We start from the raw sequence: 57671 nt of genomic DNA, 5'->3' as shown, positions 1-57671 counted from the left end.
AGACAAGTCCAGGAACCCGAGTGCGCCGACGCGATAGTTGAAGGAGACGAGAACGACGTCACCGGTTTCAGCCAGATGACGGCCGTCGTAGATCGTTTGGGCGGCGGACCCGAGGCAGTAGGCGCCGCCGTGAATCCACACCATCACCGGTCGCGGCGTGGCGTCGGGTCGCGGGGCCCAGACGTTGATCGACAGGCAGTCCTCGTCGATTTTGAAGGCCCGATCGATCGGAACCGCCGGACTCTGGCCTTGCGGCGCGATCGGCCCGAACTCACGACAGTCGCGCACCCCGTCCCACGGCTGTGCGGGTTGTGGCGCTCGGAACCTCCGCTCACCCACCGGCGCCGCTGCGTAGGGCATGCCCTTCCACGCGAATACACCGCCATCCGGATACCCGCGGGCTTCTCCGCCTCGCGCCCGGATCACCAGAGTTCCGTCCTCGCCGAGATTTGGTCGAACGTCGGTCTCCATGTCTGAATCCCCTCCCGACCCGCGCGTGTGGCAATCAAGACCAAACCTACCAATCTCGGACGGGTGTGCGCCGAGTACGCAACCCCTCGGTGTTAAGGTCGCCTAGTTCTGACACGGGGTGCTCCGCATGGGCGGGGCTGAGAACACACCCGGGAACCTGATCAGGTAATGCTGACGAAGGGATGTCATGGCTACTACGCAGCCTGCATACAATTCTGCCGAAAACTCGGTGGCCACAGCGCCGTCGACGGATCGGTTCACAGATCGACTCTGGGCCGAGACGAAGGCCCTCCGCGAGTCGATCGACTCACTGGAGTTCCTCCGCCGCCTCGGCGACGGAACATTGCCTCTCGACGCGTTCCGCACGTACATCGAGCAGGACAAGCTTTATCTCGAGGGGTATTCGAAAGCGTTGTCCCTGGTCGCGGCCCATGCCCCGGATCCGCAGTCCGCGGGCTTCTGGTCGAATTCCGCGTCCACGGCAGCGACAGTGGAATCTGCGCTTCACGACGGACTTCTCACCGGTGGAATTCTTCCAGCGGGATCGGGAAGGCTCGAGCATTCGCAGGCCTGCCTGGGATACGTCTCGTATCTGACGGCGACTGCAGCAACTGCGCCTTACCCGGTCTCCGCAGCGGCAGTACTCCCCTGCTTCTGGATCTACGCCGAGGTCGGCCGCGATCTTGCCGCTTCAGCGCGCGAGGTACTCGACGCCGATCCGTCGCATCCGTACGCACAGTGGGTCACGACCTACGACGCACCCGAATTCCACGAGTCGGTGGCGCAGGCCCGCGTACTGGTCGATGCTGCGGCCGAAGCTGCCACCGAGACAGAGCGTGAGGCGATGAGTGAAGCATTCCGCATCGCCAGCCGCTATGAGCTGATGTTCTGGGATTCCGCACTCCACCAGCAGCCTTGGCCGGCGTCGTGATGTCGTTTGCGGCGCTGCGCCGCACGCTTGCCACGTCTGCCGCGATCGCAGCCGCGTTCACAGTTCTGACCGGATGCGCCTCTGACACCGGCTCTTCCGACGGGACCATTCGGTTCGCACTCGACTGGACACCGAACACGAACCACACCGGTTTGTACGTAGCACTCCAAGAGGGCTACTTCGAGGACGCCGGCCTGGACGTCTCGATCCTGCCGTACAACAACACCTCGCCCGACACCCTGGTCGATGCCGGCAATGCGGAGTTCGGCATCAGCACACAGAGTCAGGCCACGTTCGCCCGTGCAGCCGGCGCCGCTACGACGTCCGTCATCGCGCCACTTCAGCACCGCGCCACCGGCATCGGCGTGAAGGCGGATCGTGCGGACATCACGCGCCCACGTGATCTCGACGGGAAGACGTACGCCGGGTTCGGTGATCCCGGCGAAGTCGAAACGCTGCAGCAGATCATCCGCAACGACGGCGGGACCGGGAACTTCACGACGGTCACGCTCGGAACTTCCGCGTACGAAGCCGTGTACTCGGGCCAGGCAGACTTCACCGTCTCCTACTTTGCGTGGGAAGGCCTCGAAGCGGAGCGAAACGGAACTCCGATGCGGTACTTCCAGTACACCGATTACGGCTTCCCCGATGCATATTCGATCGTGATCAACGGCAACCAGCAGTGGTTGAAGGACCATCCCGACGAGGCACGCAAGTTCGTCAAAGCCGTTCAACGCGGATATCAGACTGCTGCCGACAACCCGGACCAGGCCGCGCAGGATCTCATCGACGCGAACCCCGGAGCATTCACCGACGAAGACCTCGTGCGTGAGAGTCAGCGGATGCTCGCCGCCGACTACATGAAAGACGCCAACGGCGTTGTGGGCGCCCAGAATCTCGAAACCTGGTCGGGCTACTCGGGATTCCTCTTCGAGAACGGATTGCTCGCCGGACCCGACGGGAAGCCGTTGACCCAGAAGCCGGACTGGTCGGAGTACTTCACCAATGAGTATCTCGACGCGTCCTGACGTGAGCGGACGGTTGGTCTCGACCATGCGGCGGGCGCTTCCCGCGCTCGCCGTGGTGGTGCTCCTCGTGGCGGCGTGGCAGATCTACGTCGAGATCAGTGGGATTCGGCCGCAAGTACTTCCGTCTCCGGGGCGCGTTCTGTCCCAGGGGTGGGACAACCGCGAGATCATCTCCGGCCACGCCTGGTCGACATTGCAGGTCACGTTGGTCGGCTTCACTGTTTCATTGGTGTTGGCCTGGATTCTTGCCGTGGTCGTGGACTTTTCGCCGTGGTTGTCACGCGCGCTGGTACCACTTTTCGTCGTCTCGCAGACGCTGCCGATCATCGCCATCGCGCCGCTGATGATCATCTGGTTCGGCTTCGGGTTGTTGCCGAAGGTGTTGGTGATCGCCCTTGCGACGTTCTTCCCCATGACCATCGGACTCATCGAGGGATTTGCCGCGGCCGACCGGGAAGCGGGCGCTCTCCTGCGCAGTATGGGCAGCACTCGCTGGCAGGAGTTCCGATACGTTCGCCTTCCTTCGGCAATCCCGCGATTCTTCACTGCCCTGCGCATCGGCATCACGTATGCGGTCGTGGGTGCGGTGTTCTCCGAATACGTCGGCGCTACTTCCGGTTTGGGTATCTACATGAGCACCCAGAAGAACTCCTTCCGCACCGACCTGGTGTTGGCGGCCGTACTGGTGACCGCGTTGATCAGTGTCACGCTGTACTTGCTGACGTTCGCCATCGAGCGCATCGTTGCACCATGGGCGATGAACGAGAGGTCGCGGACATGACTGACCCGATGGTCGAGGATGCAATGGTCGAAATCCAGGACCTGACCAAGAGGTTCGACACGGCCGGAGAATCGCGTCTCGTGCTCGATTCGGTGTCCTTTGGCGCCGACGCGGGCGAATTCGTGTCGGTGATCGGGCCGAGCGGCTGCGGCAAGAGCACGATCTTCAACGTCCTGGCCGGGCTCGAATCCCCGACCGCGGGTTCGGTCCGTGTGGGCACGCGCGCAACGGAATCCGAACCAGCCGCCGAGGTGCACACCGCGTACATGCCGCAGAAGGATCTTCTGTTCCCTTGGCGCTCGGTACTGGACAACACGGCCCTCGGTTTGGAAGTGCAGGGAGTCGGCAAGAAGGAAGCACGCGAGCGCGCTCGCGAGTTGTTCCCGGCGTTCGGACTGTCCGGATTCGAGGACGCCCGGCCGTCACAGCTGTCCGGCGGCATGCGCCAGCGAGCGGCGATGCTGCGCACCGTTGTTCAGGGCAAACCTGTCCTGCTGCTCGACGAGCCGTTCGGCGCACTGGACTCGTTGACCCGCACCGAGATGCAGGCCTGGCTGCAAGACGTGTGGCAGCAGTACCGGTGGACCGTGCTGATGATCACCCACGATATTCGTGAAGCGATCTATCTGTCCGATCGCGTGGTCGTTCTGTCGGCGAGGCCGGCAACGGTCAGGTGCGTCGTCGACGTTCCCTTGCCGAGGCCACGCGAACTGGACATGATCACCTCGCCCGAGTTCGCCGACGTCGAGCGTGAACTGCTTACCGTTCTCCACGACGAGACGCGCAAGTCGCTACACCCCTAGCGGTTACTGACAATGCGCTGAGAGCGCGCCGATTTCACCTGCCGTTCAAGAGAAAGTGCATCGCAACGGTGCAACTTCGCGTAGGATGTCGCGGCGCTTTCGCCCAAAACGCCTTAATATCAGCAAGATCCGAACGCTCGACACGCAATCCGTCAACGCTGCACAATTCTCTGTACTCTTCGGTAACGTACACTCGGTCGCCTACGAGACCAACGGCCAGAAGGTAACTGGACGGTAAAGCGGAATCGTGGAGGCACAGTCATCGCAACAGATTTGGAAAGGGACAGCGTGAGCACACTGCAGTCAGGTCAGAGCCTCGGAGTCGGCCAGGAACTCAAGTCCGACAACGGCGCATACACCCTCACCTTGCAGGACGACGGCAACCTGGTTCTGTCCGAGGGCGGACAGGCTGTTTGGGCCGCAGGCACCAACGGATCCGGCGCCAACCGCGCCGAGGTGCAGGCTGACGGAAACTTCGTCATCTACAAGGACTCCGACGCCGTGTGGGCATCGCAGACCGCAGGCAACGACGGTGCCTCCCTCTCGGTTCAGGACGATCGCAACGTCGTTCTGTCCGCCGGCGGAAATGCTCTGTGGTCTTCGGACACTGCAATCGCAGCGCCGGCCGCCGAGGCTGCCCCGGAGCCCGCTCCGGCACCCGAGCCCGAGCCTGCCCCCGCCGCTCCGGCAGCGCAGAGCTACACCGTCGAAAGCGGCGACACCCTGTGGGCGATCGCAGAGCGTTTCTACGGTGACGGCAACCAGTACCAGCGCATCGCGGATGCAAACGGCATCCCGAACCCGGATCTCATCAACGCCGGTCAGGTACTGACGATCCCCGCCTGATTCACTGCTTGACCTGGCCCTGGGTGCCGACGTCCGCGTCGGCACCCAGGGCCTTTTGTGTTCTACGCCACACAGATTCGCGTCCCGCCCAGCAGACCCTGATACTCCATTGCGGCATCTTTTCGCCTACAGTACTTCCGTACTGCTCCCGAAGGACAGGTGTGCATGAAAGACAGAACAGTCATGATCGGCGCTGTCGCAGTGGCCGCTCTTTCTCTGACATCAGGCCTCGTTTTCGGCGGAGCAGCCGGCGCATTCGGTGCCGGCGGCCCTGTGGTGAAGCCTCCCACTCTGGTCTCGTCGGTTTCCGTGGAGTCCGTCGCCGGGATCGAACCGGCCGCGTTCTACAGCTCGGTTGCAGTCCCCACGGTTGTCATCCCGCCGACGCCGACCTGGCGAATCGCCGACGAGACGACTGCTCCTCGTAATCAGCCGCTTGTGGTGACCGCGACAAGCACGAGCTCCGCCACCTCGACTACGACGGCCACCAGTACGACAACACCCGTCTCATCCACCACAACTGCGTCGGCTACCGCGACCTCGTCACCGACCGCGACGGCCGCAACCACCAAGACCAGCACCACCCCCGTTGTCACGACCGGGTCCACGCCGCCCGTCGTCGAGGTCTCGCCCGTTCTCGCCGGATAACCCTCGCTCTTTCGCCCGCACACCGCCTGGCGTGACGGCGGTTACAGGCACACTTCAGTCGCCGCTCTCGAATAACCGATCTACCTGCGACTACCTTCCTCGTCGTCACTGTTCGTGGTCCGCTGCAATCCGGTCGACCGGAAAAGGACAGCAGCATTGTCGGAGCCTCGCGATACCGTATAGGTCTGAGCTTTTGAGGAAGGAGGTGGCTGATGAGCGCAATGGGCTTCGATCTCGATGTCAGTGTCGACCGGGCGTGGGCAGAATTTCAACGTCGCCTCGGCGATCACATTTCCATCATGGTCGACGGCGACGTTCTTGCCGTGGAATCGTCCACCGGCGACTTCGATCCAGCTGACGGCGCAGCGCCATGCGTTCAGTTCCTCGTGTGGGACGAGAACACAGTCCGCTGCGAGGTTCCTTCCAACGACTTCCTTCATCCGCGCTATCGACTCGAAGATGCCGACGAACAAAAGTTGATCGCACTCGGCTGGAATCCGCCTTCCGAGAATCTGGAGGATCCGAACAACTCCCCCGCCTTCTGCGTCGACAAGGCGCAGAACTGGGCCGATCAGCTCGCAGCGATGACTGTCGCTGCATTCCGTGATGTGTTCGGTGTGCAGCACCCGGCTTTTCTATCCAGCGATCTCACCGGCAACGAGCAGACTCCGGATTTCGATCCGTCGGTCGTCGAGTCGACAGAACTTCCGACCCTCGACCCCACCGCGGCCTACATGCCCAACGACATCGACCATCTCAAGGAGTTGGTCACTCTCGCTTTGCTTCCCATGCTCGGCACTCTTCCCGAGCGAGACAGCGACGGCGACATACCCATTCGTGTCGGTTCGACTGTCATGTTCGTCGGTCCACTTTCCGAGTCCATGGACGTGCAGTTGTTCTCGCCGCTCGTTCAGGACATCAGCAACCGCACCCGTGCAGCCGAGGTCATCGCCGATCTCAACCGCAAGTGGTCGCGCATCAAGTTCGTCTTGATCGACGACCGTCTGTCGGTGTTCCTCGAGGTGGCGGGTTCGCCATTCGTTCCCAAGCAACTCACCGATACGTGCGCCGCCCTGACGTCGTTCCTGCGTACCGTGGACGACGAGTTCGCCGCACGCGTCGGCGGAGACCTCTTCTTCGCGAACAAGAGCGGTGACTCCTCCTCGCTGCAGCCCGATCTGACGGCCGAGGACCTGCCTCCCGAACTCGAGACCCTGCTGCACCTCGATCTGGACGTGGCCGAGGATCTCGACGCGGTAGCCGATGTCTGTGGTCGTGATCGCGATCTGATTCTTCAGCTCCTCCACATCAGCAACGAATGGCAGATTCAGCTGCGTAGTCAGGCTGTGGACGCCCACAGTCGCGGAGACGCCGAAGAGGCTGCGGGATACGAGGATCAGATCGGCGGGTGGGAACTCATGGTCGACCGTCTGCGCGGGGCTTTGCGACTGGTGGTCCTGCCCAATTCTCGAACCGAGACGCCGGCAAAGCCGCAACCTGAGCAGATGGGCTTGTTTGCCGATCCCTTGCAACAGAGCCTCTTCGACGATCCGTCCTGATAACACGGATCGGCTTTCCCGCTATTCGAAGTGGGATTTGAAGATCTGTCCGTGGACGCCCACGGTTCGATCGACTACCTGCGAGACCGTGAAATCGGCTGCGGCAGAAAGATACGCGTAGGCCGTCGCTCGATCCATACCGCGATCATGCTCGAGGAAGTCGAGTGCGTTGACCACCGCGCGCCGCATGGCGCCGTTGAGGTCACTGTTCTGCCCATCGACCGAACCGTTGGGGTCGGACAGGCCGATCGGAATCCAGGCCTCCTCGGTCTCGGCGAACGGGTATCCGAAAGCCACCGATGGAGCGTCACCGGAATCCTTCTTGCACACGCTGAGTCGGAACGTGCCGCGCAGCGATCCTTCCATCGCCGTCAGCGCCGCCTCACCGTCACCCATGGCCATGTGGGGGTCACCGACGTAGAAGAGGGCGCCTTCAGCGAATACCGGCAAATAGAAGGTTGATCCGACACCGAGATGCCTGATGTCGATGTTTCCGCCGCCCAGGGTCGGAGGAATGGAGTTCGACGACGGGGATGTCGGGTCTGCATCCGCAGAATAGGCAACTCCCATCATTCCCATGAAGGGCCGCAGGGGAAACCGCACCTTCGACTGTCCGAAAGGCATCACGCCCTTGCCGTCTTCGATCGCCGTGAAAGTGGAAACACCGCCGTACTTCAACGGGTCCTTTGTTGCGCGCCCGTCTGTGGCGACCGGCGGCATGACTTCGTCCAGAGTGATTCCCGCTGGAGCGGTTCCGTCTGCTGTGACGGCGAGAGCGCCCTTGCCGTGTCTGCTCGACACAACGCCGTACGGCACGCGGGGAATGGCTTCGAGAGTCTCGATCTTGAGTACGTCTCCAGGCTGGGCGCCTTCGACGAAGACCGGGCCGGTGACGACGTGCGGTCCGTCCTTGTCGAAGTTTCGTTCGGTTCGGTTGTATTCGGCCGCAACGGCAATCGCATCCTCGAGCACGTCCTTCTCGGAAACGCCTTTGCTACCGAAGTATTCGAGAGGATTGCGCCCTTGATCCTCGAGAATTCCCTCGTGCGAGAGGGCGTCGATCGTGACGGTCTGGCCCGACTTCATCCGCATCACCTCGCGGGTGTGGATGTTGGGCACATAACCCCACATGACGTCCGACGGATCCGAACTCAGATAGTGATCGCCACTGACGTTTCCGCTGCCCGGTTGCAGAATCGGAATGCCATCGGCGAACGGTAGTGCAGAGGAGGACGATCCAGCCGGTGACGCGTTCGAGTGCGCGCATCCCGAAGCCACACCGGCAACTCCTACGCCCGCACCGAGGGCAGCGACTGCCCTCATGAATCCGCGTCGGCCAAGACCTTTCGTCAGGTCTTCGGCTGCGTTGCGGGCAAGAGTGTATTCCATCGAGTTTCCTCCGGAGTGCGTGACGATGTGCGACTGCGAAGAAAGCTAGACCCGATTTGTTACTCGTTCATTACCATTTCATGGCAAGGAAATACCGCTGACTGAGAATGAATTCAGCGACGGCGAAGCCGCCACAGCGACGTCGTCTCTCGTGCCCGGGCAGCGTGAAGCGCATCGGTTCGGTCACTGACCTTTGCGTGCGTCGGTTTGACGTCCATGCGATCGACAACAGTGAGCCCACCGGCCGCAATCAGATCGTGCAGTTCGGATCGCGTTCGGAGACCGAGGTGTTCGGCAATGTCCGAGAGGATCAGCCACGCTTCTCCCCCGTCGTCCAGATGCGCTGCGACACCAGTCAGGAAGCCCTTCAGCATCGTTCCAGCGGGGTCGTAGACGGCGTATTCGATGGGCGAGGTGGCCTTGGCCGGAATCCAGGGAGGATTGCAGACCACCAACGGAGCGGTGCCTTCGGGAAAGAGGTCTGCTTCCACCACGTTCACCTGATCGCCGTAGCCAAGCCGCGAGAGGTTGCTACGAGCGCATTGCAGTGCCCGGGGGTCCTGGTCGGTGGCCGTCACTGTCTTGACGCCACGCCGCGCCAGGACGGCAGCAAGAACGCCGGTACCTGTTCCGATATCGAAAGCAGATTCCGTCGAAGGTAGCGAAGCAGACGCGACAAGATCGACATACTCCCCGCGGACGGGTGAGAACACTCCGAAAGCGGGATGCACTCGTGCGTCGAGAGCCTCGATGAAAACACCTTTGCGGTGCCACTCGTGAGCGCCGATCCCGCCGAGGATGTCACGCAACGAGCGAACCGAAGGCTCACCGGTAATCCCGAAAGCTTCGGTCAACGCTACTTGCGCGTCCGGGGCTCGCCGGAGTGGAATCGACAGATCTGCATCCAAGGGAATGAGCAGCATGCCGAGGATCTGCGCGCGGCGTCCTTGGGTCTGCCGGTGGAGATGGAAGGCTTTGGCGGGATCGTCGGAGGCTCGGCGCGGCTTGCGGTCGATGCGCGACGCGACGGCCTTCGACAGTTGGCGAGCGTTCTGAAAATCTCCGCGCCACAACAACGCCGTGCCTTCGCATGCCAAGCGATAGGCGTCGTCGGCCTTCATCGTGTCGTCGGCGACGACGATGCGCTTGGGCGCCGGGGCGTTGCTCGTCGAACCCCAACGGGCCGATTGCTCGGCGTCGTTCTCGGTCCACACAGCGAATTGTTCAGTCATGTAAGCCCTTCCGGCGTCCGACGCATAGCGGCCGGTCTACCGGCTGATGTGGTCCAGATCTGCAAAATCTGCTCGTCTGGTGTCCACACTAGTCGGGACCGGCCGCGCTACATGACTGCGAGAGGGATGTCAGCCCTTGGCGACGCGAGCTGCCTCGGCGATCCGAGCCTCGGCGACCGCGTCAGCAGCCTCGCCGGCGAGGATTCCGTCCTTCTTCGACTTCGCGAAGATCTCGGTGACCGTGTCGAAGATCTTCTCGACCTTGAGCTTGACCTCTTCGGCCGAGTTGCCCTTCAGCTCGCCGGCAACTTGGATGAGGCCGCCGCCGTTGGCCACGTAGTCAGGGGTCCAGGTGATGCCGCGGTCGCGGAGAATGTTCTCGACCTCGGGCACGGTGAGCTGGTTGTTGGCAGCGCCGCAGACAACCTCGGCCTTGATCGAGCGTGCGGTCGTGTCGGTGAGGGTTGCGCCCATCGCGCACGGTGCGTAGACGTCCAGATCGGCATCGATGATGCTGTCGACTATGCTCACCTGCGGGAAGTCCGCCTTGACGCGATCGAGCGCTGCGGCGTTGACGTCGGTCGCCAACACGGTTGCGCCGTCTGCGAGGAGAAGCTTGATCAGCTCGTAGCCGACCTTGCCTGTGCCCTCGACACCAACAGTCTTGCCTGCGAGCGACGGAGTGCCCCAATGCGACTGTGCCGCGGCGCGCATCGACTGGAATACGCCGAGGGCCGTCATCGGAGCGCTGTCGCCGGAACCGCCGACCGTAGCGTTGCGGCCGACGACGTAGTCGGTGTTACGACCGATGATGTCGAGATCGTTGGAGTTGGTTCCGACATCACCAGCGGTGATGTAGCGACCGCCGAGGGTCTGGACGAATTTTGCGTAGGCGCCGAGCAATTCGTCGGTCTTGGCCGTTGCGGGGTCGCCGATGATGACAGCCTTGCCGCCGCCGAGGTCGACGCCGGCAACCGCAGCCTTGTAGGTCATGCCGCGCGAGAGGCGCAAAACGTCTGTGACTGCGGCGGATTCGTCGGAGTACGGGTAGAAGCGCGTTCCGCCGAGCGCGGGACCGAGCGTCGTGGAGTGGATGGCGACGATGGCCTTGAGGCCGCTCGCGGGATCCTGGAAGAAGCTCACCTGCTCGTGGGGGTAATCGCGCAGGTAGTCGGCGCGATCGAACACGCCCGCAGTGTCGTCATGGGAAACAACGGAGTTCACGGGCTCGGCGGTGAGAGTCATTGTGGGATAGACCTTTCCGAAGGATTAACGGGGCGCAGTCGAAATATTGGGACGAATTGGCCATTGGGTACTATTGGGGACAAATAACCCAAAGAGAATCCCGCTGAGCAATTCGTGGAACCAATGCTCTGCCTGAGTTACGATTTGGTCAATGCAAATCTCTTGAACTAGTCAATTCGATCATCCAGTGACTCATATCACTGAGGAGAGGTTCACAAAGTGCTCAGCATCGACAAGCTCGACGTCCAGTTGCTCGGTCTGCTCAGCAAGGACTCGAGGATGAGTGTGGCCGAGTTGGCCAACTCGTTGGGCGTCGCCCGCAACACCGTCCAGTCGCGAATGAAGCGCATGGAATCCAACGGACTTCTCACCGGATTTCGGCCGAATCTCAATCTCCCCGAGGTCGGTATCCCGATTCAGGCATTTGTCGGTCTGGAACTCGAGCAGGGCAAGATCAGTGCAGTCGCTCGGAGTCTGACCGAGTTGCCCGAGGTGATCGAAATTCACGCCACGACCGGTCGCGAGGATTTGCTCGTTCGCGTCGCCACCTCGACGCACGCGGCCCTGCAGAAGTTGGCCGAGCAGATCGTGTCACTTCCAGGCGTCACGCATTCGACCACGACCATCGCTCTGACCAATCCCCTTCCGTATCGAATTCAGCCTCTCCTCGAGCACCTCACCAATGACGCCGGCTGGGGTCGTTCGACCGCCTTCCCCCGTCAGCAGGACTAGGACGGGTGGTCGCGTCGATGCTTCCCAGTGCGCTAGTTTCATGGTTATGAGTGAGATCCAGGGACAGCGCATCGCGTTCATTCAGGCGACGTGGCATCGCAACATCGTCGACCGTGCACGCGACGGATTCACCGACGCGATAGTCGAGTTCGGCTACCCCAAGGACACGGTTGATTTCTTCGAGGTACCGGGAGCTTTCGAGATCCCCCTGCACGCCCGGCGGTTGGCCAAGACCGGCCGCTACCAGGCGATCGTTGCCGCAGGTCTGGTCGTCGACGGAGGTATCTACCGGCATGACTTCGTGGCAACGGCTGTCATCGACGGTCTGATGCGCGTGCAGCTCGACACCGACGTTCCGGTCTTCTCGGTGGTCTTGACGCCGCATCACTTCCACGAGCACGCCGAGCACGTCGACTACTTCAGCACGCATTTCGTGAAGAAGGGCGCCGAGGCTGCGCGCGCGGTCGACGCCACCGTCAAGTCGTTGAAGGCCCTGCCCACCAACTAGTCGTTACCCAAGTCTCGCTGAGTCGAATGCCATCGGCTCAGCGAGATTTTTTGTGTCTATCGAGGGGTCTCGACGCTTGCCAGTGCGGAGGCATTCGAGTCGTCGACTTCGCCGTAGCGGTCGACGCATTGCTGGAAGAAGTCCCGCATCTCGGTGATCACCTGGATGTGGCTGCTCAACGACTTCTCCAACGAATCCTCACCGCCTACCGCCTTCTTGGAGAATTTCGCGGCGAGGTTGATTCCAGACTGGAGTGTCCCCATACCTGAGACATTCTCAATCCCCAACAGATTCCTATGCGCCTCGTTTAGTACGCCGAGAAACTCAGCACACGCCAACACGACATCCCGCGCAACGTCTGGAGCAAGGTCCAACTGAGAACCCGCCGTCACATTGTTCCAACCTGATCTAGTCACAGAGACCTCACTTTGGTAGGACATGTTCAATATCGACCGATACTCGCTGCGCTACAACACAACTGGGCTCTTCCTGAGCTTCAGACAGCATTCTTTCGATATTGACCCAGATTGAGCCTTGCTCGACTGGGAACGCAATATAACAACCATTACCGTCCACATCGTCAACGCGTTGGAATTGGATACCGTGCCGTGAACCGGCGCGCAGTTCCTCGACACCTCGGTAGTCAGCATTCCGTCGCACATCGTCGACGGCGCGCGCTGTTGAATACACGGTTAAGAAGTACCAGGACCCGCTCCACCCACAGATCTTCCATCCTGGCTGCTCAACGCCCGCGATATCAACTTCCTCGGTAGCCGGATCAAGCCCCACTTCTTCCAACACCGAGTCCGGGATGTCCTTGCACGGATCGAACAGACCCTCTTGGCCGGATGCAGGCTCAGCCGCCCCCTCCACGACTGAGCTGCATCCTGCCGCAGCCCACACCAACACCCCAGCCATGAGCAGTCGCCCAACCCCCACCGACCCCCGCATGACACCCCCTGTTGATGTGGACCCACTGTATTGGATGCACCGGAGGCTCGATCGGTTCCCGCAATCTTGAAATTCCCAGTTCAGGTTCGCCGGTTCACTCAGAGCGCATCGTCAGCGATTGACGCTCAGCTCAGCAGTCGCATACTGGAGAGGTTGACTACAACTTCGGGAAGGCACCGAGTGAGCGCACCGAAAGCCCCGGCCAAACCAGCGATCCTCAGCGTCGACGACGATCCTGGTGTTTCGCGTGCCGTCGTTCGAGACCTTCGCAAACGGTACGGCGAGAAGTACCGAATCATTCGTGCGGAGTCCGGCGACCAGGCTCTCGAGACCTTGCGCGAAATGAAACTTCGCGGCGATGCAGTCGCTGTGATCGTCGCCGATTACCGCATGCCCGGTTTGAGTGGAATCGAGTTCCTCGAACAGGCAATGGACCTGTATCCCGTAGCTCGTCGCGTTCTCCTCACCGCGTACGCCGACACCGATGCTGCGATCGACGCCATCAACGTCGTCGACCTCGACCACTACCTCCTCAAGCCTTGGGATCCGCCGGAAGAGAAGCTGTACCCCGTCATCGATGCGCTGCTCGATGCCTGGGCAAGTTCGAGTCATCACCCCGCCGAGGAAACCAAGGTGATCGGCCATCGTTGGTCCGAGCGATCATCCGACGTCCGAGAGTTCTTGGCACGCAACCAACTTGCCTATCGCTGGTACATGTCGGACGAACCCGAAGGACAACGGCTGCTCTCCGCTGCCGGTACCGACGAACTGCGGCTTCCCGTCGTCATCGCATCCAATGGGGATGTCCTCGTCGAGCCCACTGACGCCGAACTTGCCGACAAACTCGGGTTGAGTACTACTCTCTCCGAAGACTTTTACGATCTCGTTGTCATCGGCGGCGGCCCTGCGGGTCTGGGAGCTGCCCTGTACGGCGCTTCGGAGGGACTTCGGACGGTCCTCATCGAACGGCGAGCGACCGGCGGTCAGGCCGGCCAGAGTTCACGAATCGAGAACTACCTCGGCTTCCCCGACGGAGTGTCCGGCGCACAGTTGGCCGATCGGGCGAGGCGCCAGGCGACCAAGTTCGGCGCCGAGGTCATTACCGCTCGCGACGTCACCGGTTTGGAAATCAACGGCTCGGCCCGCACAGTACGTTTCGACGACGGTTCGTCGGTCGACGCCCATTCGGTCATCTTGGCGACCGGTGTTTCCTATCGCCAACTGTCGGCGCCGGGGCTCGATACCTACACCGGCCGAGGGGTTTACTACGGATCGGCCGTCACCGAAGCTGCACGGTGCAGCGAGCAGGATGTGTACATAGTCGGCGGCGCCAATTCGGCAGGGCAAGCTGCGGTCTATCTCTCCCGCGGAGCTAGGTCCGTCACCATTCTCATTCGCGGCAACTCGCTCGAAGCCTCGATGTCCTACTACCTGATTCAGCAGATCGAAAAGAATCCGAAGATCACCGTGCGCACGTGCACGGAGGTAGTCGGCGCTGAGGGTGACGATCACCTCGAACGAATCACACTGCGTAACAGAGCCACCGGAGAAGAAGACACTGTCAATGCTCAGTGGTTGTTCATCTTCATCGGTGCCGCTCCCCTGACCGACTGGCTCGGAGACGTGGTGGTCCGCGACGGAAATGGCTTCGTTCTTGCCGGCCCGGACCTTCCGTCCGAAGGCGTCACCCCGGACGGGTGGCCGCTCGACCGCGCACCACATCATCTCGAAACCAGTGTCCCCGGAGTGTTTGTCGCCGGGGACGTACACGCCGAATCGGCCAAGCGCGTCGCGTCGGCCGTCGGAGAGGGCGCGATGGCCGTGATGTTCGTCCACCGCTATCTCGCTCAACAATAGGGAGATTCGATGTCCATTCCTGAATGCAGCCCAGACTTGCTTCGCACCCTGTTCCTGTTCGAGAAGCTCACCGACGATCAGCTCGAATCACTCTGCCAGGCAGGCCATATCACCGAGATCGATCGAGGTCAGGTCTACCTCGAAGGTGAGCCTGCCACCTGCTTCTACGTCCTCATCGAGGGCGAGGTGGTGCTGTCCAAGCTGTCGGGCGGCGAAGACATCGAGATCAACAGGACCACCCAGCGCGGCGTCTACTCGGGAGGCTGGACGGCGTATCTCGGCGATCGTGTACCGCAGGTCTACGCGGGGTCGATGCGAGTGACGACTCCTTCGACGTTTTTCGTCCTGGACGCCGACAAGTTCGGCAACGCGATGCGCGAGTGGTTTCCAATGGCGGTTCATCTACTCGAAGGTGTTTTCTTCGGCAAGAAGAACACTCAGCAGATCATCGATCAGCGAGAGCGACTCCTTGCACTCGGATCACTGTCGGCCGGGTTGACTCACGAGCTCAATAACCCTGCAGCCGCAGCGGTTCGAGCGACAGCCTCTTTGCGCGAGCGTGTTGCAGGCATGCGTCACAAACTGGGGATGGTTGCATCGGGCACCTACGACCGCGATGCCCTCGTCACTCTCATGCGACTTCAAGAGGAAGTTGCAGAGGTTGTCGCCAAGGCGCCGACGCTCACTCCCCTCGAAGCCTCCGATCGGGAGGATTCGTTGGGTGAATGGTTCGAGGATCATTCGATTCGAGAAGGTTGGGACCTGGCTCCGACCTTCGTGCAGGCTGGACTCGACACCGCTTGGCTCGAGAACGTTGCTGCAGCCGTTGACGAGTCCGTACTCGAAGGCGCAATTCGCTGGCTGAATTACACCATCGAATCCGAACTCCTGATGAACGAGATCGCCGACTCCACAACGAGGATCTCGACGCTCGTCGGTGCGGCCAAACAGTATTCACAGATGGATCGCGCTCCCTTCCAGACCATCGATGTCCACGAATTGCTCGACAGCACGTTGATCATGTTGGGGCAAAAGATCGGAAGCGGAATCGAAGTCGTCAAGGAGTACGACCTTGCGTTGCCTCCGATCGACGCCTACGCCGCCGAACTCAATCAGGTGTGGACCAACCTGATCGACAATGCGGTGTCTGCCATGGACGGATCGGGAACACTCACCGTTCGGACAAGCCGCGATGGCGACCGCGTGTGCATCGAGATCTGCGACACCGGCGCCGGGATTCCCGATGACGTCATCGACAGGATCTTCGAACCCTTCTTCACGACTAAGCCTGTCGGTGAGGGAACCGGTCTCGGCCTTGATATTTCATGGCGAATTGTGGTCGGCAAGCATCGTGGTGAGCTGCGGGTCACGTCGGAGCCCGGTAACACCCGGTTCAGAGTTTTGCTGCCCATCGCGGGCCCACCGCGGGATACGCGCGACGACTAGCCACCTTGCACGGCCGGTAGGCAAAGCGCACGATGAAATGACCGACTTCAGTCAGCGAGAGGGTGGACCATGACCGACGGACTTCCAGCGGGGATCGATCCGAGCGTGCCGCCCAGTGGCGCGGGATGCGTTGAATGCGATGCGAGCGGCGGTTGGTGGGTGCACCTGCGTCGATGCGCGCAATGCGGTCACGTGGGGTGTTGCGACTCCTCACCGTCACAGCACGCAAGCAAGCATGCGGCCTCGACGAAGCATCCGTTCATGCAGAGCTACGAACCCGGTGAGGATTGGTTCTGGAGCTTCGAAACCAACGAGGCGTACGACGGACCTGAATTGGCGGCGCCCACTTCACATCCCGTAGATCAGCCGACGCCGGGACCTAAGGGTCGTGTCCCAGCCGATTGGCAGCAACACATCCACTGACTCAGTTCGGTTGGTCGATCGACCTCAAAGTCGAGACGTTCGACGACTCCTGATCCAATGCGTTGTCGATGCAGGCTTGAAACTGAGCCTGCATTGCCTCCACGACCGCGATATGACTCGCCAACACATCGACGAGCGCATCCGGGCCGCCAACCGCCTTTTCCTCGAACTTGACCTGCAGTGCCCGGGCGGATCCGAGAGTGCCGAAGCCTCCCACTTGCCCGAGATAGTTCGCATCGTCCGACAGTGACCTGAACAGCGAAATTAGATCATCACACGCCTTCGCCAGATCCTCTGCGACCCTCTTCTCCAGATACAAACCGGACATCACATACTCCAATTCACTACGAGTCGAATCTCTTCCGAGCGTTATTCGGGAAGCAGCGGTAACACGGTCAGACCTACCCGCTCAACCAGTTCACACGAAGTTTCGGGGCGCTGGTCACCGACTTTCGCACCCACTCGAATCATCGCCGTGGACTGAGCAGTCGCGAAGGCGATATTGCACGCGGTGTCCGCCTTGTCATTGTGTTCCTGGAACATCAGGACCTCTCGGCCGGCAAGTTGAATTCGATGTAGATCGCGCATCACCGGATTTGCTTCGACGTCCGCAAGCGAGTGTGTTGTGGAAGTCAGACGGAGGAAGAACCAAGATCCTTCCCACTTGCATATATTGAACCCATCGATATGGGTGTTGACTATGTCAACCTCTTTTGTTGCCGGGTCAACTCCGACTCTCTCCAATTCCTCATTGCCGAGAACCTCACACGGATCAAACATCCCAATCACATCGACAGGGAAAGCCTCGCCCTCGACCGTCGAGGAACAACCCCCAACCAACAGCGCGGCCGCGACCAGGACCACTGCAACCCTCACTCCCACAGCACTCCCCCTCGTTCGCGACCCGCTCACAGTATTGGACGCTCCCCAGCACCGATCGGTTCCACCCCATTGCATTCCGTTGCAACCCTTCACCCACGCCGATAATCGGCCTAGCGTCGATCTACCAGGGGATTCACAACGAAGTGAGGTGCGGATCAATGAAGGCAGCACGGTTCCACGGGCAGAAAGACATCCGGATCGAAGAGATCCCTGAGCCCGAATTGCGGCCAGGAACAGTCAAGCTGAAGGTCGCATGGTGCGGAATCTGCGGCACCGATCTCCACGAGTACCTCGAGGGACCGATCTTCATCTCCGCACCGGGCCACCCGCATCCACTCTCACACGAGAATGCGCCGGTCACGATGGGCCACGAGTTCTCCGGCACCGTCGAAGAGGTCGGCGAAGGTGTCACGGACGTCGAGGTCGGTGAAAATGTTGTCGTCGAGCCGTACTTCGTCTGCAACGAGTGCGCCCCGTGCAAGGCGGGCAACTACCACCTGTGTACGAAGATGGGGTTCATCGGCTTGGCCGGCGGCGGTGGCGGACTCAGCGAGAAGGTCGTCGTCGACCGTCGCTGGATCCACAAGATCGGCAACATCCCGCTCGACGAGGCAGCTCTCATCGAACCGTTGAGCGTCGCCCATCACGCCGTCGTACGCAGTGGAGCCGAAAGCGGCAACGTCGCCATCGTGGGCGGAGCCGGACCGATCGGACTCCTCGTTGCGGCAGTCCTCAAGGGTCTGGGTGTCACGACGATCGTCACCGAACTCAGCGAGGCCCGCAAAGCCAAGGCCCTCTCCAGTGGAGTCGCCGACTACGTCATCGATCCCACCACCGAAGACGTCAAAGCGCGCGTCCTCGAACTCAGCGGAGGCATCGGCGCAGACATCGGTTTCGAGTGCGCAGGCGTCAACGCAGTACTCGACACCATGCTCGACACGGTCAGGCCTGCTGGAGTTGTTGTCAACGTGTCGATTTGGGGCAAGCCCGCGACCATCGACATGCAGAAGCTGGTCCTCAAGGAAATCGACCTACGCGGAACCATCGCGTACGTACGCGACCATGAAGCGGTCATCAAGATGGTCCAGGACGGTGTCGTCGATCTGGCGCCATTCATCACCGGTCGTATTCAGCTCGAAGAATTGATCTCCGAAGGATTCACCACTCTGATCGAGCACAACGACACTGCAGTCAAGATTCTCGTCAGGTCGTAACCGGACGGGGCACCTCCGGGCCCACCGCAGTCAGGGACCCAGGTGCCCGCCCTTTGCCCCATCCGATCTTCTCTCGGTAGCGGCCGATGTGATCGTCCTCGATCACATCGGCCGTTTCCAACGGCGTGGATTGCGGATGCACATACAGCGCATCCGTCGGGCAATATGCCTCACACATGAAGCAGGTCTGGCAATCCGATTGGCGCGCAATCACCGGGACGCCCGACGGCGTCCGATCGAAAACATCTGTAGGACAAACGTCTACGCACTTGTCGCAGCCGATGCAGTCAGGCGCGGACACCAGCTCGATCATGACGCCACCAGTGCAGACCCGACAGATTCAGAAGTTCGGGTCCACACCGAATCCAAACCGCCGGTGAGGACGTGATGGTGCTGCGTCACATCGAGTTCGGGATAATCGTCTCGCTTGCTCATTCCCCGAGTCTCGGTCCGCGCCAACGTCGAGTGGTACATCCAGCGACCGACGGCCGTGATCGCGGCAGCCTGCCGCGCCGCCATCCGACCTGCTGGATCCGCACCCAGATCCGACCTCACTGCACCCCACAGCGATTCGAGCTCACCGAGCGCTGCGGATACTCGATCACCGCTGCGGAGGTAGTTCTTGTCGAAGGGAATCAGCTGCGCCTGAGCAGCTTTCACCACATCGTCGGCAGCAAACCCGGTTCGTACCGGATTACGCAATCCGACGGTTCCGGCTCCGCGTAGACCACTGGTAGCCCTGCGTCCGACCGACAGCGCATAGCGCGCAGCACCGATTCCCGCCCATGAACCAGAGGACATCGCCCACGCGGCGTTGTGACTTCCCCCGCCGGTAAACCCTCCGCAGATTCGCTCTCGGGTCGCTGCGTCCCCGGCGGCAAACAGACCTGGAACGGATGACGCGCAATCGTCGTCGACGACGTTGATTCCCCCAGTGCCGCGCACCGTGCCTTCAGCGAGCATGCCGACCTCGAATTTGTCGGTGAAGGGATCGATTCCGCGGCGATCGAATTGAAGGAAGAAGTTGGGTTGCCCCAGCCTCATTCGACGCTGCACCTCGGCGTCGGCCCGATCGATCTGCGCGAACACGGGCTCGTTCCGCAACGTGCTGGCGATGACGGACCTCCCCTTCGCCGAACCGGCCCCTTCGAGCACTCTTCCGTCTGCGTGGAAGAACGTCGCGTACGCGTAGTAAGCCGTCTTGGTGATCGTCGATCCGGCCGCTGCGATTCCGTACGCGTTCGAGAACTCCATCCCAGAGAACTCTGCTCCGACTTCCGCTGCCATCAATGCACCGTCACCGGTATCGACGTTGGTACCCAGCGCACCGGACAGAAACGCACAACCTCCGCTGGCGACCACTACCGCGCCTGCCGAGACTCGGTAGTCCTGATGTTCGTGACGCTGGTATCCGGCGACTCCGCGAACTCGGCCCTCACAGTCCACCAACAACTCCAGTGCCGGCGAATGGTCGAGGATCCGCACCCCGGCTCGACGAATCCAGGTGCGCATCCGTCGCATGTACTCAGGTCCCTGCAAGCCGGTACGGATCTGCTTGCCCGTGCTGGGGTCGATGGGGAACGGATATCTGCCCTCCACCGCGAGGAGATCCATGTTGGAGTAGGTCTGCTCGAGAACGCGGTCCATCCAATGGTGGTCTGCAAGATATCCGCCGAGCGCCTCACGACCGGCCTTCGCCCGCTCACGGGCAGTCGTATCCGGTTCGACGTACCAAACACCTGTTCCGGAGGGGGCCGTTGCGCCGCTCGTTCCGCAGTAGCCCTTGTCGACCAGGACGACGTCTGCACCGGCCTTGGCCGCGCGCAACGCTGCCCATGCGCCGGCGGGGCCACCACCGATCACCAATACATCGGTGGAGAGTTCGAGGACGTCCGTCACTGGCCAGCTCCTGTCAGAGGTCTACGCAACACTTCTGTTGCCGCAATATTCCTCGAACGAACTACGCAGCGCCACAGTCAGAATCACTGTGAACTCAACCGGTCACCATCGCATCGACAGATGCGCTACGACGCTTCCCGCTCCTCGTCGGTGCACAACGCGGAGTACTTGGCGAAGGCTTCCTGCAAGGTCAGCGATTTGCGTCGCTCGGCGATGTCGCGGGGCTTTCCCTGTGCAACACATCGACGAGCATGCTCGATCACAGCTTCACGAATGACGCTGGAAATGTCCGCGCCCGTGAGCTCTTGGAGGGCCTCTAGGGCCCTCAGTTCCTCTACGTCGAATCTCACCGTTACCGATCGTCTAGCCACGCTCAGGATGTTACTTGCGGGTACACCAAATTTGGTGAGTTACATATGCGTCGAGTCGAATATCTTTGGGCGCCAAAACCTTCGAATTCCGATCTACGTGGGTAAATAGTTTTCCACTCACGGCACTCATGTAATGCAACGCACACGGCGCTAGCCAGCGTGCCGACGGACACTGTCGCTGTCTATGCTTGCGAAACACTGCCTTCGATCGGAGATATACCGCGTGAGCATCGACCACATCGTTTCCGCAGTCGACGGCGACGCTGCCGAGCGAATCAAGACGGCTCTGGCCGAGAGAGCCGCAACCTCGACGGACACGACCACGCTGGTGTTCGACGGCGTGAGCATCGAGATTCCGCCATCGGTCGGCGACGCCGTCGTGCAGCTCCTGACCTACCTCGCTGCCGGCGACAGCGTCGCCCTCGGGCCCGTCGCAGAACTCCTCACCACCTCGCAGGCAGCAGAGATCCTCGGCGTTTCGGACACATATGTACGTAAGCTCGCCGACGCCGGGAAACTCCCGATCGAACTACGCGGCACCCACCGCAGGTTCCGCCTCGATGACGTGTTGGCTTACCGCGAGCAGTTCCCCAAACGCGCCTAGCTCTTCGCGTACATTCCTTCGATCTCCTTCGAGAACCGATCGACGACGACATTGCGCTTGATCTTGAGCGTCGCTGTCATCTCACCGTCTTCCTCGGTCAGATCGCGATCGAGAATGACGAACTTCTTGATCGACTCCGCATGCGAGACAGCAGCATTGGCGTCGTCGACGGCCTTCTGCAGCTCCGCTCGAAGGTCCTTGTCATCACGTAGTTCGGCGACGGTGGCGCCGGAAGGCTTGCCGTTCTCCGACTTCCACTTCTCGAACACCTCAGGGTCGACGGTCAACAGCGCCGTGATGTAGGTCTTCCCGTCGCCGACGACAACTGCCTGCGAGACGATGGAATGCGAACGGATACGGTCTTCCATCGGGCCCGGCGAGACGTTCTTGCCGCCCGCCGTCACCAGAAGATCCTTCTTGCGTCCGGTGATGGAAAGGTAACCGTCGCTGTCGAGTTCACCGAGATCACCGGTGCGCATCCAGCCGTTGACGAACGTCTCTTCGGTGGCCTTGTCGTTCTTCCAGTAGCCCTTGAAAACAACCCCGCCGTTGAGTTCGATCTCGCCGTCCTCGGCGATGCGAACCCCGTTGCCGCCCATCGGCTGTCCGACGGTTCCGATCTTCTGAGCACCCGGGACGTTGACACAGTGCGCCGCAGTGGTTTCGGTGAGACCGTAACCCTCGTAGATCGGAACTCCGAGCCCACGGAAGAAGTGCCCCAGTTCAGGAGTGAGCGCGCCGCCGCCGGAGATCGCGAACCAGCATTCGCCGCCGAGAGCCTCACGAAGCTTCGAGTACACGAGCTTGTCCGCCACTGCGTGCTTCGCCTTCAAGATCAGCGAGGGACCGCCCTTGTCGAGGGCTTGGCTGTACTCCTTGGCAGTGGCTTCTGCGAAGGCGAAGATCGCGCCGGGAATCTTTCCACCGGACTCCGCCTTGCGTGCTGCGCCGTCACGAACTTTTTCGAATACACGCGGAACACCGAGGATGGTGTTGGGCTTGTACCGCTCGAATTGAGTTGTAATGGTGGCAAAGTCGGACCAGTGTGCCTGCGAAGCACCAGCTTCGAACGTCGCGAGGGACACCGCGCGAGCCAGTACGTGAGCGAGCGGCAGGAAGGTCAGGACTCGGTTTCCCGGAACCGCCACCTCGCCGATCGATGCAGTGAGAATCCCGCGCACCTCGGACAGGAAGTTGCGATGTGTGAGGATGCATCCCTTGGGACGGCCTGTCGTGCCAGAGGTGTAGACGAGCGACGCCAGATCGTCGGCCTTGATGCCCGCGAGTCGCTTCTTCAGCTCGGTATCGTCAACGTCGGCGCCCTGTGCGGTCAGCTTTTCGACTGCTCCGTCGTCGATCTGCATGACGGCCTTGAGAGAGCTTGGCGCGTCCTGGAACAGCTGCTCGTGCGCGCCGGTTTCGACGATCGCGATGACGGCCTCGGAGTCTTCGAGGATCCAGCTGACCTGCCCCTGAGACGACGAGTCGTAGATCGGGACGGTAGCGGCGCCGGCAGCCCAGATGGCGAAGTCGAAGAGCGTCCACTCGTATCGGGTCGCGGAGAGGAGTGCGACGCGGTCGCCTGCCTGCACGCCAGCGGCGATGAGACCGTTTGCGACGCCGGTGACCTGCTCGGCGAACTCTTTGGCTGTGACGTCTACCCAACCCTCGCCCTTGGGGCGGGAGAACACCGTCAGTTCGGGCGTGCGCTCGGCGTGAGTGAAGACGGTGTGCACCACAGACTCATTGTCGGAGATGGTGAACTGGGCTTTGGCGCTGTACTCACTCACAGGGTGTCATCTCCGTTGGTCTGCGATTCGATGCTGATTCTGAAGCGGTGGAGTGCGCGGGCGAAGTCTGCGACCTCGGACTCGGTCCAATCGTGCAGCCTGCCGGCGACTTGGTCGAGCCGACGCGCGTCGGCGGCGTCGAGGTATTTGCGGCCAGCCTCCGTGAGGTGCAGCGGATTGCCCTGACGAACGGATCCCGGATCGGCATATACCCAGCCTGCCTCGATGCACCCGCGCACTTGGCGCGAGATGGTCGAGCGGTTGACGCCGAAGACTTCGGAGATCTCCGTGGCCTTGCATCCGTCATTGCGGCCGATGAAGGAGAGGAACGAATGCTGGGCGATCGACGGGTGGTCATCGGAATGCCGATCCCCCGTCATCAACTGCCGCGTCAGGTGCACCAGCTCGTCATGAACGGCTGGTGGACCGGTGAGCGCCATTGCTCCGTCGTGTTGCACTGGGCAACTATAACGCTGCCCCCAGTGTCCGACGCAATATGACCGCCGCCACCGACAAGAAGTCCGTCGGTGGCGGCGTGAAAAGTTAGACCAGATCCTCACCGTTGCGGCGAGCAGTTGCCCAATCCTTGAAGAATCCCTTGCTGATGACTCCCAGCACGACCAAGACCAACGCCGGCCAGATCAGAACATAAATGGTCAGTAGAGCTGTACTCATTCGTATTCCTTCCACTTGTCTCGACGGTTACTTTCCGGACGCTCCCACGGCAGGAAGCTCGTCATCGTCGAAGTCTCCCGTCCGCTGCTTGATCAGTTCGAAATCGAACGTCTCACGCTGATTGACGGACATCGCAAAGCACACGACGGTACTGACGGCATAGGCCACCAAAGATCCGCTGAGCGTTGGGTAGTCGTGCAGGAAGCCGATCGCGAACGGCGCGGACAGCACGATCGCCAGGCCACCGACGATCTGCGCAACCTTCAGACCGAAGAATCCAAATACCATGAGTCCCAGCACCACTCCGATACCGATAACGGCAACGATGTCGGAGAAGAGCCCGAACATCCCATCCATCGGCACCCAACTGAATCGGACGGGCAAGAAGGCGGCAAGCGCCACCAGAACCGACACAGTGAAGGCCTTGTTGGTGACCTTTCCCCAATAGAAGCTCGCGATAACCGGGAACACCAGCGCGCCCCACAGCGCGCCGACGAACACCAACAGATCAAGAATGCTCAGTTGCAGACTTGCCAAGGAGATAGCCGCCGCCGTGGCAACTATCATCGTTACTCGGCCGATGAGCAGCATCCGTCGAGGGTTCGCATTGGCCTTGCCTGCGACGGCTTGGCCGTAAACGTCGGTCATCACGATGGACGAGAGCGCAGCAAGGTCCGAGTCTGCCGTCGATGACAGCGCGCCGATGATCATGACAAAGAAGACGGCCAGCAAAATTCCGGGCAGGTACGACGCGGCCATCTGCGGAATCAGGTTGTTGACGTCACCATCCATCGGCTCGATTCCGAGGTACAGAGCGAGAACACCCAGCATTCCGACACCAATGACCGTTGCGCCGTATCCGACGGTTGCGGTGATGAAGGTGGGCTTGATCAGGTCTTCGCGGACCGCGAACAGACGTTGGGCAATGGTCTGGTTGCCGATTGCGTAGGCAAGAACTGCCGCGATGTACGGCGCGCCCTGCTCGAAGAAGGCAACGCTCGAGAAGAAGTTGCCCTGCTCAGCAGTAAGGTTGCCTGCCCCGGATTCGAAGGCTGCCGGGAACCCTGCCGCAAAGAAGATGAACGGCACCAAAACCGCTACCGCACCGAGCATTCCGATCAGCTGAACGAAGTCGGTCAACACCGAAGCGCGGAAGCCCGACCACAACGTGTACAGCAAAACGCCCAGCGCAACGATGAACACACCCTGGATGAAGTTGAACGGCGAAAGCAACGCGATCAGCAGACCACCAGCGAGGAAGTTCGACATCAAACTGATGAGACTGCCGACGATATTGGAGCCCGCGAGCATCAGCTGACTCGAGCGTCCGTGCCGCGCGTACATGACCTCAGCCAGGGTGTGGGCTTTCGGCGCCACTTTGCGAATTCGCTGGCCAAACGGATAAATGAAGAGAATCATCAACGCGCCCCATAAACCGTAGTGAATGGGGCCGGAGATTCCGTAGGTGTATCCAGAAGTGGCAGATGCATACATCGACGACGCCCAAATCCAGGTGGCCGTCATACTCGCGGCCGAAACACCAAATCCTAACTTATTTCCGGCGGTCATAAAACCGTCGGCATTTTCCTGTTTCTTACCAATACGAAGAGAAATCAGAAAAGTTCCACCATAAAAAGCAACAAGCAGTGAAACAATTACCAAGGTACTGAACTGGACCATGTCGGACCCCGTCACATGCCACATCCTTCGCACATAATCGGCAGAGCAAAGCACAAAACCCCTGTTCAGGATCTTTGCGTTTCGTTTCTGCACGCCCTAGGAGCGACCGCCATACCAACACCGGTCACATATTCAATTGACTAGCAACACGCACTTCGTCTCTTCGGAAACCCAACCTCCACAAAATAAATCTTCTGCGCAAGCTTTTGGCTCGACCACGCAATTTAACAACCGAGAATCGACCATAGCATGATGGCAATTTCGAGCAAAAACTCCAATATTTTCCCACCCGAAAATATTCATGATTCCGCCGCAGAAAAATCATGCGCTTCCAGCGCATATAACAACTCCGCATCGATTGAAATCGATGCTCGATTCGATCGCTCAGCTACTTCGACAGGACCATCCTGGCAAACCGTCGACCCCACTCGGGATCGGCGGAAACATGCTGGTCCAGCGGATTGGAGACAATCGCCCCGATCATTCGCAGGTACACGAGAGTGTCTCGCACCATCCACGTCCAATCGTCGTCCCCGAGTCGTGTTCCGTCTGTTGTCGACCAACCCAATGCCGTGAGGCCTTCGATCATCACTTCACTACGTTCGGACTCCGACAAGCCGGCAGCCAACGTAAGGAACAGAATTCGGCCGGCTTCCTGCGCCAACTCACCCTTTCCCAACGGCATGGCCGACACGATGTGACGCCACAGCTCGCCTTCATATGCAAGCACTGACGCGCCGAGTCGAGTCAGAAGCAATGTGCCTCGGAGTTTCCGGACAAATCTCAGTGTCTTTGCGACTTCAACGAGTACTGCTAATTGCGAGTCACTCCCTGCCGTGACACCGATCCAGTCGCTGCCCCAATCGAGTTCGTCTCGGGCGGCCGCAACATGGTCCGAAGGAAGTGCCCCGGACGCCGTCAAAACAATCCCACCACCTCGCGCGGAGTTCAGCAGCCACAGCAGTTGGCGGGTTGCTCCTTCACGCATCACCTCGAAATAGTTGTCATATCCGCCACGAAGCTCCGATTTGGCAACTGCGGCAAACAGTTTCGGCGCGGAATGAACCGACAGGCGGCGCATGAACTTCTCGAACACCGAGCTTCCCACAGGTGGTGACTTATGCAGTGCCACTGCAATGGTGACTGCTGCATTGGACTCTGCGGGAACAAAACGTTCGGGATCGAACAGTCCGGTACTCGCCTGCACGTTCAGGAACTCGCGATACCCGATCGGACCGCCAGAATCCTCCGGCGGGCACGCTCTCTCGCCGTCGAGACAGGATGGCTCAGAAATCGGCTGGTCTTCGACAATCTGCTCGAGAACCAACGTGTGACTCCACCTTGCGCGGGCGTTGTACTCATAACGGACGTACTCCCCGACCGCGGTAACTGCCTCGTCGATCCGGACTTCGTCCTCACCAAACTCGCCTTCCTGGTATCCGTCGCGCTCGATCACCTCTGGCGCGATATACCGATCTGGGCCATTGTCCGTTGAATGATGGACACTCACCCACTGATGAGCGTGTTGATCTCCCCACCCCATCACCGCCTGCACAATCGAATGAAGTTGGTCCAGTTCGATATTCGACGGGACCGAAAACCGTCTCCAAATAGGCGGCGTGATGCAATCGAGTTCGATCCGCATGACAAAGTTCGCCACCTCCGGCCGTCGACGCTGATTCCGCATCTGCCTCGGCGTAAGGACCTTCATCTGGCTTTGCGCCGCTTGATATGCAGGTACCAAACGCAGATGTGAAGCTCGCCGAACTCGCTGACCCGTCATGTATGGAGGCTAGATCTACCTACCGACAGCCGAGATACTCACTGCCACAAGGTTGCCCGATTTGTCGGGGCTCGCATCTTGTCGCTGGTCGGCTGTCAAGTCCAGATCAACACGGACCTACCCAGGCATCTTTGATCATCCACTGCGCGGACAATAGTGTGCGCCGATTACCGTAGACCTGACAGCTACCGCACGAAAACAGTGCCCAGCGCCTGCTCGGACTGGCACAGAACATGAGGATCCATGAGCGACCAAGACACGACCGCCGACCAGCCCCTCCATATCAACGGCGCCATTGCCTTGGTGACGGACGAGCGCGACGAATTGGTTCGCCTGTGCGTTCAAACTCTCGCCGAACTACTGGGCAGTGAGCCTGCCACCGATGACGACGGCGACATTGTCGTGCCGGTTCACGGGTTTGTCGTCTACGTAACTGTTGCGGATGACGGCCCTCAGATCAACGTCTGGTCCTCGGTCCTGACGGGCCTCGGCAATCCCTCGCACGCTGCGACTCGACTGATCGAACTCGCGCAGGAATGGCCACGCCTGCGCTTCGCCTTCAGCGGCGACCACCTACTGGTCTCCACGATGCTCGACGCCGATCCCTTCGCTCCGCAGCATCTGCTGAACCTGATCGACGAGGTTCACGACTTCACTCACGAACTCGACGACGATTTTGCTGAATCCTTCGGCGGAGACCTCGACTGCGACGCCGATGACGACAGCTACGCCGGAGACTGCAATCCCGGCGGTTGCGGCGGAGACTGTGACTGTGCGTGCGGCGATGAAGCAGACGGCGAGCTCAGCATCAGGGCGGTCACCTCGACGCCCAGCAAGTAAGCAATACCTCACGGCTAGTTTTGCGTGCGTGCATCTCTGCGATTGCAGAGATTCGCGCACGCTTACGTTTGTCGTCGCTCCACGGGACGACCGAAAGCGACCGAATGAAAATCGACTGCGCGGCAGGAACGACGACGGAAAGATCGTCACTGCCGGTTTCGCGACTGTGCAGCGCAATGACCTTCGGCCTGGCAGCGAACTCATCCAACAGACCACGACGGGTTGGCCTGCTATTCCTTTGTGCGGCTTGGCCGATCGCTCATATCAGTCGCCGATTTAGACGCCGAACGCGCCTGAATCGCGAAAAACATTCGCCTACAGCTACTTTCGTCGGCGTAATTCAACGACGCAACGCCCCCTAGATGTCGCAGTACCAACCAGACGACTGGGATTGCGGGCGAGGCCGCCCCAAGATCAGCCTGAGTACGGCTCGCACGCAGGTCCGGTGATGTAGCCCTGCTCGCAGCCGTGCTGCGTTTGGATATCACCGCTGGTCGGCTCTTTGCCACACTTAACACCGCAGCGTTCGTATCCGTTTACGACACCATCACCGTTCCGGTCTTCGTCAGGGTCATATGGGTAACCACCTCCCGGATTCGTGTTCGCCTCCGCACGCATCTCCGCACAGGCCGGATCGGTCGTGGAGTACGAGCCATCGGTGTACACCGCAGTTCCCGGGTAATCGCAGTACCGTAGAACCCTTTCCGAAGCTTGTGTAGTTGCCGGAGGCACATAGGTGTCGCAGGATGCCTCGTAGCCAGTGGTGTTATCGGAGTACAACGCGGTACCTGACTGGTAGAGGGAGAGATCGCCGCATACGAAGGTGATCGGCGCGACCTCGGGTGTGCTACTTGGGGGAGGTACTACGGACTCAGTTGCCGGGACGGCTGTTGACGATGAGCTTGATGGGGTTGTCGACGGCAAGTCTGTGCCTGGGCCGCCGCAAGCAGAAAGACTGAACGACGAGAGCAATGCGCCAACAGCGAGGATAAGCGCTCTCTTCATGTCAGTCTCCTGTGCGTTCCCGCACGCTGTTGTGTCGAACGAGCAACTCCGGCGATCATCGCCGTTAGCATTCTCCGCATCGTGCCGCCTTCACGCGGTAGCGATTCGGCTCACATTGATAATCGGCAGACGAGAAAACTCGTTACGGAGTTGCGAGTTCTCTCGCCTGTGATCGACAACATCGCGCCAGCACCGAGCCCCCGAACGACCGCCCGAACGAGAAGTTGAGCGCAGCCAGCTTTCCCGCTTCGGATTCGGCGTTCACCAGTTTTCGGTAGCACTCCTTTGTGTTGGCGGCACTCGTGACAGTGGTCGGCGTATCGACTAGTTCCGACGCTGATTGACCGATCGAGAGCCTTGACAGGAGGAAGCGAGTTGCGCGTTACTGCGTATCCGTACTGACCAATGGCCCAGTGCGCTTCATTGATCTTTGCGCAGACCGACACTGGCTCCGCAACCTGTCCGCCGGTAATCGAAGCAAGAGTGTGGTCAATTCCGTATCACTAGTAAGTGAGGCAAGTACCTTCGCGACTTAAATGACGTTCACCAGCCACTGAAACGCGTTACGTCAGCGCTGTGAAGTCGACGAGTTCCTTTTCAATGTCAGCTAAGGGCTTCTCTCCAGTTGCTGCTTCGATGGCTCGCGGCGCCAATCCTCGATCGAGCATGAATGCCATCAGTTTCGTGATTGTCGACTTGGCTGCCTGCAGCTGAGTCAACTGCCCCGACTTCGGATCGCTGAACGCCGTCAGGCGGTTGATTCGGGCGGAGAGTTTCGTCTCCACATCCGCCAACTGGTACCAGAGCGCTTCGTCATGAGGAAGGCCGAGCATCTTGCGTGCATGCTCGGTCGATACCCGCAGGATCAACGTTGTCGAATCCGTGATCGGCTGATCGGGGGCACCGCCGCCTACCGCCGCGCCCGCGGCCACCGCCGCGCCCGCTCCGGCCAAACCACCAAGCATTCCGAGACCACCGATCATCCCTCCCGGCCCGAATGCTGCAAGCCCGCCGACGATAGCGGCGCCACCTGCCGCGGCAGCCGGCGCTGCGAGCATAAGCCCGACAGGTCCGGCCGCGACCAAGGCGAGACCGACTGCGGCTGTAATTACCCTGCCCCAGGGGACGCCACCGCGACTGTCCAAGCATTTCTGGACGTCTTCGAGGGCGGTGCTCACTGTCTTTCCGAGCTGACGCACGAACCCCAATTCGACGGCGATGTCGGCGAGTGCGTCGCGGGGGGCGTTGCCAATTTCGAGTTCATACGGATCGATGATGTTCGTCAGCGCGAGCACCACCAACTCGCCGACCACTTCGTGGATCTCCCATCGATGCGGAATCATCGGCAATTGACCATTGCTCAGTTGCTGTAGTTCGACTGCGACGGGCTGTCCACTCACTGACGCGGCCTGCTCTATTTGAGCGACGATGTTGTCCTGGACGATGTCGAGTGCATGTCGGTAGCGTTCGGCCAGCGCTTTGTCTTTGAGGTTGCGGTGGACCGCATGCGCGTAGTGCAGCATCAACAACACCGAGGCCTCGTTGTCATTGAGACGAACCGCGATATCCGATGTGCGGATGACGATTTCCTTCGAGGGGTACAGAAGATCTGCAACCAGCATGGCGAGGGCGCGATGTCCGAGATACGCCCCAGAGGCATGGGATGCGCCGTTGTCGATGACGAAATCCTGGGCGCCGGGAAAGGTGGTCGCCAGCCCCCTGCCGCCGGTGACGACGTCGCCGACATCGAGGAAGTTCGACCAGTCATCGACCCGGCCGTACGGAAACTTCTTGAGCAATCGCTCGCTGCTGTCGTGAACGGCCTGCACATTCGCCGGGCTACCGATGGTGATGAACCTGCGGACATGGACATTTTCAGGAAGGTGGTCGAGAAGATCGATCGCGATGACGCTGCCCAGGCTGTGGCCGATCAGAATGATCTCGCCAGAGGTGGGCAGATGGTCAAGGATGTGCCGCAGGATCGCTCCGCGGACCGGTTCCTCCCGAACGTACTTGCGTACTTGCTGCAGATCCAAGAGTGATAGCGATCCGATCGCGGCCTGCTGCAGTGGAGCGAGAACCTGCCCGGGCACACGATGGAAACCGAAGGTACGGACCCCGCCCTCGAGACCCAGAATCCGCTGGACTCTCGCCTGGCGCCGCTCAAAGCCGCGGCGACTGGCCGAGTCGTCGCGCGGTTTGTACGTCACCGGGGGCAGCTTCGCACCAATACCGTTTGTTGTGAGGAACGAACTGTAGTGAGGTGCGATGACCATATCCCGATTGACCGCGCCGAAACCGGCCTGTTCGAGACCGCGGTCGAGACCTTCGAGCCAACTCGATTTCGGATCGCCGTCACCGATTCCGTGCAGAAATACAATCTTCACAACCATGTCCCTCTCGAAGGTCGAACCCTGGTATCACCTAAACCACTACTGTTGTTCGCTACAAAGATTCGAAAAAGATGAGCACCGCCGAAAATCTCGAACGGATTCTCTGCGCTAACTTCGCAATACCGTACAGAGGAGGACCGACACCTCCGCGACCAGCTTGCCAAATTTCGTTCGCGACCACTGCATTAGGTCAGCCAATTATCGAGATCGGCTTAGCTCGAATGGGGTCCTCGCGATTATTTGCGGGTATGTCGCGGTATTCGTCATGCGGCTACGTCAACGATCAAGTAATCGGGGATCGCAAACCATCCACAAGCATAAACTGTGACAATGGGTCGGATCGTGCGATCCGAACCTGAACATTCCCGAACGTATATGTGACAGCGCCCGATGCGGCGGATCTGAAGGCCGATGCAGAAAATCCGTACTGAATCTCGGGCACCCCTTGAGATCTGCGACGGCGAATTCCATACCGGCTGGTTATATCCGGCTCGCGGTGCCACTGGAAGTAACCGGGTAATCAACTCGATGCAACGTGACCGCTCCGGAACTGCTCTCAGCTTGCTCACCAAGACCCACCGGCACCTGCCTGGTTGTCGCTTTGAGAGCCGAGGTTTCGGTGTACTTGAAGGCTCCGCAGTTGTCATCGTTGTCGTAACTTCAGTCGACGCGTTGTCAGTGTATGAGCCACGCTGTCAACGCCAGGGCCTCGACGCTGAGCGTCGCAGCCGGCTATTTTCGCATGGCGGTATATCGGCGAGCTCCGAGTCGTTTCGGCTGGCCCGCACTCGCCGCAATGCGGCTGGATCTCACTTCACTTTTCAGAGAACGAAATCGAGGTCAGCCGCCCACCTCGACACCGTAACCGGGACAGCAATAGCGCCAAGTCCGTGGTTATGCCCCTGACCTGCCGCCCGACGGCGCCAAACATCTGCGCGGCGGATAGATCGGCAAGAACCATCGTTCGTTCGACAGTCCAAGGCCGAGTACAGAAATGGCAAGTTTTCCGTCGGGACCCTAAACCGACTGAGACTGCTCCTAAGTCGCCGAAAGAATTGTCGCCGTCGACTGCTGCTGCGGGGACAGCAAGTTGGCGACCCGCAGGTAGAGCATCGAAATCTACGCGGACACTCGGCCCACTATCACTCGCACTGCCGACGGAGAGCTTGACTGCGCCGTCCTCATCCACGGTGTTGCTGTAGAAGACAGAATCCTGATCCGAAGCGGCTTTACTGCCTCCGCCCGGGAGGAAGACGACCATATGCCGCGCAAACTGAAGCACAAATGGCACAACCGAAATCTGACGGCTCAGGCGACGGCGGTAAAACCCTTCGCCCGATCTTTGTCGGCCGACGTCCACAGTGTCGTCGACAGTTCGGCCTTCACCAGCGGGATAACCTCTTCCGCAAATCGGCGCAGGGTGTCCTTCTGCTGCTCGAAGTCGAGCACGTGATTGACCGACACCGATTGGAAATCGTGGCCGTAGCTCTCGTGATAATCGAGGATCTTCTCGGCGACTCGCTCCGAAGACCCGACCAACGCCGGCCCGCGGTCGACGGCTTCCTCGATCGTCCGGAAGCTCGTCGACTTTCCGACCGCTTTGGGATCGTGCTTGCGTTTGTCGGCCTGCGCAACGGCGCCTTCGTAGATCGGACGGAACTCTTCGATCGCCTGTTCGGTCGTGTCGGCGAGGAACAATCCGCCCGAACCCGATCCGACGTACGCCTTGGACGGGTCGTGCCCGTACGCCAGGTACTGCTCGCGGTAGTGGTCGATCAGCACTTTGTAGTTCTCACGAGGCTGGAAGGCGTTGGCGGTGACGATGGGGTCGCCCCACTTCGCCGCCAGTTCGACGGCCTCGAACGAGGTAGCCGATCCATGCCAGATACGGAACGGTCCGTCGTAGGGACGCGGTAGCGTCGTCGCGTCCTCGAGCGATGGTCGGTGAGTCCCCACCCACTTGACGTTTTCCTCGCTGATCAGCAGTTTGAGGAGTTCATAGTTCTCGGTGAGGTATTCGTACTGCTTGGCGATATCCAACCCGAGGAGCGGGTACTGAAGGACCTCGTTGCCCTTGCCGATCACGATCTCGAGGCGTCCCCGGCTGAGTTGATCGATGGTTCCGAAATCTTCGGCGACTCGGATCGGATCAAGTAGCGAAAGGACCGTGACACCTGTCGACAGCAGGATTCTGTCCGTGGCCTGCGCAATCGCCCCCAAAACGACGGTTGGCGCCGACGAAAGAACCGGCCCGGCGTGGCGCTCACCCACCGAGAACGAATCGATACCCAGTTCTTCGGCGAGAACCGCCAGTTCGACGACGCGGTTGAGCCGATCGGACGGGGCAACTTCCTCGCCGGTCACTGGATGGGGTGGGTTGAAAATGATGTCCAGAACCTGAAAACGCATGACCCGTCTTTCTCGATAACCGCACAGCGCGCCTGTCCCTCGGAGGCTAGTGCGCGGCTGCTCGACGGATCCGCCATCCGAGGACGCCCCTGACACGACGAGATCACGAAAAACCCTATTCAACAACTACTTTCGAATCAATGGCACTATTCGGTCGATAAAACTCTCCCCGATCCGAAGTCGCCCGAAAACATGCCGAACTCCCGCCAGGCAGGACCTGTGTCACCGACCAATCAAGCGCACGGTAAACATGAAGTACTAAGAGTGCGTTCCCTTATCGTTAAGAGGTACTTGTTATGAACGGTGCGGCGGCCATCGGTGATGGCATATTCCAGATTCCTGTCCCGATCACGGACAACCCGCTCGGGCACACGCTCGTCTACGCCATGGAATCCCCCGGCGGACTGATCTTGGTCGACGCTGGTTGGGGTGACGACAACGGCTGGCAGGGCCTCAACGCGGGGCTCGCCGAGATCGGACATTCGGTGACCGACATCGAGGGCGTTGTGGTCACGCACTTCCATCCGGACCACACCGGACTGTGCGGACGGGTCCGCGAGGCATCCGGCGCCTGGATCGCCATGCACGAGGACGACCACTACCTGTTCGATCAGATGGCCACTGCGCGTAACGAGGAGTGGATGGCGTACCAGCTCGACAACATGGAACGTGCCGGAGCGCCCGCAGCTGACCGTGATGCCTTCCGACTGGCTGCCGCGGGTGAGTCTCCGGTGGGCCCCGAGTCGGCCCCCGACCGCCTTCTCGTCGACGACGAGATCATCGCACTCACCGGCCGCGGCCTCCGCGTTGTCTACACCCCCGGCCACACGCCTGGTCACGTCTGCTTCTACCTCGACGACGCCGACGTCATGTTCACCGGCGACCACGTCCTGCAGAAGACGACACCCCACGTCGGCAACTTCGTGTACCCCCTCGACGAGCGTGATGCCCTCGCCGATTTCCTCGACTCGCTCGCACGGGTGCAGAACATGAACATCACCCGCGGTCTCGGCGCTCACGGCATTCCGATCGACGACGTCGGAGGTCGCGCCGGCGAGCTGATCGAGCATCACCAGGAGCGACTCGATCACCTGCTGCAGGAGTTCGCCGACGACAAGCTCACGGTGTGGGACGTCGCGGCAAAGATGAAGTGGTACAAGCCGTGGGCCGAGATCTCCCCGATGGGAAAGACGATGGCGCTCTCCGAGGGCGCAGCTCACCTTCGCCATCTGGTTGCCCGAGAGCAGGTCTCTCAGGTTCCCGGCTCCGAGCCAGCGCTCTTCGCTCGCTCCGTCTGAAAGATCAGGGCCGACAAGCACTCCGCTCGTCGGCCATGATCTCTATTCCGCTTCGGCCTGATCGACTATTCGGGTCGACGCCGATCGCGGCACCACCACCACCGGAACCGGTGAGTACCGCACGATCTTCGCCGCCCGACTGCCGAGGAAGACCCGCGCCAGTGGACCTGCCTTGCTCGAGCCGACAGTCAGAACGTCACCTCGGTCCCACTCGACACCCTCGAGCGCCTCGGCCCAGTTACGACCATGGCTGATAACCGATTCCATGACGTCGGGTATTTCGGGCAGTGCACGCACGCGCTCGAAGGCAGCGTTGGTCTCGCGCTCGACCACCTCGGCCCACTCAGAGATGATCGGTGAATCCCCCTCGGTCCCGAGCGTGGTCGTGTACTGCGCGTTTGCGCGAACTGCAAACGCCGCCAGTCTGAGTCCGGCATCGACACGCGCAGCCACGGTCGCGGCGGCGAGCACCAGATCGTCTTGATCGGGTGTGCCCGAGTATGCGGCGGTGACGCGGCGAACCACCTCACCGGGCTTGGTTCGAAATCCCCTCGGCGCCAGGGCGACCGGAACGTCGGAGCTGTGCAGCAAGCGGGAGGTGACACTGCCGAGAGCCACGTGACCGAACACCCCGGCTGTGGACGAATCCAGGACGATCATCTTGGCTTCGTGCTCGTGAACAAGATCGAGCAGGCCACTCGACGTCGACTGAGCCTCATGCACGACATAGGTCACATCGACGTCGGAGGGCATGTCGGCCCGCGCTTTCGCCAGCGCCGCTTCGGCTTCGGCTCGCAATTGCTGGTGGTATTCGGCGTCGACACGCGCCATTCCGGGCGGTGGCGGCGAGGGAATCACCGCGCAGATCACCAGCGGTTCACCGGACGAGCGCGCCAACAGCGTTGCAAGATGGACGGTTCCGGAACTGTCACCGTCGGGTGCGTATCCCGCGAGCAGCGTCATGACTCGGACTCCGAGCCCAATTCGGCGCGGTTCTTCGCACCGAGGCGCGAGTGCTTCATACCGTAGGCGAAGTACCAGATGATCGCGACGGTCACCCAGACGAGGAACACGTAGATCGTGACGGTTCGGAGGTCCTTGATGATCCACAGACAGCCCAGGATCGAGAGGATCGGCGTCACCGGATAGCCGGGAACTTTGAAGCTGCGCGGCAGGTCCGGGTCACTGCGCCGCAGGATGATGACCCCGATCGAGACCACAAGGAAGGCCACCAGGGTTCCGATGCTGGTCATTTCGGCGAGGAAGTTGATCGGAATGAAACCGGCCAGAATGCTGATGACGACACAGACGATGATGGTGTTGGGCACCGGCGTCAGAGTCCGCGGGTTCACCTTGTGGAAGATCGACGGAATCATGCCGTCGCGTGACATCGCGAATAAAATACGGGTCTGACCGTAGATGACCACGAGCGTGACGCTGCAGATCGAGATCACCGCACCGGCGGCCAGAAGCGTTCCCGGCCAGGTAGATCCGGTTACCTGTTCGAGGATCGCGGACAGTCCGGCTTCCTGACCTTCGAACGATGCGGAATCCTGTGCACCGATCGCGACGGCGACAACGGCGATGTAGATCGCGGTGACGGACACGAGCGCAATGAGGATCGCGAGAGGGAGATTGCGACGAGGGTTCTTCACTTCTTCGCCGGCGGTGGACACGGCGTCGAGGCCGATGTACGAGAAGAAGATGATTCCGGCGGCGGACATGACGCCACTGAATCCGAACGGTGCGAAGTCGGCGAAGTGATTGCTGTTCCATCCGGCGATGCCGACCACGATGAAGAGCAGCAGAATTGCGAGTTTGATCGAGACCATGATGGCGTTGGCCTTGGCCGATTCACTGGCGCCGCGGATGAGCAGAACACCGCACAGGCACACCAGGATCACTGCGGGCAGATTGATGATGCCGCCCTGCTCCGGCGCTTGTGACAACGCGTCGGGGATCTGGAACCCGAAGAGGTTGCCCAGTAGCTGGTTCAAATATTGCGACCATCCGACGGACACCGCCGCGGCCGAGACTCCGTACTCGAGAAGCAGACACGCGCCGACGGCCATTGCCGGAAGCTCTCCGAGCGTCGCGTAAGCGTAGGAATACGACGAGCCCGACGCCGGGACAGCTCCGGCCAACTCCGCGTAACAAATCGCTGTGAGTCCCGCGACGACACCGGCAACAACGAAGGAGATGATGACTGCCGGACCCGCAACCGGGACTGCCTGCGAGAGGACGAAGAAAATACCGGTGCCGATCGTGGCGCCGATGCCGAACATGGACAACTGCGCCAAACCGATACTGCGGGTCAGCTCACCGCCGTTGGTATCTGCGCCGGTCTCCTGGTCTATCTGCAAAGCCGGCTTGCGCCGAAGTACGTGTTTGACGAGAGTAGCCATCGACGCTCCTCTAGAGTGCCTGGTAGGAAACTGTTGTATCCTCATACTGCACGTAAGTGTCCTGCGACACAACAGTCGGAGCAAAGTTGCCCAGCTCACGCCAACCGTCCGGTCTGGAATGCCCGGATCGTGAACCGCCTTCGGAGAAAACGGGGAGATCATGACCGGACCGACCATCACCGTCGACCTGCGTCGTATCGAACAGAATGCGCGCGTCCTCGTCGAAGCGTCCAATGCCAAGGGTATTGCGGTGGCGGGCGTCAGCAAATCTACATGTGGCTCCCCCAAGGTGGCGCGAGCAATGGTCCGCGGCGGCGTCGCACAGATCGCCGACTCCCGCCTGGACAACCTGGCCCGCATCCGCCGCGACGGCATCACCGTTCCCCTGATGCTGATCCGCGCACCGTCGTTGAACGAGATCGACGACACGATCCGCTACGCGGACATCAGCCTCAACTCGGAGTTGACGACGATTGTTGCTCTGGGCAGAGCAGCACGAACGCGAGGAGTCGTCCACGACATCGTGCTGATGATCGACCTCGGAGATCTCCGCGAAGGAATCCTGCCGGCGGAGGCGTTGGACGTAGTCGCTGAAATCCTTCCCATCGAGGGCATCAGACTGATCGGAATCGGCGCGAACCTCGCGTGCGTCGGTGGCATCCAGCCGACCGTCGACAACCTGTCGAATCTGGTCTACCTAGCCGACGAAATCACGAAGCGGTTCTCGATCGAACTGCCGATCGTTTCCGGCGGCAATACGTTCTCGCTGCCACTACTCGAGACGGGCACGATGCCCGAGGGGATCAACCATCTGCGTTTGGGCGCCAGCATTGTTCTGGCCGAATCACCTACTCCCCCCGGACTGTACGAACTGCTGAACAGTGATGCTTTCACCCTCACCGCGGACATCATCGAGGCCAAGGTCAAGCCGTCGCGGCCGTATGGAGTCTCAGGGGAAGACGCATTCGGCCGACGCCCCGTCTTCGACAACGAGGACAAGCCGAGCCGACGCTTGATCTTGTCCATCGGCCGCGAGGACATCTCGCCGGAAGGCTTGACCCCGATCGATCCGCGATTGAAGGTGATCAGTGCCAGCAGCGATCACCTCCTCGTCGACGCCGGAGAAACAGGTGACGAATACCGACTGGGTGGCACCGTCGACTTCACGATCGATTACGGCGCGCTCTTGATGGCGATGACATCGCCCTACGTCGAAAAGCGCTACGTCCTGGGCACCGAACCGATCGATGCCAATGCGACCGTCGAATTGATCGATCTCGAAACTACCGGGCTGGCAAGCCATCTCCTCGATCACGGTCTACGCGAGGACATGTCCGGAATCGGTTTCAACTGCATTCAAGCCGAGAACGCCGCCGCGGATCTCACAACGCTGCCGCTGTGGCTCACTACCGAGGCCTGGCAGAACACCAGAATTCCGATTGCCACCGAACCCGGAACCGATTTGGGTGCAATCATTTTCGCCTCCCACGGCGATATCGAACAACTGCTGTCGTCGGCGGCGGATCTGCACGGCCCCAGTTTGGAGAACACCGTCTTGGTGGGCGTCAAGAACGCCACGGTCGATCACAAGCGCGCACTCGACGAGTACGGGGTATTGCTGGTGACGATCGACGAGATCGATCGCCATGGCATGGCGGCCTTGATGCCTCGCGTTCTCGCCGCGGCGGGACAGGGTGTGAACGGCGTCCACGTCCACTTCGACATGGACATCATCGACGGGCGTGTTCTCGGCGTCGACGACACGACACATCTGGGCGGCCTCACATTCCGAGAAGCGCACCTCGCCGCCGAATTCATCAGCGAGACCGGCCTGACGAGATCGATTTCGATCGGCAGCGTTGCGGGAGCGGATTCCGATCCTCTCGGCCGTCAGGCGACCTTCGTCGACGGACTGGTTGCATCGCTGCTCGGGCGCAAGGTGGTCAAAGCCTGACGTTGTCGGCAGCCCTTGCGAGAATCGTTCGATGATCACGCGGAGCTCCGGTCAGCACGTATTCATCGCACTCGGCACGCCGTGGCTCGATGCCGTGGTCGCGTTTCTCGAACCCCGTGCCCGTGTCGATCCCTGGATCATGCGCGGAAAGATGGCCATCGGCGACCTGTTGATCACTGTTCTCGACACCACTCCTCGCACGCTGCTCTGCATCGAGACCGTGGCTGCGCCGTTCGACGGCACGTCGCCGATTGAAGTCGATGAACGCCCGTACGAACTCCACGGTTTGCCCACCGTTCCCGAACTCGAACAACGATGGTCCATCACGTTTCCCACGGACCCGGGGCCGGTCGACGACGCACTGGCCGACCGGATTCTCACGGCCGGCCAGTCACACTATGCGCACTACTTCGGCGACATCGACACGCTGGATCCGACGTCCACAGCTGCCCACGCCCGAATGTTGATGAACGAGCGGGGAAACTGCACAGGTTGCCGCTCACCGCTGCCGTTGCGAATGTTCAACAGCGGCGATCGCCTTCACTTTCATTCCGCATCACGGATCTTCAGGCAGGCTGAACCTGGTGACGACTACCCCGCCGTCCTGTGCCGCAAGTGCACCGGAAGGATGGCCACGTCTGGGCACACCAACTTCATCAACTACATGCTGGCGAAAAATCCACCGTGCCCACACTGCGGTGCACACAGAACCGCTCAGTGTTCCCCGGGGATGCCGGTCCATCCGTTCGATCACCTACCGTGGCTCGCCGGAACAGGCTGCGTCGTGGGACCGGACACCCCGGAATGGACGTGCCGAGCGTGCAGTCACTCATGGGGACAGATGTTCCCGCCGGATCACCCGCACCTCGACTGATCAATTCGCGGCAAAGCCGGGAAGCCGGTCGATGTCTGCAATGATCGAGAACTCGGATGCATCGCCCTTGATGATGCGGCTCTGCTCACCGTGGACGTCGACGGGAACGTCACCGGCCAACGTCACGCGATGCACGCTGCGCGCCTGTGTCCCGTAATCGGAAATCCCGTAGTGCTGGGTTGCCTGGTTGTCCCAGATCGCCAGATCACCGGGAGCCCATGACCACCGAACGGTGTTTTCCAACTTGATGATTCGTGCCTGCAGAAGCTGGTAGAGAGCAACCGACTCCGACGGCTTCAGTCCGACGAACTCCTTGACGAAGTGACCGAGAAGCAGAGTCTTCTCCCCTGTCGCAGGATGGACCCGAACCACCGGATGCTCCGTCTCGTAGATTTCGCGGGTGAATTCGGAGTAGTTCGTCACGCGCTGAGCGTCGCCTTGCTTCACCTTGTCGATAATCTCGGCGTAGTCGTATGCATTGGTGTGGACAGCGCGCAGATTCTCGACCAATACCTTGAGCGAATGCGGCAGTTGGTTGTACGCAGCCGTGGTAGACGCCCACGTGGTGGCTCCGCCGTACTCGGGAATTGTGGTCGCGCGCAGGATCGATGCCTTCGGGATGCGATCGATGAAAGTGACGTCGGTGTGCCAGCTGCTGGCAGCGCCGTCGAGCACCAACAGCTTGTTGTCCTTGGACTTGAGAGTGGGATGCGTGGTGGTCTGGCTGCCGAGGGTTCCGGCGAATTCGTACTGCGACGTGTCGTCGAGATGCTGCTGCCCACGGAAGAACACAACCTTGTGCGCTGCCAGCGCATAGTTGATCGCGTAGGCGGTCTCTTCGGACAGATCCCCCGAGAGGTGTACGCCGTCGATGCGGGCGCCGATCAGCTCACCGACCTTGTGGACAGTGATTCCGCCGGCAGCGTAGATCTGCTCCGGGGTCTGGGTGACACGTTCGAGTTCGGTGACGGACATGGCGATCTCCTGTGAGTCGGTCAAGCCTACGGGCGCGGCAGTCGTCATGGCGCTGCCTACTGTGAACACTCAATCATTTACGCTGCGGGCTCGAATACGGTTGAACTCGAGGTGATCTCAAAGTTCGCCGCTCCCTCGCCGGAGAATATTGCCGCTCACTGGGACGAGGCCGTCGTCGTTGTCGTCATGAGCTGTAGCGTGCGATCTGCCGCACCCACGTCTACGGAGGACAGCATGCAACCCGAGGGCCCTGCCGAACAGATTCGTTCAACGCTCGCTCGCATCGCGCATCTTGCCGATACCGGCTCGGTCGAGGATTACGTGGAGCAGTTCACCCGCGAGGCCGAATGGAACATGCCGGCCAACCCCGATCGCGGTATCCCCGCACAGGTACGACGTGGCCGCGAAGAAATTGCTGCTGGAGTAGTCGAGCGTCGAGCCGCCGGCATACAAGGCCCGGGCACATTCACACGCCACGTCACCACGGCGATCGCCGTGGACGTGACCTCGGAAACGACAGCCCGCGCGGATGCGGTGTGGACGTTCTACGTCGACACAGCCACGTCGCCCGAACTCAGCGGCGTCGGGAGCTACGCGGACGAGTTCGAACTCGAAGACGGGCGGTGGCGACTGTCGCGACGAGTGATCTCGCGCGGCTGACGGTCAGTCTTCTTCGCCGGTGATCGCCTCACACCAGTCTTCGACCTGATCGATCCCCTCTTCCGTCCATTCCGGGCTCATGTCTTCGAGTGCATCGAAGACAACCTCGCAGGTCAGCATCTCCGGTGAACCCTCCGACCCCGCTGCCTCGGTTCGCTCCGCAGACGCTGTCGCAACTGGGCCGGCGGCCAGCGCAACCGCCATCGCGCCTGTTCCGACCATCGCTTTCACACGCATCGGTTCTCCTCCTTCACTCTCGCTTCGGTCCTCGGGGTACCCGACTCGCCCCGCGCTACCCATCCCCGTCACTCATGTCCGACTTTCGGCGCCGACGGCATAGACTGAGCTCGTCGCCACCACGCTCTCGCAGCGTCGGGGGCGACAGATACACAGCTGGATCAGAATCGGAAGGCATCCCATTACAGAATCTCCCGCTCCGCACGACATCTACTTCGTACCTCCGGAGCAGGACAGCCCCAATCCTGTGGAGCCGGCGTCGGCCGCGTCACGCGCACGGATGGGCGAGCTACCCGAGACCGTCCGATTCAAGAATCGTTTTGCCCTCGCGATCACGACCACCACGCCGCTCGAAGCGATGGTCGAAGATCTCCTCTTCATCCGCGACATCCTCGACGCCGCAGGAATCGAGTATCTACTCGTCCGCGGAAACGACGAGCGCCCCGTGATCGCGGTGAGCTGGACCGAGCGCAAAAACCTGCGGCAGGCACTTGTCGAGGGATGCGCAAACGCACCCTTCTATTCCAAAACCGTCGACGCGAAGAAGAGCCCCGCGCTCCTTGTCGCGGACGGTGCCCTGTCGAAAACCAACAAGTCACGGATCTTCCGCTTGTTCCGTCCGCGGGTTCACGTCGCAAGCGGCATGAACTACGGCGCGAACATCGGCGTTCAAATCGAATTGTGGTCGATTTCCGACGAAGAAATCGTCCTACCCGTCGAGAACTCACTGACACGACGAACCGTCCTCCCCGAAGAAGCTGTCCGAGGAACCGTCGAGCGATTCGGCCGGATCTGGCCGACTATCGAGAACATGTTCGCCGATCATGCCTCCGATATCAGCTTCGATATCGATCTGGTCTTTTCCTGGGTCGACGGCTCTTCCAAGGAGTTTCAGGCTCAGCGCGCCAAGCGCATGCAGAACTACATCGTCGGAGAGGGCGACGAATCAGAAGCGCGCTTCCGTCAGATCGACGAGCTCAAATACGCGCTTCGATCCATCCACATGTACGCGCCGTGGATCCGGCGGATCTTCGTCGCAACCGATTCCGATCGTCCGGACTGGCTTGCCGACGATCCGCGAGTCACGTTCATGCCCAGCGAAAAATTCTTCGCCGATCCAAGTGTGTTGCCTACCCATAATTCTCAAGCTGTCGAGTGCCAGCTGCACCATATTCCGGGTCTGGCAGAGCATTTCCTCTACTCCAATGACGACATGTTCTTCGGTCGCCCCGTTGGCCCGGACATGTTCTTCTCCCCCGGTGGGATCAGCATGTTCATCGAGGCCGACACCAGAATCGGATTGGGACACAACGACAACGACCGCAGCGGGTTCGAGAATGCGGCTCGCGTCAACCGCCGGCTACTCCAGGACCGCTTCGGTCTGATGACCACCAGGCATCTGGAGCACGCAGCGACGCCACTACGCAAGAGCGTGATGGCCGAGATGGAACGCGAGTTCGCCGAAGACTTCGCGGCCACTGCAGCAAGCACCTTCCGCGCGAGTTCCAATATCTCGGTGACCAATTCGCTGTACCACTACTACACGCTCATGAGTGGACGGTCGGTGGTGCAGAAGTCCGCAGCCGTCAAATACGTCGACACGACGGTCAAGGCCGGTTTGCGCGACATGGACTCACTGCTCGCCAAGCGCTCCATGGACTTCTTCTGCCTCAACGACGGCAGCGCTCCGGAGATCGATCTGGAACTTCGCACACGCAAGATCACGGAGTTCCTGGAGAGCTACTACCCCATCCCGGCGCCCTGGGAAGCCTAGACGAAACAAGGGCCCAGCCGATTTCGGCTGGGCCCTTGCTACTTCGGTCGATCAGCGTGCTGTCGCGCGCTCCCGCTGCACCGGGATGGGCAGTCCGAGATTGTCACGCAACGTCGTTCCTTCGTAGTCACTGCGGAGGACACCTCGATCCTGCAGCAGCGGCACCACGTCGTCGACGAACTCGTCGAGGCCGGTCGGCACAAGGTGCGATCCGAGGATGAACCCATCCGAACCGTCGTTGCTGACAAACGAATCTATTTTCTCGGCAACCTGCTGCGGTGTACCGACGATCGGTCCACGCTCGAACTGATCGATCACCACTTCGCGCAGATTCAACTTCTTGCTCTCGGCTACCGCGCGAAGTTTTGCGACGGTCGCGAAACGATCTTGGTGAATGAAGGCGCGGCCCTGGATGATCGGCGGAGCTTCGGGATCCGGAGCGATGTCGGGTAGTGGTCCTTCGGGGTCGTACTTCGACAGATCGAGATTCCAGATCTGTTCGAGCAGAACCAAAGCGGTCTGGCCGGTGACCTGCTGGTCGCGAATCTCTCGGTATTTCTCGATCGCATCTGCCTCCGAGGTGCCGAGAACAAAACTCGCCGACGGCAGGATCTTGATGTCACCCGGGTCACGTCCGGCCGCAACGGCACGTGCTTTGATATCGCGATAGAAATCGGCCGCCTCGGGCAACTGACCGTACGGTGAGAAGATCGCGTCGGCATTGCCGGCAGCAAAATCGCGCCCCTGCGGCGACACCCCGGCCTGCAGAATAACCGGGCGCCCTTGCGGGCTACGCGGCACTGTGAATCGGCCGTTCACGTCGAAATGCGATCCATGAAAAGCGAATTCACCGGCATCCGGTCCCGCGAGAAAGCGCCCTGATGCCTTGTCGGCCACGATGTCGTCGCTTCGCCACGAATCCCACAGTTCACGCACCAGCGCTACGGTCTCCTCCGCACGCTCGTATCGTTGCGCGCGGTCGAGGTATCCGCCGCGGCGAAAGTTCTGGCCGGTGAATGCGTCGAACGAGGTGACGACGTTCCAGGCGGCACGTCCTCCGGACAACTGATCGAGCGTCGCGAATTGGCGGGCCAGTTCGTACGGCTCGTTGAACGTGGCATTGATAGTGCCGGCCAATCCGAGGTGTTCGGTTACCGCCGCCAACGATGCAAGGACCGTGAAGGTGTCCGGCCTACCGATGATGTCCTGATCGAAAATCTGTCCTGCACGCTCACGAAGGGCAAGGCCTTCGGCGAGGAAGAAGAAGTCGAACTTCCCACGCTCGGCGGTTCGAGCGGTGTGTTCGAAGGAATCGAACTCGATCTGGCTGCCCGCCTGCGGATCCCACCATGCAGTGTGATGGTTGACGCCGCCGAGGTAGGCACCCAGGATGACCTGCTTACGCTTCTGAGAACTCATGAAAATGTATTCCTCGTCTGTCAGGCGGCCGGAGTACCGGCGGCGTAGCGGTTGGGAACGTCGATGGGTAGGCCAAGCAGTCCGCGAAGATTCGTCTGCGGATACTCGGTGCGGAATACGCTGCGTCGCTGCAATTCAGGTACCAGCTCACCTGCGATCGCGTCGAGGTCGTCCACGACGACGCCCGGCCGCAACCGGAAGCCGTCGATTCCCAACTGCTGCCACCGGAGCAGAAGATCTGCCAACTCAGCCGCGGTGCCGGTGAAGGTCAGCGCGTCCGAACGGTATTCGGCGCCGGCCTGCGCGGCGAGGCGAGCGAGCCGTTCCTTTCCGGTTTCTTCCGGAGCATCGAAGAAGACGACGATGTCGGTGAAGACCCGAAGAAGTTCGCCGGTGCGCTGCACGTGTTCTTCGGCTGCTCGCACTTCACCCAGAATTGCCGTGACCTGCTCGTCGTCGAACGGCGTCACGAACACCAGATCGGCCGTCCGCGCCGCCAGCTCGTACGCGACCCGCTGATGAGCCAATGCGGTGACGACGGGATGCCCCTGCGGCGGGCGCGGAGTCACCGACGGACCACGGACCGAGAGGTACTTTCCCTCGAAGTCGATGTAGTGCAGCTTGTCCCGGTCGATGAATCGGCGCTGCTCCACATCACGGATCTCGGCGTCGTCCTCCCAACTGTCCCAAAGTCTCCGGACGACGTCGGCTGCCTCCGCAGCTTCGTCGAACAGCGCGCGCACGAAGTCCGGGAGGACGCCTGAAACGATCAACTGACGGTCGGCATCGGTGAGCGCTGGGATGTCGCGACGCCCGAACTGTGCTGCCTCGGATTCCGACGCCGACACCTTCACCTGCCACCCGGCGCGACCGCGCGAGGTGTAGTCCAGCGTGGCAACGGCTTTGGACACGTGGAACGGTTCGGTGTGAATGGTGGTGATGGTCGGGATCAACCCGATGTTGCTCGTGATCGGTGCCAGTCGGGCGGCCACGAGATGTGCGTCGAGCCGAGCGCGCACCCGGTCAACCGCGTCGTCGACAGGCTCGAGTGGGTTGGCCGGCACCGAGAGACTGTCCTCGATGGTGACGAAATCGAGCAGACCACGCTCGGCGATCGTCACCACGTCAGTCCAATACGACGCGCTGAACAGCTCACTCGGGCGCGAGTGCGGCTCTCGCCAGGCCGCTGGGTGCCAACCGGCACCGTCCAGCGCTACGGCGAGATGCAACGGAGCAAGATGAGAAGAAGGGGTGGAGGTCATCGGCGCATACTCCTGTTCGAGAACTACTCGGGAGCGCACAGTGCCGACCGCAGAAACCGTCAGCACCCGACTGACGGTTCTCGTGGCGACTGCCGCTTGCGACACGCACCACGCGTATCGCCAGGTGTGATTCCGGGGTACCCCATCGGCATGAAGGGTTGCCGTCCAGCTAGCCGGTCCTTGTTGCTGGAGCTCTGCACCTACCTCGACGGTAGTGAGTACGCGACAGCCCGGCAATCGCCCAGAACTGCGCCGGAGTGCCGGAAACCGCCTGCCACCTCAGATGATCGAGCGTGCCGCCTTTTCGCTCTCGAGGATTCGAATACCGGCAGCGCTGAGCCTCCGGGCTCCCTCGGCCGCGTCGACAGGCTCACCGACCGTCACGTGCGCGCCGAGTGGAACGACCGAATGAACAATTGTCTCGTCGTACACGTGCACCAGGTTGCACCCCTGAGCCCCGTCGCGACCACGCTGCCCACCGACTTCCACGTTCAAGTCCTGGGTGTAACACGTCGACGACGCCACGGAAACCGGAATGCCGGCGAACGTCGCCGTCGTCGAATAGTGCAGATGCCCAGCAAGAATCGCCCGGACGTCGCTGCCACGCAAGACGTCTGCCAACCGGGACTGATCGCGCAACTCCACCAGAACCGCGAGATCCTGAATGCACGGAACCGGCGGATGATGCAGCGCCAGAATTGTTCCGTCGGGCGCGGGCACCGCCAATTCTGCGCGTAGCCAATCCAATTGACGATCCGAGATCTCACCGTAGTGATGACCGGGAACCGACGAATCCAGGGTGATCACCCGCAGTCCGTCAAGGTCGTAGACGTTGTCGACGGGATGATCGGTGGCGTCCTCGCCCAACAGCAGAGATCTGAAAGTAGAGCGGTCGTCGTGGTTGCCCATCGCCCAGATGACCTGCGCATCGATCTCGGCCGCCACGGGTTCCACGATGGCTTTCAATTCCGCGTATGCGTCGGGGTGTCCCTGGTCGGTCAGGTCGCCGGTGAATATCAGTGCATCCGGGCGTGCGCCCGAGGCCACGATCCCGCTGAGCACTTCCCGCAATCTCGTCGACGCATCCACGGCGTCGTACAACTCCCCCTGAGCCACCAGATGCGTGTCACTGAGGTGCACCAGGAAATGCTTCGGACGCGGGTACTCGGCATTCCGAACGCTCATCGGTCTCTCGCTTCCGCTTGCCGACGCTTAGGCGCCGGTGCGGCACCTACTGATCGTCGAGACTAGTCAACCGACCAACAGTGACTGATCGGGGCACGCCCGACGAACACGAAGCGAACTCCCGCGGCGACCCTCGGGATCGAGTAGTTGAAGCTGCGAGTAGTGTGTGGACAGTGTTGTTCCTGACCAGTCGGCGTTACGTCGACCTTCGCCTGCAGGCGAGCGCAATGTGTACGCGCTCGCTCTGACCTGACGCGTACCAGGAAACATTTCTTCGAATCTGCCCGGCCTCTGGTGCCGCGCTGCGTTTCGCTCCCTTGATTTTCGAAAGGCATAGTCATGCCCAGCTCCACCTCCACCGGCGTGCCGGAAAAGTCCACGTCCCGTTTTCCGTCCTGGGCGACGGCATTCGGACCGCAGATCGTCGCCGGTCTCGTACTCGGTGTCATCATCGGTCTCGTCGCCCGGGCAATGCCTGATGCGGCCGACGGCAATGTCAACTGGTTGGTCGGCACCGTGCAGACCATCGGTTCGAGTTACGTCAAGCTGCTCACCGTTGCGGTGATCCCGCTGGTGTTCACCGCCATTGTCAGCTCCATCGCCAATCTGCGCCAGGTCGCCAACGCCGCTCGTCTGGCCGTGCAGACCTTGCTCTGGTTCGCGATCACCGCTTTCATCGCTGTGATCATCGGCATCATCGTCGGCCTGATCACCGATCCCGGTTCACGGACCGACGTCGCCGCCGAAGCCGCGAAGGAACCCAAGAGTTCCGGCTCGTGGTGGGCGTTCATCACCGGACTGGTTCCGAACAACTTCCTGGGGTTGGGTGCAAAGACTTCCGTCGCCGAAGGCGTGGCGACTACATCGCTGAGCTTCAACGTCCTGCAACTGCTCGTCATCGCCGGCGCAATCGGCATTGCTGCACTCAAGATCGGTCCCAAGGCTGCTCCGTTCCTCGAGTTCAACGCATCGCTTCTCGCGATCGTTCAGAAGGTCCTGTGGTGGATCATCCGACTCGCCCCGATCGGCACCGCTGCGCTGATCGCCAACGCTGTCGCCACCTACGGCTGGGATGCAATCGGCTCGCTGGGCGTCTTCACCGCCGCCATCTACATCGGTCTGGCCATTGTCTTCTTCGTGGTCTACCCCATCCTGATTGCCGCACACGGTCTCTCGGTTCGAAGCTTCTTCTCCGGTGTCTGGCCCGCAACTCAGCTCGGGTTCGTCTCGCGCTCGTCGATCGGCACCCTGCCGCTGACCGAACGCGTCACCGAACGCAACCTCGGTGTTCCGCGTGAGTACGCCTCGTTCGCCGTTCCGCTCGGTGCCACCACGAAGATGGACGGTTGCGCCGCAATCTATCCCGCGATCGCGGCAATCTTCGTCGCCGGCTTCTACGACGTTCCGCTGACCTTCACCGATTACCTGCTGATCGTCGTCGTTTCGGTCATCGGCTCGGCAGCAACGGCCGGAACTACGGGTGCGACAGTCATGCTCACACTCACACTCTCCACCCTGGGTCTTCCCTTGGCCGGCGTCGGACTGCTCCTCGCAGTCGAACCGATCGTCGACATGGGCCGCACCGCAGTCAACGTCACTGGCCAGGCACTGGTCCCGGTCATCGTCGCAAAGCGTGAGGGAATCCTCGACAAGGAGCGCTTCGACGCTCCCCGCAACGGTGATCCCTTCGCCGAGGAACTTGTCGACGCGTAATCCTCGATGACAACAGCAGCTTCCCCGCACCTGAGCAATACGGTGCGGGGACGCTGCTTTTCACCCCAGATTTCACCCTTACCGAAATAAACCATTTGGTCGTTATGACCAGTATGCTCAGCCGGCACAGCCCTCAGAAGTGGAAGGGCTGCCCAGTTGAACACGAGGTCACATGAAGCTCCGCCGTCTGGCATTCAGCGTCGCAGGTTGCGCCGCAATCACTCTGGTTGCCGCGCCCGCCGCTCAGGCATCCACGGTTTTCGATTTCCTACCGATCGAGATCGCACGCATGATTCCGACTGGCTCTGCCGACGCAGTCCAGCCGTTCCTTCCCCCGGTCTTCGCACCGCCGGCGCCGCCCGCTCCGCAAGCGCCCCAGAACCAGCCGGCGCCGCAGAACACTCCCGCACCGGCGCGGTATTACCAGAACTGCACAGCCGTGCGTAACGCCGGCGCAGCTCCGTTGTACCGGGGCCAGAACGGATACGCCCCGCATCTCGACCGCGACAACGACGGCATCGCCTGCGAGTGATCCAACGCTCGGGTTGTGGTGCATCCACAACCCGAGCACTGTTGTCGAACCGTCAGACGCCCAATGCCCGGGACAGAGTCGGCCACGCCTTCGGCAGTCGTTCACGCCAATACGCCCACGCGTGCGTGCCGTTCGGCTCGTAATCCACCTGCGCCGGAATCTTCAGCTCCTGCAACCGAGCGTCGAACATCTTGGTGCAGGCGTGGGCGGCAACCTCGATGCCGCCGCCGATCACCAGACGCTCGAGCAGTTCAGGAGTCTGCAGCGTCTCGTCAGATCCGGGACGACCGTTTGCCGTCGACACGTAGATTTCCTTGCCACGCAACTTCTCTGCGTTGATCAACGAATCGTGTGCCTCCCACTCCGGTCCCCCTGGCACACCCCAGATGTTGGCCGGATCTCCGCTTCGAGAAGAAATCGTGGCCTGGACGGCAGTTCGGCCGAGCGGATCCATCGTGGAATAACAGCCGCTGAACACGGCAACGCCGCGATACATGTCCGGAAAGCGTTGGGCGAGCATCATTGCACCCATCGCGCCCATGGAATTGCCGGCAATCGCGTTGATTCCGTTGGTCTCGAGTCGCGCGTCGATCAGCGGTGGCAACTCCTCGGTGATGAAGGTTTCCCACTTGTGCAGTCCCAGCCGCGGATCCGGATTCTCCCAGTCCGAGTACAGGCTCGCGATTCCGCCATTGAGCATCACGACGTTGACGTTCTTGTCGGCGAAGAACGCCGGGGCGCCGCCGATCGTCATCCATCCGCTGCTTTTCTCTCCGGCGTCGACACCCTCGAGCATGTACAGCGCTGGGCGCGGAACCGAATTGTCAGCGGGTAGCAAAATCTCGACGCCGACCTCGCGTCGAAGTGCGGGCGACGCCACCGTCAGCCTGATCGCCTGTGGTGCGGTCACCTTCTCGCCGACGATGGCCGGGACGACGATGTCGTCGCGCAGGTCCGGTTTGGGGCCCGGATCCTCCTGAAGTGGTCCCGGGATCGTCGACCCCGAGCTCACGCTTCCCTCGACGCTGCCCAGACTTCCCGAGCTTCCCGAACTACCTGAGCTTCCGGAACTCGGCGCTGCCGTCGACAGTCCGCCCAATTGCAAAGAAAGTGCACAGACGGCCAAACACACCGCACCTGTGCGCGCAGATCGAATCCACGCACGCCGCTCAGTCCTCATGAAACTCCCAAACCAGTCAAAGATGTTTCCGTGAACATACCGTGCAGTTCGGACTTTCTTGGACAAACGACCACGACAAGATCTGTCGGTCGCCGCTACTAGGCTGGCCCCCGTGCAACCGGATTCAGTCAGGTCCCTCGACCTCGACCGAATTCGCGCTGTCGTGGGCACAACCACCTACGAACGTGGACTTGTCTACCTGCGGCAGAATGCAGTCGAATCCATCGGATGGAACGACACCGCTGACACCTTGACCGGCGCTGTATCGGGAACTGCGCGAGAGCCGTACACCTGCACGATTTCGGTAAGTCGCAGCGCGGCCGGTACAGCAACGTTCACGCGTGGCCTCTGCACGTGTCCCGTGCGGATGAACTGCAAGCACGTAGTCGCGTTGGTGCTCGCAGCGGTTGCCGAGGCGAACAAGACTCCACAACACCTCGGATGGGACAGCGCGCTCGAGGAGTTGCTCCGACCAGACCCGGCCGGCCGTACTACACGTGGACTTGGCATTCAATTCACCACCCGAACCAAGGGCACATCGACACGGCTCATCATCAAACCCGTACAACCAGGAGCGAGAGGGTGGATCTCCGGCGGGCTCGCCTGGAACAAACTCGGAAGCACTTTTCAGTTCCCCGCAGATCACCTCCGGGTTCTACGCGACATACATCTCCTCCACAGCGCCGGCAACTACTACCGAAATCAAAATGCCGCGGAAATCGATCTTGCCGGGTTCGCGAGCCCGCAACTCTGGTCGCTTCTTCGTGAGGCCATCAGCGTCGGCGTTTCACTCGTTCACTCGAAGGCCGACCTCGGCAACATCTCCCTACTCGACGATGCCAGCATCTGCCTCGACGTCCACGGAGCGGAAGACAACAACCTCCGTCTCACTCCCCGAATTCAGACCGATGGGCACATCATCACCCATTCCGACTGGGGACTTGTCGGCACGCCGGCACATGGCGTCTTCGCGCTCGACGCCGCCAACGCGATCACTCTCGCACCACTGCACACGCCGATAACTCACCAATTGAGGCAGTTGATCGACTCCGGAAAATCGGTCGACATACCCGCCGAGCATCGGGATGCATTCACGTCGCGGTTCGTGTTCAAACTCGGAAACCTCGCTCCCGTCATATCTTCCGACGGTGCTTACAACCCACCGACTGTGTCCGGTCCTCGGCTACAACTGATGGCCACTTACGCGGACAACCACCGCATCGACATCGAATCGGCATGGAAGTACACCGTCGATGCCGACGAACTGATCATTTCTACCGCAGACACAACCACCGACGAGTCCGAGATCCGCAACCACGTTGCCGAAGATGCCATTGCCAAGAGCCTCGGCGCGGCCGCGGCGAAGGCCACTCTCGCGGGAACTTTGACCGGCCTCGATTCCATGCAGTTCACACTCGACCTCCTGCCCCAACTCGAAGCGCACGACGCCATCGACCTCACGGTTGCAGGAACCCCCGCCGACTACCGGCCTGCAGACGACGCTGTCGTGATCGGCCTCAGCACATCAGCCCCCGACGGGGACAGCGGATCCGACTGGTTCGACCTCGATGTCACCGTCGATGTTGCGGGACAAAGCGTTCCGTTCACAACACTGTTCTCTGCTCTGAGCAAGGGCGAGACTCACATACTGCTACCGGACGGCGCCTTCTTTCGACTCGACGCACCTGAACTACTCGGCCTGCACCGTCTCATCACCGAAGCGCGGTCGCTACTCGATCGGCCTACCGGCAAACTCGGGATCAGCAAATTTCAGGCCGGACTGTGGGAAGAATTGACGGCGCTCGGAAGGGTCGAACATCAAGCAGCAGCTTGGAAGAAGCAGATCGCAGGATTGCTCGGCAGTTCGGGCATCGATCCCGTCGAAGTCCCGGACACGTTGACGGCAACGCTACGTCCCTATCAGGTCGACGGATTCCGTTGGCTCAATTTCCTCCGACTGCACAACTTGGGCGGCATACTCGCCGACGACATGGGCCTGGGCAAGACCCTGCAGACCCTCGCAATGATCTGCGCTGCACGGCAATCGAATCCAGCCGCGCCTCCCTTTCTGATCGTCGCACCCACCAGCGTGGTCTCCAACTGGAAGTCCGAGGTGGCGAAGTTCGCACCGACCCTCCACACCGCTGTCATCACGGACACGCTGCGCCGCAGAAAAACCGATCTGGCCGCACTCGTCGACGGGGCGGACATCGTCGTGACGTCGTACGCCCTCTTCCGCCTCGACACCGATGCATATTCCGCGGGCCGCTGGTCCGGACTGGTACTCGACGAAGCCCAATTCGCAAAGAACCACAAGTCCAAGGTCCACCAGTGTGCGACGGCAGTGAACGCACCCTTCAAACTCGCGATCACCGGTACACCCATGGAAAACAATCTCATGGAGTTGTGGTCGCTCCTCGCAATCACTGCACCAGGACTGTTTCCCAGCCCCACCACCTTCACCGACGTCTACCGCACTCCCATCGAAAAAGACGGTGATGCAGAACGATTGGCGCAACTGCGACGACGCGTCAAACCGCTGATGGTGCGGCGCACCAAGGAACAGGTGGCCGCAGACTTGCCGCCCAAGCAGGAGCAGGTACTCGAGATCGAGTTGCATCCGAGCCATCGCGCGATCTACGACACCCACCTGCAACGCGAACGGCAGAAGATTCTCGGACTGCTCGACGACGTCGACAAGAACCGGTTCACGATCCTGCAATCGCTGACGCTGCTACGCCAACTCAGTCTCGACGTCTCGCTGGTCGACGAGGAAAGCGGACCCGTCCCATCGGCCAAGGTCGACGCTCTCGTCGAGCAACTGGACGACGTCATTGCGGGCGGACACCGTGCGTTGATCTTCAGCCAATTCACCGGGTTCCTCGGTTCTGTCCGCAACCGACTCGACGCGGAAAAGATTACGTACAGCTATCTCGACGGCTCGACGCGCAATCGAGGTGAAGTGTTGGAGGAGTTCAAGTCTGGTGCAGTCCCCGTCTTCCTGATCAGCCTCAAGGCTGGTGGCTTCGGCCTCAATCTCACCGAGGCCGACTACTGCTTCATTCTCGACCCCTGGTGGAACCCGGCCGCCGAGGCACAAGCGGTCGACCGTACTCACCGCATCGGGCAGACACGAAACGTCATGGTCTACCGCCTCATTGCCAAAGACACCATCGAAGAGAAGGTCATGGCGCTCAAAGCCAAGAAGTCGGCATTGTTCTCGAATGTCATGGACGCCGAAGGCACACTGGGCACCGGACTCGACGCCGAGGATCTTCGCGCGCTGTTCGAGTGAGGTGCCTATTCGGTCGAACCGCACCTACCCGCTCACGGTAATGTGAGTCGCGAACGGACAACACAGAACTCCCGAACGAAGAAATCCACTTCGTTCGAACGAGAGGAACCTGAATGGGCGTCACACTTGCCAAGGGCGGCAACGTATCTCTGTCGAAGGCCGCACCCAATCTGACCAAGGTCGCAGTCGGTCTCGGCTGGGATGCACGCAGCACCAGTGGTGCCGACTTCGACCTCGACGCCAGCGCGTTGGTCACCGGCCCGGAACGCAAGGTCCTTTCCGACCTTCACTTCGTCTTCTACAACAACCTTCGCTCGCCCGACGGATCCATTGAGCACACCGGCGACAACCTCACCGGTGAAGGTGACGGCGACGACGAGGTCATCAACGTCGACCTCCCGGCTGTACCGCCCAACGTCACCAACATCTTCTTCCCCGTCTCGATTCACGACGCCGATGCGCGACTCCAGTCCTTCGGACAGGTCACCAACGCCTACATCCGCGTCGTAGATCTGTCGAACGGCTCCGAACTGGCACGCTACGACCTCTCCGAAGATGCATCCACCGAGACAGCCATGCTTTTCGGTGAGCTCTACCGCCACAATGGCGAATGGAAGTTCCGTGCAGTCGGACAGGGATACGCATCGGGACTGGCCGGAATCGCCCGCGACTACGGCGTGAACATCTGATCTCTATCGGTACACGAAACGGGGTTCGATTCGGCATTGCCGGATCGAACCCCGTTTCGGTTGTCTGCGTCGACGCGCGAGTTAACGCCGCAGGATCGCCCTCGCGAGGTGAACAGCCCAGGGCGAGTCCGCTTTGCTGCCGAACTTCCCCAGCTCGTACCCCGTAGCGCCGATCAATCCGAGCACCTCTACGGTGCTCCCGGACGTGTCACGTCTGGAAGTCTGAGCTCCAGCCATCAGGATGCTCGACGACCGAATCGACTCCAGCGCTCCCGCGACGAAACGATGACGATCCGCCGGCGACATGCCGGCGGCTACGGCAAGGAGGACAAGGAGTTCCACCGCTCTCTGCGAGCCGCCGGGCGCAACCGGAACTCCCTCGACGATCACCGACCACGTCATTGACGCGTCCCGCTCTGCCGACTGTCCCCGCTTCGTCAGAACAATCTGCCCTTTGTGCTTTCGCACCAGGCCGAACTTCTTGAGCACTGCGAAGAGTGATCGCCCTTGGGGAAGGTTTACAGGTCCCAGTTCAGGTTCGTCGAGCATCGCGTCGACCGTCGTGAAGAAATCATCGGCACCGATCCCTTCGACACCGATCAGAGCCAGAACCGCTTGAATGCGTTGGCCCGCCTCGACGTGGACCAACTCCCCGATTGCCGACTGATCGTCAATGCCTGCTCGGGCGAGGACCGCATGCAGTTCCGGGACTCGCGAGGGTCCCAGGCATTCGACGAGCTTCGCAATGTCGTACGACGCAGCGATCTCGTCCGGTCTAGGACTATGCAGTCGATTATTGACCTCAGCGATCTCGAATCGTGTCGGCTCGAATTCAGTTTGCGGCCATTCGAGGGTCCATTCATGGGAGCGCAGCTTCTCCGAAGCGAGAACACCGAGGAGTTGCTCGTACTCGTCAGGTCCGACACATTCCTCCGGCGGACAAGCACCGCGACCCGCGGCACACACAACTTGGAACCCGTCGGGCAGTACTTCGGAAGATTCAAGTGTCAGCGTGTGGCGCCAGTTCCCGAAGCGTCCATAGCGATAACTGATTTCATCGCCAGGCGAGACCATGACCTCGTCCAGGCGTACCGCGGACTCTACGATCGCGGCTCGGCCGGCGCGACGCTGCTCTGCGTTGCTCCCGGAAGCTACGTACTCTTCGACCTCGCCGGGAAATCGGCTGCCGGACTTGGACCACGCGTGCGATTGACGGTCACTCCACCCCATTGCCCGTTGAACCACCGAATGCAGGTCATCCAGATTCAGATCCGACGCGACGAGGATTCGTCGCCAGATCTGAGTGGAAACATTGTCGACACTGATACGTATCGCGTATTGCGCCGGTACCGCGCGTCTCTTCGAACGCAACGATCGCGCAATCTGAATGCCCCCACGCCCTCCGCCAGCTTCTAGTACAAACCTTTGCAGTTCTTCAGGTTCCGTCGGAACGAGTCGCAAATGCGACACCCTCGAGCTGCTCAACCCCACCATGAGACTCAGCCTAGGCCAAAGTGCTAGGGACGAAGGCACAAAATCGGAGAGTACTTCGGACTTATGAGACGGTTCACAATCTATACCTTGGCTAACAAGTCGCTACGTGCGTCGGCGGCGGCATCTTCCTCGCCCAATTCCTGCCCTGATGGTGAACGGCACGTTCGGTCGATCTGAGGCGACGAAAGTGCCGTTCACTCGATGCGGGGATGCCAGCGGGGATGCTCCCCCTTCGATCGTGTGAACGGTGCGTTCGGTCGATCTGGGGCGACGAACGTACCGTTCACTCGATCAGAGGGTGCCGGCGGGGGTACTTTCGGGTGTTGGTGG

General features: G+C 60.9%; 51 protein-coding genes and 2 riboswitches (1 of these 53 running past the window's edge). Of the genes, 24 read left to right on the top strand and 27 right to left on the bottom strand.

Features of this window, described 5'->3' with window-relative positions:
• Positions 1 to 471, bottom strand: the 5' end (the start) of a protein-coding gene (locus ACN50D_RS27740) for a carboxylesterase/lipase family protein (protein WP_003941288.1). 1098 nt of this gene lie to the left of the window's left edge; the window shows 471 of its 1569 coding nt (coding positions 1–471); the start codon lies at positions 469 to 471; the stop codon falls past the left edge of the window.
• 104 nt (positions 472 to 575) lie between these two features.
• Positions 576 to 671: riboswitch (TPP riboswitch) on the top strand.
• Here ACN50D_RS27740 and ACN50D_RS27735 point away from each other — a divergent pair.
• The 7 genes from ACN50D_RS27735 to ACN50D_RS27705 all read left to right on the top strand — a co-directional run bounded on the left by ACN50D_RS27735 (position 659) and on the right by ACN50D_RS27705 (position 7067).
• A complete protein-coding gene (locus ACN50D_RS27735; protein WP_007726090.1) occupies positions 659 to 1402 on the top strand; it encodes a TenA family protein in 744 nt (247 codons plus the stop codon). It overlaps the preceding riboswitch by 13 nt.
• Positions 1402 to 2430, top strand: a complete 1029-nt coding sequence (locus ACN50D_RS27730) for an ABC transporter substrate-binding protein (protein ID WP_030536827.1) — start codon at positions 1402 to 1404, stop codon at positions 2428 to 2430. The genes ACN50D_RS27735 and ACN50D_RS27730 overlap by 1 nt, the downstream gene beginning before the upstream one ends.
• Positions 2408 to 3211, top strand: coding sequence for an ABC transporter permease (locus ACN50D_RS27725; protein ID WP_003941393.1), 804 nt, complete (start codon positions 2408 to 2410; stop codon positions 3209 to 3211). The genes ACN50D_RS27730 and ACN50D_RS27725 overlap by 23 nt, the downstream gene beginning before the upstream one ends.
• A gap of 8 nt (positions 3212 to 3219) precedes the next feature.
• A complete protein-coding gene (locus ACN50D_RS27720) occupies positions 3220 to 4014 on the top strand; it encodes an ABC transporter ATP-binding protein (RefSeq protein ID WP_212634103.1) in 795 nt (264 codons plus the stop codon).
• A gap of 288 nt (positions 4015 to 4302) precedes the next feature.
• Positions 4303 to 4860, top strand: coding sequence for a LysM peptidoglycan-binding domain-containing protein (locus tag ACN50D_RS27715; protein WP_003941373.1), 558 nt, complete (start codon positions 4303 to 4305; stop codon positions 4858 to 4860).
• A gap of 165 nt (positions 4861 to 5025) precedes the next feature.
• On the top strand, positions 5026 to 5508 hold the full coding sequence (locus tag ACN50D_RS27710) for a hypothetical protein (RefSeq protein ID WP_081558103.1): 483 nt from the start codon (positions 5026 to 5028) through the stop codon (positions 5506 to 5508).
• 212 nt (positions 5509 to 5720) lie between these two features.
• A complete protein-coding gene (locus ACN50D_RS27705) occupies positions 5721 to 7067 on the top strand; it encodes a T3SS (YopN, CesT) and YbjN peptide-binding chaperone 1 (RefSeq protein WP_212634089.1) in 1347 nt (448 codons plus the stop codon).
• 21 nt (positions 7068 to 7088) lie between these two features.
• Here the strand turns inward: ACN50D_RS27705 and ACN50D_RS27700 are convergent, their stop codons facing one another.
• The 3 genes from ACN50D_RS27700 to ACN50D_RS27690 form a co-directional block, all read right to left on the bottom strand.
• Positions 7089 to 8456 carry an acetamidase/formamidase family protein gene (locus tag ACN50D_RS27700; RefSeq protein ID WP_063316897.1) on the bottom strand — a complete coding sequence of 456 codons (1368 nt, stop codon included), beginning with the start codon at positions 8454 to 8456 and terminating at the stop codon, positions 7089 to 7091.
• A 113-nt stretch (positions 8457 to 8569) separates the two neighbouring features.
• Positions 8570 to 9688 carry a methyltransferase gene (locus ACN50D_RS27695; RefSeq protein ID WP_212634088.1) on the bottom strand — a complete coding sequence of 373 codons (1119 nt, stop codon included), beginning with the start codon at positions 9686 to 9688 and terminating at the stop codon, positions 8570 to 8572.
• Between the two features lie 129 nt (positions 9689 to 9817).
• Positions 9818 to 10933 carry a Glu/Leu/Phe/Val family dehydrogenase gene (locus tag ACN50D_RS27690; protein ID WP_030536821.1) on the bottom strand — a complete coding sequence of 372 codons (1116 nt, stop codon included), beginning with the start codon at positions 10931 to 10933 and terminating at the stop codon, positions 9818 to 9820.
• 219 nt (positions 10934 to 11152) lie between these two features.
• On the opposite strand from ACN50D_RS27690, the gene ACN50D_RS27685 reads away from it, so the two are divergent.
• A complete protein-coding gene (locus ACN50D_RS27685) occupies positions 11153 to 11665 on the top strand; it encodes an Lrp/AsnC family transcriptional regulator (protein WP_003941343.1) in 513 nt (170 codons plus the stop codon).
• Between the two features lie 46 nt (positions 11666 to 11711).
• The gene (locus tag ACN50D_RS27680) at positions 11712 to 12173 is read left to right on the top strand and encodes a 6,7-dimethyl-8-ribityllumazine synthase (RefSeq protein WP_158170795.1); all 462 of its coding nucleotides are present in this window, start codon (positions 11712 to 11714) and stop codon (positions 12171 to 12173) included.
• Positions 12174 to 12229: 56 nt separating this feature from the next.
• Here ACN50D_RS27680 and ACN50D_RS27675 read toward each other — a convergent pair whose 3' ends face one another.
• Together ACN50D_RS27675 and ACN50D_RS27670 are read right to left on the bottom strand one after the other, a co-directional pair.
• Positions 12230 to 12436, bottom strand: coding sequence for a hypothetical protein (locus ACN50D_RS27675; RefSeq protein WP_230358883.1), 207 nt, complete (start codon positions 12434 to 12436; stop codon positions 12230 to 12232).
• 160 nt (positions 12437 to 12596) lie between these two features.
• A complete protein-coding gene (locus ACN50D_RS27670; protein WP_074447128.1) occupies positions 12597 to 13091 on the bottom strand; it encodes a DUF3558 domain-containing protein in 495 nt (164 codons plus the stop codon).
• Positions 13092 to 13304: 213 nt separating this feature from the next.
• Here ACN50D_RS27670 and ACN50D_RS27665 point away from each other — a divergent pair, with 213 nt between their 5' ends.
• The 3 genes from ACN50D_RS27665 (at position 13305) to ACN50D_RS27655 (ending at position 16850) form a co-directional block, all read left to right on the top strand.
• Positions 13305 to 14981: an FAD-dependent oxidoreductase gene (locus ACN50D_RS27665; protein ID WP_003941369.1), complete on the top strand. Its 1677-nt coding sequence runs from the start codon at positions 13305 to 13307 to the stop codon at positions 14979 to 14981.
• A 9-nt stretch (positions 14982 to 14990) separates the two neighbouring features.
• Complete coding sequence (locus tag ACN50D_RS27660) at positions 14991 to 16427, top strand: ATP-binding protein (protein ID WP_003941311.1); 1437 nt, start codon at positions 14991 to 14993, stop codon at positions 16425 to 16427.
• A gap of 69 nt (positions 16428 to 16496) precedes the next feature.
• Positions 16497 to 16850 (top strand): UBP-type zinc finger domain-containing protein, encoded by a 354-nt coding sequence (locus ACN50D_RS27655; RefSeq protein ID WP_003941317.1) that lies wholly within the window; start codon positions 16497 to 16499, stop codon positions 16848 to 16850.
• 1 nt (position 16851) lies between these two features.
• Here ACN50D_RS27655 and ACN50D_RS27650 read toward each other — a convergent pair whose 3' ends face one another.
• Both ACN50D_RS27650 and ACN50D_RS27645 read right to left on the bottom strand, forming a co-directional pair.
• On the bottom strand, positions 16852 to 17178 hold the full coding sequence (locus ACN50D_RS27650; RefSeq protein ID WP_007726060.1) for a hypothetical protein: 327 nt from the start codon (positions 17176 to 17178) through the stop codon (positions 16852 to 16854).
• 41 nt (positions 17179 to 17219) lie between these two features.
• A complete protein-coding gene (locus ACN50D_RS27645; RefSeq protein WP_007726058.1) occupies positions 17220 to 17726 on the bottom strand; it encodes a DUF3558 family protein in 507 nt (168 codons plus the stop codon).
• Positions 17727 to 17890: 164 nt separating this feature from the next.
• Between ACN50D_RS27645 and ACN50D_RS27640 the strand changes: the two genes are divergently transcribed.
• Entirely contained in the window at positions 17891 to 18946 is a 1056-nt protein-coding gene (locus tag ACN50D_RS27640) for a 2,3-butanediol dehydrogenase (RefSeq protein WP_003941279.1), read from the top strand.
• Here ACN50D_RS27640 and ACN50D_RS27635 read toward each other — a convergent pair.
• From ACN50D_RS27635 to ACN50D_RS27625, 3 genes are all read right to left on the bottom strand, one after another.
• Positions 18936 to 19259 carry a 4Fe-4S dicluster domain-containing protein gene (locus ACN50D_RS27635; protein WP_007726052.1) on the bottom strand — a complete coding sequence of 108 codons (324 nt, stop codon included), beginning with the start codon at positions 19257 to 19259 and terminating at the stop codon, positions 18936 to 18938. The genes ACN50D_RS27640 and ACN50D_RS27635 overlap by 11 nt on opposite strands.
• Positions 19256 to 20845 carry an FAD-dependent oxidoreductase gene (locus tag ACN50D_RS27630; protein WP_212634087.1) on the bottom strand — a complete coding sequence of 530 codons (1590 nt, stop codon included), beginning with the start codon at positions 20843 to 20845 and terminating at the stop codon, positions 19256 to 19258. The genes ACN50D_RS27635 and ACN50D_RS27630 overlap by 4 nt, the downstream gene beginning before the upstream one ends.
• Before the next feature lie 125 nt (positions 20846 to 20970).
• Entirely contained in the window at positions 20971 to 21216 is a 246-nt protein-coding gene (locus tag ACN50D_RS27625; RefSeq protein WP_258537558.1) for a hypothetical protein, read from the bottom strand.
• A 223-nt stretch (positions 21217 to 21439) separates the two neighbouring features.
• On the opposite strand from ACN50D_RS27625, the gene ACN50D_RS27620 reads away from it, so the two are divergent.
• Positions 21440 to 21820, top strand: coding sequence for a helix-turn-helix domain-containing protein (locus ACN50D_RS27620; RefSeq protein WP_212634086.1), 381 nt, complete (start codon positions 21440 to 21442; stop codon positions 21818 to 21820).
• Here ACN50D_RS27620 and ACN50D_RS27615 read toward each other — a convergent pair.
• The 5 genes from ACN50D_RS27615 to ACN50D_RS27595 all read right to left on the bottom strand — a co-directional run bounded on the left by ACN50D_RS27615 (position 21817) and on the right by ACN50D_RS27595 (position 27610).
• Positions 21817 to 23610, bottom strand: coding sequence for an AMP-dependent synthetase/ligase (locus ACN50D_RS27615; protein WP_212634085.1), 1794 nt, complete (start codon positions 23608 to 23610; stop codon positions 21817 to 21819). The two genes, ACN50D_RS27620 and ACN50D_RS27615, sit on opposite strands and share 4 nt — an antisense overlap.
• Positions 23607 to 24068: a MarR family winged helix-turn-helix transcriptional regulator gene (locus ACN50D_RS27610; protein WP_003941330.1), complete on the bottom strand. Its 462-nt coding sequence runs from the start codon at positions 24066 to 24068 to the stop codon at positions 23607 to 23609. The genes ACN50D_RS27615 and ACN50D_RS27610 overlap by 4 nt, the downstream gene beginning before the upstream one ends.
• An 85-nt stretch (positions 24069 to 24153) precedes the next feature.
• Entirely contained in the window at positions 24154 to 24285 is a 132-nt protein-coding gene (locus ACN50D_RS27605) for a putative transporter small subunit (protein ID WP_003941363.1), read from the bottom strand.
• A 27-nt stretch (positions 24286 to 24312) separates the two neighbouring features.
• Positions 24313 to 25965 (bottom strand): sodium:solute symporter family protein, encoded by a 1653-nt coding sequence (locus ACN50D_RS27600; RefSeq protein ID WP_172827044.1) that lies wholly within the window; start codon positions 25963 to 25965, stop codon positions 24313 to 24315.
• 388 nt (positions 25966 to 26353) lie between these two features.
• Positions 26354 to 27610, bottom strand: a complete 1257-nt coding sequence (locus tag ACN50D_RS27595; RefSeq protein WP_212634102.1) for a plasmid pRiA4b ORF-3 family protein — start codon at positions 27608 to 27610, stop codon at positions 26354 to 26356.
• A gap of 381 nt (positions 27611 to 27991) precedes the next feature.
• Between ACN50D_RS27595 and ACN50D_RS27590 the strand changes: the two genes are divergently transcribed.
• Positions 27992 to 28588, top strand: a complete 597-nt coding sequence (locus ACN50D_RS27590; RefSeq protein WP_162114807.1) for a T3SS (YopN, CesT) and YbjN peptide-binding chaperone 1 — start codon at positions 27992 to 27994, stop codon at positions 28586 to 28588.
• Positions 28589 to 30156: 1568 nt separating this feature from the next.
• Here the strand turns inward: ACN50D_RS27590 and ACN50D_RS27585 are convergent.
• Together ACN50D_RS27585 and ACN50D_RS27580 are read right to left on the bottom strand one after the other, a co-directional pair.
• Positions 30157 to 31980, bottom strand: coding sequence for an alpha/beta hydrolase (locus tag ACN50D_RS27585; protein WP_212634084.1), 1824 nt, complete (start codon positions 31978 to 31980; stop codon positions 30157 to 30159).
• 1314 nt (positions 31981 to 33294) lie between these two features.
• A complete protein-coding gene (locus ACN50D_RS27580) occupies positions 33295 to 34395 on the bottom strand; it encodes an LLM class flavin-dependent oxidoreductase (RefSeq protein WP_212634083.1) in 1101 nt (366 codons plus the stop codon).
• 296 nt (positions 34396 to 34691) lie between these two features.
• On the opposite strand from ACN50D_RS27580, the gene ACN50D_RS27575 reads away from it, so the two are divergent.
• Positions 34692 to 35693 carry an MBL fold metallo-hydrolase gene (locus tag ACN50D_RS27575; protein WP_212634082.1) on the top strand — a complete coding sequence of 334 codons (1002 nt, stop codon included), beginning with the start codon at positions 34692 to 34694 and terminating at the stop codon, positions 35691 to 35693.
• A 42-nt stretch (positions 35694 to 35735) separates the two neighbouring features.
• Here ACN50D_RS27575 and ACN50D_RS27570 read toward each other — a convergent pair whose 3' ends face one another.
• Positions 35736 to 36656, bottom strand: a complete 921-nt coding sequence (locus ACN50D_RS27570) for a universal stress protein (protein WP_003940649.1) — start codon at positions 36654 to 36656, stop codon at positions 35736 to 35738.
• Positions 36653 to 38098 (bottom strand): amino acid permease, encoded by a 1446-nt coding sequence (locus tag ACN50D_RS27565; protein WP_046378864.1) that lies wholly within the window; start codon positions 38096 to 38098, stop codon positions 36653 to 36655. The genes ACN50D_RS27570 and ACN50D_RS27565 overlap by 4 nt, the downstream gene beginning before the upstream one ends.
• 160 nt (positions 38099 to 38258) lie before the next feature.
• On the opposite strand from ACN50D_RS27565, the gene ACN50D_RS27560 reads away from it, so the two are divergent.
• Entirely contained in the window at positions 38259 to 40052 is a 1794-nt protein-coding gene (locus ACN50D_RS27560) for an alanine racemase (protein WP_212634081.1), read from the top strand.
• 31 nt (positions 40053 to 40083) lie between these two features.
• Complete coding sequence (locus ACN50D_RS27555) at positions 40084 to 40926, top strand: hypothetical protein (protein ID WP_162114803.1); 843 nt, start codon at positions 40084 to 40086, stop codon at positions 40924 to 40926.
• On the opposite strand, the gene ACN50D_RS27550 is transcribed toward ACN50D_RS27555, so the two are convergent.
• Positions 40927 to 41901, bottom strand: a complete 975-nt coding sequence (locus tag ACN50D_RS27550) for a TauD/TfdA dioxygenase family protein (protein ID WP_212634080.1) — start codon at positions 41899 to 41901, stop codon at positions 40927 to 40929. It abuts the gene before it with no gap.
• Positions 41902 to 42012: 111 nt separating this feature from the next.
• Here ACN50D_RS27550 and ACN50D_RS27545 point away from each other — a divergent pair, with 111 nt between their 5' ends.
• Entirely contained in the window at positions 42013 to 42561 is a 549-nt protein-coding gene (locus ACN50D_RS27545) for a nuclear transport factor 2 family protein (protein ID WP_230358892.1), read from the top strand.
• Positions 42562 to 42564: 3 nt separating this feature from the next.
• Here ACN50D_RS27545 and ACN50D_RS27540 read toward each other — a convergent pair whose 3' ends face one another.
• Positions 42565 to 42798 carry a hypothetical protein gene (locus tag ACN50D_RS27540; protein WP_007729258.1) on the bottom strand — a complete coding sequence of 78 codons (234 nt, stop codon included), beginning with the start codon at positions 42796 to 42798 and terminating at the stop codon, positions 42565 to 42567.
• Between the two features lie 280 nt (positions 42799 to 43078).
• On the opposite strand from ACN50D_RS27540, the gene ACN50D_RS27535 reads away from it, so the two are divergent.
• A complete protein-coding gene (locus tag ACN50D_RS27535; RefSeq protein WP_020970156.1) occupies positions 43079 to 44572 on the top strand; it encodes a stealth family protein in 1494 nt (497 codons plus the stop codon).
• A gap of 51 nt (positions 44573 to 44623) precedes the next feature.
• On the opposite strand, the gene ACN50D_RS27530 is transcribed toward ACN50D_RS27535, so the two are convergent.
• The 3 genes from ACN50D_RS27530 to ACN50D_RS27520 form a co-directional block, all read right to left on the bottom strand.
• The gene (locus ACN50D_RS27530) at positions 44624 to 45991 is read right to left on the bottom strand and encodes an NtaA/DmoA family FMN-dependent monooxygenase (protein WP_212634079.1); all 1368 of its coding nucleotides are present in this window, start codon (positions 45989 to 45991) and stop codon (positions 44624 to 44626) included.
• Positions 45992 to 46011: 20 nt separating this feature from the next.
• Positions 46012 to 47358 carry an LLM class flavin-dependent oxidoreductase gene (locus tag ACN50D_RS27525; protein WP_212634078.1) on the bottom strand — a complete coding sequence of 449 codons (1347 nt, stop codon included), beginning with the start codon at positions 47356 to 47358 and terminating at the stop codon, positions 46012 to 46014.
• Positions 47341 to 47454, bottom strand: a riboswitch (SAM riboswitch). Its footprint overlaps the gene before it by 18 nt.
• Before the next feature lie 78 nt (positions 47455 to 47532).
• The gene (locus ACN50D_RS27520; protein ID WP_081558138.1) at positions 47533 to 48438 is read right to left on the bottom strand and encodes a phosphodiesterase; all 906 of its coding nucleotides are present in this window, start codon (positions 48436 to 48438) and stop codon (positions 47533 to 47535) included.
• 339 nt (positions 48439 to 48777) lie between these two features.
• Between ACN50D_RS27520 and ACN50D_RS27515 the strand changes: the two genes are divergently transcribed.
• Positions 48778 to 50151: a dicarboxylate/amino acid:cation symporter gene (locus ACN50D_RS27515; RefSeq protein ID WP_003940669.1), complete on the top strand. Its 1374-nt coding sequence runs from the start codon at positions 48778 to 48780 to the stop codon at positions 50149 to 50151.
• Between the two features lie 172 nt (positions 50152 to 50323).
• Positions 50324 to 50683 carry an excalibur calcium-binding domain-containing protein gene (locus tag ACN50D_RS27510; protein ID WP_003940648.1) on the top strand — a complete coding sequence of 120 codons (360 nt, stop codon included), beginning with the start codon at positions 50324 to 50326 and terminating at the stop codon, positions 50681 to 50683.
• A gap of 52 nt (positions 50684 to 50735) precedes the next feature.
• Here the strand turns inward: ACN50D_RS27510 and ACN50D_RS27505 are convergent, their stop codons facing one another.
• Positions 50736 to 51863, bottom strand: coding sequence for an alpha/beta hydrolase (locus ACN50D_RS27505; RefSeq protein ID WP_031333643.1), 1128 nt, complete (start codon positions 51861 to 51863; stop codon positions 50736 to 50738).
• Between the two features lie 112 nt (positions 51864 to 51975).
• Here ACN50D_RS27505 and ACN50D_RS27500 point away from each other — a divergent pair, with 112 nt between their 5' ends.
• Both ACN50D_RS27500 and ACN50D_RS27495 read left to right on the top strand, forming a co-directional pair.
• Positions 51976 to 55158 (top strand): DEAD/DEAH box helicase, encoded by a 3183-nt coding sequence (locus ACN50D_RS27500; protein WP_212634077.1) that lies wholly within the window; start codon positions 51976 to 51978, stop codon positions 55156 to 55158.
• Between the two features lie 113 nt (positions 55159 to 55271).
• On the top strand, positions 55272 to 55847 hold the full coding sequence (locus tag ACN50D_RS27495; protein WP_003940660.1) for a TerD family protein: 576 nt from the start codon (positions 55272 to 55274) through the stop codon (positions 55845 to 55847).
• 81 nt (positions 55848 to 55928) lie between these two features.
• On the opposite strand, the gene ACN50D_RS27490 is transcribed toward ACN50D_RS27495, so the two are convergent.
• The gene (locus ACN50D_RS27490) at positions 55929 to 57218 is read right to left on the bottom strand and encodes a plasmid pRiA4b ORF-3 family protein (protein ID WP_249343285.1); all 1290 of its coding nucleotides are present in this window, start codon (positions 57216 to 57218) and stop codon (positions 55929 to 55931) included.
• Positions 57219 to 57671: the final 453 nt, after the last annotated feature.

This window comes from Rhodococcus sp. SB1D (assembly GCF_048573875.1).
GTDB classification, from domain to species: domain Bacteria; phylum Actinomycetota; class Actinomycetes; order Mycobacteriales; family Mycobacteriaceae; genus Rhodococcus_F; species Rhodococcus_F qingshengii.
This window is presented reverse-complemented; position numbering and strand designations above follow the sequence as displayed.

Bases quoted from the DNA above. Each gene is read 5' to 3' on its own strand.
- ACN50D_RS27550 (WP_212634080.1), bottom strand. From the start codon at position 41,901: ATGTCCGTCACCGAACTCGAACGTGTCACCCAGACCCCGGAGCAGATC.
- ACN50D_RS27580 (WP_212634083.1), bottom strand. From the start codon at position 34,395: ATGCGTTTTCAGGTTCTGGACATCATTTTCAACCCACCCCATCCAGTG.
- ACN50D_RS27560 (WP_212634081.1), top strand. From the start codon at position 38,259: ATGACCGGACCGACCATCACCGTCGACCTGCGTCGTATCGAACAGAAT.
- ACN50D_RS27600 (WP_172827044.1), bottom strand. From the start codon at position 25,965: ATGGTCCAGTTCAGTACCTTGGTAATTGTTTCACTGCTTGTTGCTTTT.
- ACN50D_RS27540 (WP_007729258.1), bottom strand. From the start codon at position 42,798: ATGCGTGTGAAAGCGATGGTCGGAACAGGCGCGATGGCGGTTGCGCTG.
- ACN50D_RS27695 (WP_212634088.1), bottom strand. From the start codon at position 9,688: ATGACTGAACAATTCGCTGTGTGGACCGAGAACGACGCCGAGCAATCG.
- ACN50D_RS27505 (WP_031333643.1), bottom strand. From the start codon at position 51,863: ATGAGGACTGAGCGGCGTGCGTGGATTCGATCTGCGCGCACAGGTGCG.
- ACN50D_RS27690 (WP_030536821.1), bottom strand. From the start codon at position 10,933: ATGACTCTCACCGCCGAGCCCGTGAACTCCGTTGTTTCCCATGACGAC.
- ACN50D_RS27570 (WP_003940649.1), bottom strand. From the start codon at position 36,656: ATGACGCTGCTCGCGGGATACGCACCCGACGGTGACAGTTCCGGAACC.
- ACN50D_RS27605 (WP_003941363.1), bottom strand. From the start codon at position 24,285: ATGAGTACAGCTCTACTGACCATTTATGTTCTGATCTGGCCGGCGTTG.
- ACN50D_RS27725 (WP_003941393.1), top strand. From the start codon at position 2,408: ATGAGTATCTCGACGCGTCCTGACGTGAGCGGACGGTTGGTCTCGACC.
- ACN50D_RS27595 (WP_212634102.1), bottom strand. From the start codon at position 27,610: ATGCGGATCGAACTCGATTGCATCACGCCGCCTATTTGGAGACGGTTT.
- ACN50D_RS27710 (WP_081558103.1), top strand. From the start codon at position 5,026: ATGAAAGACAGAACAGTCATGATCGGCGCTGTCGCAGTGGCCGCTCTT.
- ACN50D_RS27515 (WP_003940669.1), top strand. From the start codon at position 48,778: ATGCCCAGCTCCACCTCCACCGGCGTGCCGGAAAAGTCCACGTCCCGT.
- ACN50D_RS27650 (WP_007726060.1), bottom strand. From the start codon at position 17,178: ATGTCCGGTTTGTATCTGGAGAAGAGGGTCGCAGAGGATCTGGCGAAG.
- ACN50D_RS27655 (WP_003941317.1), top strand. From the start codon at position 16,497: ATGACCGACGGACTTCCAGCGGGGATCGATCCGAGCGTGCCGCCCAGT.
- ACN50D_RS27675 (WP_230358883.1), bottom strand. From the start codon at position 12,436: ATGGGGACACTCCAGTCTGGAATCAACCTCGCCGCGAAATTCTCCAAG.
- ACN50D_RS27720 (WP_212634103.1), top strand. From the start codon at position 3,220: ATGGTCGAGGATGCAATGGTCGAAATCCAGGACCTGACCAAGAGGTTC.
- ACN50D_RS27705 (WP_212634089.1), top strand. From the start codon at position 5,721: ATGAGCGCAATGGGCTTCGATCTCGATGTCAGTGTCGACCGGGCGTGG.
- ACN50D_RS27730 (WP_030536827.1), top strand. From the start codon at position 1,402: ATGTCGTTTGCGGCGCTGCGCCGCACGCTTGCCACGTCTGCCGCGATC.
- ACN50D_RS27575 (WP_212634082.1), top strand. From the start codon at position 34,692: ATGAACGGTGCGGCGGCCATCGGTGATGGCATATTCCAGATTCCTGTC.
- ACN50D_RS27635 (WP_007726052.1), bottom strand. From the start codon at position 19,259: ATGATCGAGCTGGTGTCCGCGCCTGACTGCATCGGCTGCGACAAGTGC.
- ACN50D_RS27590 (WP_162114807.1), top strand. From the start codon at position 27,992: ATGAGCGACCAAGACACGACCGCCGACCAGCCCCTCCATATCAACGGC.
- ACN50D_RS27530 (WP_212634079.1), bottom strand. From the start codon at position 45,991: ATGAGTTCTCAGAAGCGTAAGCAGGTCATCCTGGGTGCCTACCTCGGC.
- ACN50D_RS27640 (WP_003941279.1), top strand. From the start codon at position 17,891: ATGAAGGCAGCACGGTTCCACGGGCAGAAAGACATCCGGATCGAAGAG.
- ACN50D_RS27535 (WP_020970156.1), top strand. From the start codon at position 43,079: ATGGGCGAGCTACCCGAGACCGTCCGATTCAAGAATCGTTTTGCCCTC.
- ACN50D_RS27680 (WP_158170795.1), top strand. From the start codon at position 11,712: ATGAGTGAGATCCAGGGACAGCGCATCGCGTTCATTCAGGCGACGTGG.
- ACN50D_RS27555 (WP_162114803.1), top strand. From the start codon at position 40,084: ATGATCACGCGGAGCTCCGGTCAGCACGTATTCATCGCACTCGGCACG.
- ACN50D_RS27565 (WP_046378864.1), bottom strand. From the start codon at position 38,098: ATGGCTACTCTCGTCAAACACGTACTTCGGCGCAAGCCGGCTTTGCAG.
- ACN50D_RS27510 (WP_003940648.1), top strand. From the start codon at position 50,324: ATGAAGCTCCGCCGTCTGGCATTCAGCGTCGCAGGTTGCGCCGCAATC.
- ACN50D_RS27660 (WP_003941311.1), top strand. From the start codon at position 14,991: ATGTCCATTCCTGAATGCAGCCCAGACTTGCTTCGCACCCTGTTCCTG.
- ACN50D_RS27520 (WP_081558138.1), bottom strand. From the start codon at position 48,438: ATGAGCGTTCGGAATGCCGAGTACCCGCGTCCGAAGCATTTCCTGGTG.
- ACN50D_RS27735 (WP_007726090.1), top strand. From the start codon at position 659: ATGGCTACTACGCAGCCTGCATACAATTCTGCCGAAAACTCGGTGGCC.
- ACN50D_RS27700 (WP_063316897.1), bottom strand. From the start codon at position 8,456: ATGGAATACACTCTTGCCCGCAACGCAGCCGAAGACCTGACGAAAGGT.
- ACN50D_RS27670 (WP_074447128.1), bottom strand. From the start codon at position 13,091: ATGGCTGGGGTGTTGGTGTGGGCTGCGGCAGGATGCAGCTCAGTCGTG.
- ACN50D_RS27495 (WP_003940660.1), top strand. From the start codon at position 55,272: ATGGGCGTCACACTTGCCAAGGGCGGCAACGTATCTCTGTCGAAGGCC.